We start from the raw sequence: 57,671 nt of genomic DNA, 5'->3' as shown, positions 1-57,671 counted from the left end.
CTAGTTCAGACGCAGAATACACCGATGCGCCTGCTTCGCTAACAATGATCTTTTGCGCTTTTAGGTTGCCGCGTTTAATTACGTCAGCCACAAAGCTGTCGGTTTCGCGTGAAGCCGTACCGTTACCAATCGCAATCAAATCAACATTGAATTGACGAACCATCTGCTCAACCACGTGTGCCGATTTGTCGTATTGCTTTTGAGGTGGGTGAGGGTAAATCGTTTCTGTTGCCAGAACCTTACCGGTTGAATCCACGACAGCGATTTTCGAACCGGTACGTAAACCCGGGTCCAAGCCTAAGGTTGCTCGAGGGCCAGCTGGCGCTGCCATGAGTAGGTCTTTTAGGTTGGTTGCGAATACTTCAATCGCTTCGATCTCTGCACGCTCTTTCATTGCGCCCATCAATTCAGTTTCCATGTGCATAGAAACCTTGATGCGCCATGCCCAGCTAATCACTTGCTTACGCCATGCATCCGCAGGTGCGCTGCTTAGGGTAATACCGTAGTGATCAGAGATGATGTTTTCGCAGTAAGAACCACGTACACCTTCTTCTTGCTCTGGGTCTGCGTTCATTGCCAGTGTTAGGAAGCCTTCATTGCGGCCACGTAGCATTGCAAGAGCACGATGTGACGGTACTTTGCTGAGTGTTTCGTTGTGCTCGAAGTAGTCTTTGAACTTCTCGCCTTCTTGCTCTTTACCTGTCACTACACGAGCGACTAGCTCTGAGTTGCGTGTTAGGTGTTGGCGAATCTTTTCTAGTAGGTTTGCGTCTTCCGCAATGCGTTCCATGATGATCGCACGAGCACCATCGAGAGCAGCTTTGGTATCGGCAATGCCTTTATCGTTGCTGATGAAGTTCGCCGCTTCCGTTTCTGGATCGTGCTGCGGTTCATTCCACAGTGTGTCGGCAAGTGGTTCTAAGCCCGCTTCAATCGCGATCTGGCCTTTAGTGCGACGCTTTGGTTTGTAAGGTAGGTATAAATCTTCTAGACGAGTCTTGCTGTCGGCTTGAGTGATATCACGCTCGAGTTCTGGCGTGAGTTTACCTTGGTCTTGAATCGACTTAAGAATCGTTTGGCGACGATCATCAAGCTCACGAAGGTATGAAAGGCGACTATCAAGGTTACGTAGCTGGGTATCGTCTAAGCCACCCGTAACTTCTTTACGGTAGCGGGCAATAAAGGGAACGGTATTACCGTCGTCAATTAGGTTTACTGCGGCAGTGACTTGCTCAGAACGGACATTCAGTTCTTCAGCGATCAGTCGACAGATAGCTTGGCTCATCCGATGAATCTCTTATTTAATATCATGACAAATACATGGGGGTGAGCGTACGCTTTTTCTAGCTTTGGCTGTGTAATTATCCTGTCAGAAGTCGAATTTCCGTTTCTGATACCCGCTTTGTGCGAGATCTCTTACAAGTGATGTGAGAGTAAGTCGCTTTAGACCGATGAAATCGTCTTGATGTTACACTAAGTTGCTGATTTTATTTGATTGTGTGTTTGTGGGCGTATTTCTCACCTGAAATGTTTTTTAAGACTATCTAGGAAACACGGCCATTTGCCGTAATATTTAACTTGTCGACAGGGAGTTGGCAGGAACAGGAAAAAGCCTAATGGACTAGGTATCTTCAGGATGAAGATTTGATTACTTAGGATGAGTGGTCAGCAAGGAAGTGATAATCTCTGGATGAGATTCGCCAGTCAGGATGACAGGCTAGAATGGACACCGCTAGGATGGCGATGAACAAAAAGGAAATTGGTTAAAGGATTTAGCCACTATCAAGGAAAGATGCAGGGAGCACCTTATCTCGAAGAGATAAACAGTAGCCGGATTGCTGCGATAGAGACTTAACCCCGCTAGGCGAAAGCCTTGCGGGGTTTTCTTTTATCTGGAGTTTGGGTTTGCTGAACACTCAGTTTATCGCTAAGTGTTTATTAAGTTTTGGTTATTCGTTGTCTGCGTAGCGAATCGAGTTAATGAACCACTCTTTGTCGCCTTCCGGTGTTTTTACCGTAAACTCGTCATCTACTTCTTTCTTGAGCAGAGCTCTAGCCATTGGTGAGTCGATAGAGATATAGCCTTTAGCATCGCCGTAGATCTCTTCTGGACCGACAATTCGAAACTTCTTAATTTCCCCATCATCATTCTCAATTTCGACCCAAGCACCGAAAAATACCTTACCTTCTTGTTGTGGCGAGTAATCAACGATCGTGACATCAGGTAGGAACTTTCTTAAAAAACGCACTCGGCGATCGATCTGACGAAGTAGACGCTTATTGAAGGTGTAATCTGCGTTTTCTGAGCGATCTCCAAGGCTTGCCGCCCAAGTGACTATCTTAGTAATTTCAGGGCGTTTCTCGTGCCATAAGTGGTCATGTTCTGCTTTGAGCTTGTTATAACCTTCTCGAGTAATAAGTTTGGTTTTCATAAATCTGACTTAATGAAATGATGATCTAAGATAGAATATATAGAAAGGCAACATACGTTAACAATTATTTAGGCGACTTTTTCTCCAATAATGTTACATTTTTAATGTCTTATACCAATATACAATTTACCAAGAATGCTTAACCTTAGGTTTAAGCTTTAATAGGTGGAACCATTACATGCAAGAAAACTACAAAATTTTAGTGGTCGATGACGATGCTCGTTTACGTGCACTGTTAGAGCGCTATCTGTCAGAGCAGGGCTTTCAAGTGCGTAGCGTGGCAAACAGTGAGCAGATGGACCGCCTGTTAACCCGTGAAAATTTTCACTTGATGGTATTGGATTTAATGTTGCCGGGCGAAGATGGTCTATCGATCTGTCGTCGTCTACGAAACGCAAACAACTCGCTACCAATCCTGATGCTTACTGCAAAGGGTGATGAAGTGGATCGCATTGTGGGCTTGGAAGTGGGTGCTGATGATTACCTGCCAAAACCATTTAATCCACGTGAACTGCTTGCTCGTATTAAAGCTGTACTGCGTCGCCAAGTCATTGAAGCACCGGGTGCACCAAGCACAGAAGAGTCTGTGGTTGAGTTTGGTGAGTTCCGCTTGAACTTAGGTACTCGCGAAATGTTCCGCGGTGAAGAGCCAATGCCGCTTACTTCGGGTGAATTTGCGGTTCTTAAGTCCTTGGTAACGAATGCTCGTGAGCCAATGTCTCGCGATAAGCTGATGAACATGGCTCGTGGCCGTGAGTATTCAGCAATGGAACGTTCTATCGATGTTCAGATTTCACGTCTGCGTCGTCTAGTTGAAGAAGATCCAAGCAAACCTCGCTACATCCAAACGGTGTGGGGCTTGGGTTATGTATTCGTTCCAGATGGCAAAGCTGTGTAATTCAGCTTAATAAGCTCTACAGTAGCTTTATCGATTCTGTGAATCTTACGGGTCATCTCATTAATATGCGATGGCCCGTTTTCTATTCAGCACAATGGTTTAGAGTTATAGTCATATAACACTTTCTTTATCTTTCTACATCTCGGGTACCCCATGCGTATACGTAGCTCCTTTACTCAGTCGATAGTGCTTTTCTTAACGCTATTGGTCGCTAGCCAAATTTTTTCTTATTACGCGGTGTTTAACTATGCGTTGATGCCGAGTTTGCAGCAGTTTAATAAGATATTGGCACACGAGTTAAACTTAGTATTGGACCAAGGCAGTGATATCGAAATTGATGCACCGCTGCGCCAGCGTGTGCTTGAGCAGTTAGGGGTAACCGTTCATGCCAAGGACAGCGAAGCCGCGGGCGAGTACTACCATGCAGTCGCAATCGACCTGATGAGTGAGGAGATGACCAAAGAGCTGGGTTCTGAAACCGAAGTGCGGTTGATTCTCGGCAAAGAGAGTTATGTGCTGTGGATGGATATTGATCAGCTGCCCAACTCTCTGATTCGTATTCCTTTATCTGAGCTGCAAGAAGAAGATTTCGCGCCGCTATTTCGTAATAGTTTGATCATGGCGATGCTGATCGTCGCTGGTGGTTGGCTGTTTATCCGATTGCAAAACCGCCCGTTGATTGCGCTAGAGAAAGCCGCGCAAGGAGTGGGGCGAGGTGATATCCCACCTCCACTGCCAGTGCAAGGTGCACAAGAGATTCGCTCGGTAACTCGCGCCTTTAACCAGATGTCGAAAGGCATCCAAGAGCTAGAAGAAGACCGCGCCTTGTTGATGGCGGGTATCAGCCATGATTTACGTACTCCGTTAACGCGTATTCGCTTAGCGACTGAGATGATGTCACCAGAGGATGCCTACTTAGCTGAGGGGATTATCAGTGATACCGAAGAGTGTAATGAAATCATCAGCCAGTTCATGGATTACCTAAAGCCTGTCGACCGAGATTCATTCCAAGCGGTGTTTGTCGATGATATTGCTCGTGAGGTATCGAGCTCTGAGGGTGGCTACGAGGTTCAGATTGAAACCGATATTCCAGAATCGATGAAGCCAGCGCTAGGTAATCCGATCGCGATGAAGCGTGCTGTGAGCAACTTGGTGGTGAATGCGCTGCGTTACGGTAATGGTTGGGTCAAGGTATCAACTGGTATGACGGCGGATAACAAGCTTGCTTGGGTGACGGTAGAAGATAACGGGCCGGGTATTCCACAAGACCAGATCGGAAAGCTGTTTGAACCTTTCACGCGTGGTGACACGGCTCGTGGTAGCGAAGGAACGGGCTTGGGCTTAGCAATTGTGAAACGTATCGTTAGCCAGCATCAAGGTGCTGTTGTGGTCAATAACCGCAGTGAAGGTGGCTTAAAAGCGCAGATCAGTTTCCCGGTTAAGCCCTAGTTATCATCGGTCCGTTTGATGACGATAAGTTCGGTTCGAGGAACGGTTAAGAGATCCCCGACTCGGTCATTCTTCCCTCTCCGAGGATGACGAATTGCTAACCATGGACTTTGATGATGAAAGTTTACTTTGATCGTCATTCCCTATCGTGAGGAACGAGCGAATAGGGAATCTCGCTCTTGCTTGATGAAAGTAACGCACACTAAAAAGGCTTCCTTGAGGAAGCCTTTTTTACGTTTGAATACGGTCTCAGTGTTAACTATGCCTCAGTGTTAACTACGCCTTAGAGTAAACATCGCGTTCACCCAACCAACGGTTGATGATCGCCTTAGCATTGTCTGGGTAGCTATCGTGAATATGACGCGCAATACGCTGCACTTCAGGTATCAAACGTTGGTCACGAATTAGATCGGCGATCTTGAAATCAGCCAAGCCAGTTTGTTTGGTACCGAGCAATTCACCGGGGCCACGGATTTCTAAGTCGCGCTGTGCAATCACAAAGCCATCGTTACTTTCACGTAGCACACCTAGGCGTTTCTGAGCGGTTTTAGACAGCGGAGAGTGATACAACAATACACAATGACTTGCGACCGAACCTCGGCCGACACGGCCACGCAGTTGGTGCAGTTGCGCTAGGCCAAGACGTTCTGGGTTCTCGATGATCATTAAGCTCGAATTCGGAACATCCACACCAACTTCAATCACGGTTGTCGCAACCAATAGATGCAGCTTGTTCTCTTTGAACTCTCGCATCACCGCTTGTTTCTCGGCGGGTTTCATACGGCCATGGACTAAACCAATTTTTACGTCAGGCAGTTTGCGTTGTAGCTCTTCTGCAGTGTCGGCCGCGGCTTGCGCTTCTAATACTTCGGATTCATCAATTAGCGTACATACCCAGTAGGCTTGTTTGCCTTCATTGAGACACGCATTACGCACCCGTTCGACAATATCATCACGTTTAGTATCAGGGATCGCTACGGTTTGAATTGGGGTTCGTCCCGGTGGCAGTTCATCAATAATCGAAGTTTCGAGGTCGGCATAGGCCGTCATTGCTAACGTTCGTGGGATTGGGGTAGCGGTCATGACCAACTGATGTGGGTAGTAGCCTTGCTTTGCGCCTTTCTCACGTAGCTCTAATCGCTGGTGGACACCAAATCGGTGTTGCTCATCAATGATCACTAAACCAAGGTTTTTGAACTCGACATGCTCTTGGAACAGGGCATGAGTACCGACCACCATTTGCGCTTCGCCACTGGCAATACGTGTTAGTTCAGTTTCACGAGCTTTGCCTTTGAGCTTACCTGCTAGCCATCCAACTTGAATACCCATTGCCTCAAACCAGTTGGCAAAGTTAATCGCGTGTTGTTCTGCGAGTAGTTCAGTGGGTGCCATAAGTGCTACTTGTTGACCGTGTTCCAATGCGCGAACCGCCGCCAGTGCAGCGACTAAGGTTTTACCAGAGCCCACATCACCTTGCACTAAACGCATCATAGGATGCGGCTTTTCCAAGTCAGCTTCGATCTCTTTGGTCACTCGTGCTTGGGCATTGGTTGGTGAAAACGGCAGCTGAGCCAGTAGCTTATCTTTAAGGGTGTTTACTGGAGGAAAAGGCATTGCCTTGTCTTGCTGCCCTTTGCTACGAACAGACAACATAGACAGGTTTTGAGCCAGTAACTCTTCCATAATTAGGCGCAGTTGCGCAGGGTGCTTGCCTTCATCAAACAGCTCTAGGTCAATGCCCGGGGGCGGCCTGTGAATGGTATGCAGTGCTTGTGCGAGGGTAATTTGGTGGTCGTATAAACCTGATGGGAGAAGCTCGTTAACTGCGGCCTTGTCGATTAGCTCTAAGGCTTGATCGGTAAGATTACGCAGCGTGACTTGTCTTAGCCCTTCGGTGGTTGGGTACACCGGAGTCAGATTGGCTTCAACGTCTGGCTGTTGCCTCGGCGCAAAGAATTTGTAGTCAGGGTGGACGATCTCAAGCCCCATATTACCGCGCTTGATCTCACCATAAGCATGCACTTGTTTGCCTTCGGCAAAGTTATTCTTCATGCCTGCAGTGAAGTTGAAAAAACGCAGTGTAATAGTGCCATTACCATCACTGATCTTTACTGCGAGCATCTTACGTTTACCGAAAATGGTATCGACGTGCATTACCTTGCCTTGCACTGCTGCCCATAAACCAGCATGCAGTTTTACGATTGGATAGATACGCGTTCGATCTTCATAGCGCAAAGGCAGGTGAAATAGCAGGTCTTGTACATTGTTAAGCCCAACCTTCTCTAGTTTCTCTGCGACTTTAGCGCCGACTCCAGATAAAGAGTTGAGAGGGATAGCAGATAAAAGCTGTGACATAACAAGGCTCATAAACGTAAGAGAGATGATCTATTCAAGCATTTTACTGGATTTTTGTACAGGCAGGAATGGGAGGGAGCGCGGTAAATACTAGGATTACGGTTATAAAAATCCCCTTAAGCGATAAAGCATTAAGGGGATTTAAATTCTTGGCAAAACTATTATCAAGTTTAAACGTTAGTTCTTACGACGTCTTACTTTCAGCGCGTGTGGCATCACACGTAGCTTTTTCATAATACTTGCAAGATGAACACGATCTTTGGTGGTCAACAAGATAGTCACTGTGTACAGGCGTCCATCACGTTCTTCAGTTGAAATACCGTGAATGTTCGAGCCTGTTTTCGAGATAACGTTAGTTAACTCAGCCAGTGCACCTTGGTGGTTCTGCAGATCAACCTGAAGTTCAGCTGTGAACTCTTGGTCGTAATCGTCAGACCATTCCACCGCCATGTACTTGTCTGGTTCTTTTTGGTAACCACGAACGTTTGGACACGTTTCACGGTGAACCACAAGGCCACGACCTGGAGAGACATGGGCAATGATGTGATCATCTGGAATCGGGTGACAACAGTTGGCGAACGTTAGCAGTAGACCTTCAGCACCACGGATTGGAAGTTTCTTCCTAGGCGTGTCGCTGTTGTTTTCTACTTCAGTCAGTTCGTCAGCATCACCAAGCAGACGACGAGCAATTACGATACTCATCAGCTCACCAAGACCAATTGACGCTAGCAAGTCTTCAATACTGTCGAGACGAAGATCAGACAATACATGTTCAACGTTCTCTTGGCCGATATCACCAATCGAGTGTTCGCCAAGTGCGTGGTTCAGTAGACGACGACCTAAGGTAATCGACTCTTCGCGGCGCATAGTCTTCAGAACCTGACGGATCTTAGTACGCGCACGTGATGTCACCACGTAGTTGAGCCATGCTGCATTCGGACGTGCGCCCGGAGCACTGATGATCTCAATAGTTTGACCGTTCTTCAGCGATTTGCTGAGTGGGTAAGGGTTCATGTCTACACGAGCACCTACACACATGTTGCCGACATCGGTATGCACCGCGTAAGCAAAATCGACCGCTGTTGCGCCTGCCGGAAGCTCGACAATGCGACCCTTCGGCGTGAACACGAAGATCTCATCTGGGAACAGATCAGACTTAACGTTTTCAATGAATTCGAATGAGTTACCCGCGCTTTGTTGCAGCTCAAGTAAGCTCTGCATCCAACGTTGTGCTTTAACCTGTGCGGTTGTGCCATTACTGCTGCGTGAGCCGTTGCCTTTGTAAGACCAGTGCGCTGCGACACCTTTGTCTGCCATTTGATCCATATCTTCAGTACGGATCTGAACCTCAACTGGCACCCCGTGAGGGCCGATCATTGACGTGTGCAGAGATTGGTAGCCGTTGGCTTTTGGTACCGCAATGTAATCTTTCATGCGGCCAGGGCGAGGCTTGTACAGGCTGTGAGCCTGACCAAGTACGCGATAACAAGTATCTGGGGTATCAACCACGACGCGGAAAGCGTAGATGTCCATAATGGTGTGGAAGCGCTGCTCTTTAGTTTTCATCTTGTTGTAGATGGAGAACAGGTTTTTTTCACGACCAAGTACGCGAGCAGGCAAACCGACCTCTTCAAGGCGGCCTTCAATTTCGCTATGGATACGTTGGATCATTTCCTTACGGTTACCACGCGCAGCTTTCACTACGTTTTTAAGTACGCGATAACGGTTAGGATAGAGGGCTTCAAAGCCCAGCTCTTCTAGTTCGGTCTTGATGTTATGAATACCAAGACGGTGAGCTAGTGGAGAATAAATCTCTAGGGTTTCACGAGCAATACGACGCTTTTTGTCAGGACGAAGTGCCCCAAGCGTGCGCATGTTGTGAGTACGGTCAGCTAATTTGATCAAGATAACGCGGATGTCTTGCACCATGGCGAGAACCATCTTGCGGAAGTTCTCTGCTTGCGCTTCTTTGCGATCACGAAATTTAAGCTTATCCAGCTTAGATACACCATCAACCAATTCAGCAACGGTATTGCCAAATTTTTCCTCTAGATCTTCTTTAGTGACATCACAGTCTTCGATGACATCATGAAGCAGAGCAGCTTGCAGGGTTTCGATATCCAGACGCATTTCTGCCAGGATTCTTGAAACAGCTACAGGGTGGATAATGTATGGTTCACCGCTTGAGCGGGTTTGCCCTTCATGGGCGTCTCTCGCTACCACATAAGATTGACGCAGAGCCTCAATTTGAGGCTCTGTTAGGTATTCTTGGGCAACGTCTTTGAGGCTATCGAATAGATACAAATTAAAGGCCCGGAAGGTTAATTAGTTCGAATGACGCTTTTTGCGAATATGAGCTAACGAGTGTGAGCGATGCTGCTTACTGCTGCAAGTTCAGCCGCTTCTTGCTCTTGTTGCTCTTGACGTTCACGAGCATCTAGTACGTCTTTAGTGATAAGACCTTCTTCGATTTCGCGAAGAGCGATAACCGTTGGCTTATCGTTTTCTTCAGGCACTAGTGAATCTTTACCGCCAGTTTGCATTTGACGTGCGCGGCGAGCCGCAATAAGAACTAGGTCGAAACGGTTGCCAACTTTTTCAACAGCGTCTTGAACAGTTACGCGTGCCATGAGGACTCCAAATAGTAATTAACTAATAAATTTTTGATGACGAGAAAGTATACAAGTTTAACTAGATACTTTCTAGATCACCGTATACTTATCTCAATAGAAAATCTAGGGGATCTAGATTATTCCGCTAATAAAGCAGTAAGCATGCCGCTGTATTTCGCTGCTTGCTTATCTTCTTTTAAGCGCTCCGCACGAATGATAGCTCTGAAGTCCATTAGGGCTGCATCAAAGTCGTCATTCACGATCACATAATCATATTCTGCATAGTGAGAAATCTCTGATTTTGCTTCGCTCATGCGTTTCGCAATAACTTCGTCGCTGTCTTGACCGCGAACATTCAAACGACGCTCTAGCTCACCATTTGATGGTGGAAGAATGAATACACTCTTCGCTTGAGGCATTTGTTCACGGATCTGACGAGCACCTTGCCAGTCGATATCTAGGAATACATCGATACCGCGGTTTAGGTTTTCTTCAATCCAAACGCGTGAAGTACCGTAGTAGTTGCCGAACACTTCAGCGTACTCTAGGAATTCACCTTTAGTAATAAGGTCTTCAAAATGATGCTTCTCTACGAAGTGGTAGTGAACACCATTTTCTTCACCAGGGCGCATACCGCGAGTGGTGTGTGAAACAGATACCTTCATTGCGTAGGTTGGATTGGTTTCTAGCATTGCTGAGATCAAGCTCGACTTACCTGCGCCACTAGGTGCAGATACGATGTAAAGAGTACCTTTGCCCATCTGTATATTTCCACTGTTGGTTGGATTGAGTGAAGGCAATAAACCTACACTTTAAAAGATAGCACTGACTCTAATTTTTGTTCCGATGGCGCATCTACTAATTGTGCCGTTGGTTACGTCTATAAAGAGATAACGAGTAAAACTAATAGAAGCAACTGGTGAAAATTAGGTCAGAAAAATGGAGGCGAAGAGTAGCATATTTAGATGATTGAGAACAACTGGCTTGATCGTTATTTATTAGCGAATGATCTTCTCAAGGATCTTTGTATAAATGTAATGACTCGTCATCGGTACTTTTTTATGTGATCTGGACAAAATTTGTTGAAGTTTTAATCTCAATCCTTACAATCCGCGCAAACGATTAAATGCTGTATATATCTAGGGTCTGTTGACCTTTCGCGATGGAGTTTTGTTCGAGAAAAAATCGTTTTAGGCGCGGCAAGGAGTTTGTAACCTAGCATTCTAAGTAAAGACTCCTTAACAAAGCATAAAACGATTTTAGCCGAACCCTTCGGGCAGCGTTTGTTGGTGATTTCTACTGCGTTATCGACTTCTTATGTAGGCTAGCTACACATCAAAGTCTCTGCCTTGTAGAAAACCCCAACAACTCGCTGCAAAAATCATCTCGAAGGGCCAACAGACCCTACTAAACTAGATGTTTCTACTACCGAGCCTACCTTGGTGACTACAGTTTTTAGTGTAGAGACCTCTCTATTCTCACAGCATTTGAATCACCAAATTCTTAATTTATTGCAAAGGTTTTGTTGTGAGTACCGATTCCACCCTGAAAGCCCAGAACACCTCTGGCTCGCTTGATTCGATGTTTAAAATCACTGAAAGAAAAACCACGATTGGCACTGAGCTGTATGCGGGTTTCATTACTTTCTTGGCGATGAGTTACATTCTGGCGGTTAACCCAGCAATTTTGGGTGATATTCCAGGCATGGACAAAGGTGCCGTGTTTACTGCAACGGCTCTGTCTGCGGCAATCGCAACCCTAATTATGGGCATTTGGGGCAACTACCCTGTAATGCTAGCGCCGGGCATGAGTATGAACGGCTTTTTCAAAGGTCTGCTGTTAAGTGGATCTGTTGCCGTGCTTTGGAATGAAGCGCTGTTCGGTATCTTCCTATCTGGTATTTTGTACCTTGCGTTCTCATTGACCAATATTCGTAAATCGATGATTGAATCGATTCCTGAAGATTTGAAGTTGGCGATTACCGTGTCTCTCGGACTGTTCATTGCTTTCTTAGGTCTTAAGAATGCGGGCATTATCGTTTCTAACCCATTCGTACTGGTTGGCTTAGGCGATATTTCCGATCCAAAAGTGATCATCGCTTATGTGAGCATCTTCATCGCATTGGGTTGTATGGTTCGTGACATCAAGCTAGCAACGTTCATCTCGTTTGTTTCAGCTATCGTATTGACGATTCTTGCTGACGTCTTCATGGGCACTTCAAATGCACCAATCCCAGAGCAGTTCATTGCTATGCCACCAAGCATGGCTGGCAGCTTCGGCGCTATCTTCGATTTCTCTGCTTTCACGCCAGAGAAAATGTTCGACTTACTGTTCATCGTACTTATCTTCTTGATTGTCGATTTCTTTGATGGCTTGAGCACCATTGTCGGCGTTGGCCGTGATGCGGGTATCATCGATAAAAACGGCAAGGTGCCAAACGCGAAATCGGCTCTAGTAGCAGATGCGGGCGGTACTGTGATTGGTTCAATTCTTGGTACCACATCGATCACTGCTTTCTCTGAGTCTGGCATCGCTTCTTCTCAAGGTGCAAAAACGGGTTTGGCAGCAGTCATGGTGGCTGGTCTGTTCCTAATCTCGCTATTCCTATACCCAATCTTCTCTATCTTCTCGGCTGCAATGGTTGCACCGGCGATGGTAGTAGTCGGCATCTACATGGTAGGTCGTCTTGGTCAGATCAACTGGGAAAAGAAAGAGTCACGCATTGCAGCCTTCTTTACCATCATGTTCACAGTGCTAAGCTTCTCTCCAGCGAACGGTATGGCGATGGGCTTCATCAGCTACGCATTCACAATGGTTGTGGCAGGTAAGCGCAAAGAAGTACACCCGCTTATCTACGGACTGTGTGTGGTGTTCTTAACTTACCTGATTCTGCTTTAAGGCTAATTAGTCACTAAGAAGTCGCTAAGTAAAAGACAAACAGATGGCTCTGCAGTGAATGCGGGGCCATTTTTGTATTTGTTGCTTTTTACCGTTGCTTCTTAATGTTGGTTACCGATGAGTTGATGGCGTTAGCCTAAAGTCGGTGCTTTGACAGTACGCGACTTATATTGATGCATGCTATTGTAGAGACTGGATTAATTATTTTTTGAAGAGTGACTATGCCTTCTCACTTACCTAAATCTTTTAGTAAGCCGTTTTTAAAAGTATTCCACATTATGGAAGCGGTATTGCTGGTGGCGATCACGCTCGCGACCTTGTTTGCGATGGTCGAAGAGTTCATGCATGTCTTCGCTGAACGCCGAGTGCAATTGACCGACATTCTGCTGATGTTTATCTATTTAGAAGTGTTGGCGATGGTTCAGCAGTTTGTGATGAACGGTAAGATCCCAGTGCGATACCCAATCTATATCGCGATGATGGCGATTGCTCGTTACATCACTTTGGGCATGAAAGAACTCGATGCGGTATTGATCGTTTGGTTATCTTTAGCGGCATTTATCTTAGCAGCAGCAACTCTGTTGATTCGAGTCGGTCACCATTACTGGCCATATGTCGATCTCAGAACTAAGCAGCCGGACGAGTAAATTTTTTGAGATCAAAGTCTTACAAATCAAGCCCGGTGACCTAGCTGGGCTTGAATTCAAGCCAACCGAACAAAAAAACATCAATTATTTTCAAATAAAGCTTTACAACCCGACCCAGATCACCAAGAATGGCCTCGCTCTGTTTTCAGAGTTATTAAATGAAACATCAGTTGTAAAGTAAAACCCTTAGTATTGCTTCATTGTTATTCTCAGTGTTTCCCTTGGCTTCATAGATACATTAAATAATTCAAGCTTTCAGCGCATCGCACTTTTGGCGATTAATTTTTTATTTTTATATAAGGGACACATCATGTCTAACAAAACAAACGGCGTAGTAAAATGGTTTAACGAAGAGAAAGGTTTCGGTTTCCTAACTCAAGACAACGGCGGCGCTGACGTATTCGTACACTTCCGTGCAATCGCTTCTGAAGGTTTCAAGACTCTTAAAGAAGGCCAACAAGTGTCTTTCGAAGTAGAGCAAGGCCAAAAAGGTCTTCAAGCTGCAAACGTTGTAGCTCTATAAGATTTTAAGTCGGCGCAGGTTGCAACAGCAACTTGCGTCACTTTCTCTCTCAAATTTGTTTCCCCCCTCAGTTTTACCGCAACACTCTTCTCCATTAGCAATACCCTCTCTAAGTATTCAAAAATCCTGTTTTACGTCCGTTATCTCGTTCTAACTATCGTTGTATCTGTTCTTTGCTCTAACTCAACCTTCTACGTAACAACCAGTCACTTGCTCATCCTGATTACTATTACTGTATCCATAAAAAAAAGCCCCTAAAATTAGGAGCTCATTTTGATCTAATCAACACTGATTAAGCTGATTATTCTTTATCGTGTACAGCTTACAGACTGTTATTCAATGTTTTGGATCTGCTCACGCATCTGTTCGATAAGAACCTTAAGCTCTACGCCTGATGCTGTGATGTCTGTGCTGATAGACTTAGACGCTAGCGTGTTTGACTCACGGTTGAACTCTTGCATCATGAAGTCTAGCTTACGGCCACAAGCGCCACCTTTCTTCAGTACTGCATTTGCTTCTTTCACGTGAGAATCTAGACGGTCTAGCTCTTCTGCTACGTCTGACTTCTGCGCAAGTAGGATAAGCTCTTGCTCAACACGAGAACCTTCAAGTTCGATTTTCGCATCTTCAAATTTGGTGAGAAGACGCTCACGTTGCCACTCTAGGATCTCAGGCATGCGTGCACGAACTTTCACTACTTCTTCAGTGATTGCATCTAAGCGCTGTACGATTAGCGCCTTCATGTTCTCACCTTCACGAGCACGAGCATCAATGAACTCTGCGATAGCATCGTTGAATGCTTCAAGTAGGTCTTTGTTGATGGCATCCATGTCTTGCTCTGGCGTTTCCATCACACCAGGCCAATTCATGACTTGGAATGGGTTCAAACGGCTGTCTTCACCTGTCATCGTCATTACTTGGTTCGCAGCATTGATTACTTGCTGAGCCAAACCTTCGTTAATGCTTAGTTCGCCCTTTGCAGCAGGGTTTGCTTCAAAGCGTAGGTTACATTCAACCTTACCGCGTGCAAGACGCTTACGGAAACGCTCACGCAAGATTGGCTCTAAACCACGGAACTGTTCAGGCATACGGAAGTAAGTTTCTAGGTAGCGTTGGTTTACACTACGGATTTCCCATACTGCGCTGCCCCAATCGCCTTTTACTTCTTTGCGTGCGTACGCGGTCATACTATAAATCATCGAATTTTCCTGTCTTTTATCATTCTGAAAATAACGCGCACGCATAGTATCACGATATGGTGTACTCTCGAAGCCTGTCGCTTTTCACTGTAAATAGCCTTTCGTGATAAATAGCTTTGAACGGTAAATAGATTTGCACGATAAACTGCTATATAATCTTGCCCCAATCAAAACTGTCTCACCCCTTTCTTAGGTGATGCACTCTTTCGATAGTAAATCACTTCAGACTGTTAATAAGGTAGATACCAATGCGTCCAAATGACCGCGCTGTAGATCAAATTCGTCCAATTAAAATTACTCGTAACTACACAGCTTATGCTGAAGGTTCTGTATTAGTTGAGTTCGGCAACACTAAAGTTCTATGTAATGCGACGGTAGAAGAAAACGTACCGCGTTGGTTAAAGGGCCAAGGAAAGGGTTGGGTAACGGCTGAATACGGCATGCTGCCACGTGCAACGCACACTCGTAACCGTCGTGAAGCGGCGAGCGGCAAGCAAGGTGGTCGTACGATGGAAATCCAACGTCTGATCGCTCGTAGCCTACGTGCTGTTGTTGACCTGAAAGTAATGGGTGAAATTATGATCACTGTCGATTGTGATGTTATCCAAGCAGACGGCGGTACTCGTACTGCTTCTATCTCAGGTGCAAGCGTTGCAATGGCTGATGCTATCAACAGCCTACTAGCAAGCGGCAAACTGAAAAAGAACCCAATGAAAGGCCACGTAGCGGCAGTTTCAGTGGGCATCGTTGGTGCACAAGCACTGTGTGACCTTGAGTACGTTGAAGACTCAGCAGCCGATACCGACATGAACGTTGTAATGACGGAAGACGGTAAGATGATTGAGATTCAAGGTACCGCAGAAGGCGAACCGTTCAGCCACGAAGAGCTGATGCAGCTTTTAGCCCTGGCTAATAAGGGCATTGCCGATATCGTCGAAGCGCAGAAAGCTGCGTTGGCCGACTAGTCATTTTTAATAGCTCCCAATTTGGGGGCTATTTTTTTGTCTGTAAAACCTGAAAGGGTGGTACAGGGCGTAAGTTAAGTTTTATTGAGTAAACATAGAGGAAAAACATGAAAGCATATCAACGTGAATTTATTGAATTTGCACTAGAGAAAGAAGTACTTAAGTTTGGTGAGTTTACTTTAAAGTCTGGCCGCAAGAGCCCTTACTTCTTCAATGCTGGATTGTTTAATACAGGTCGTGACCTAGCGCGCTTAGGTCGCTTCTACGCAGCAGCATTGGCTGATTCTGGCATTGAGTTTGATGTACTATTTGGTCCTGCATACAAAGGTATCCCAATTGCAACGACGACAGCGGTTGCACTAGCGGATCACCACGATGTAGACACGCCCTACTGCTTCAACCGCAAAGAAGCGAAAAACCACGGTGAAGGTGGCAACCTTGTCGGTAGCGCGCTTGAAGGTCGCATCATGTTAGTGGACGACGTGATCACTGCAGGTACTGCGATTCGTGAGTCGATGGAAATCATCCAAGCAAATGGCGCTGATTTAGCGGGCGTGCTTGTTGCTATCGACCGTCAAGAGAAGGGCAAAGGCGAACTGTCTGCGATTCAAGAAGTTGAGCGTGACTTCGGTTGTGCGATTATCTCAATCGTTAGCCTGACTGACTTGGTGACTTTCCTTGAAGAGAAAGGCACAGACGCAGCACATCTAGAGTCAGTAAAAGCGTACCGCGCTCAATACGGCATCTAATACTACTCGTAATTAGACTATAGAATGCACAAGGGGCTGATGATTCATCAGCCCCTTTTCTTTTGGTTCAGTATTCATTATTTATAACGAATGCCGCGCTCCACTTCTGGGTCTTCCATGGTCTTAAAGCGCTTGTGCAGCCACATCCACTGTTCTGGTGCTCTTAAGATAATCTTCTCAAGGTAGCGGTTCATGTAGGCGGCAGCCGCTTTCTCATCTTTCTGTGGATAGTCATCTTCGATCGATTCATCGGCCATGATCTCATACTTGCCATCGGCATTTCTAAAACCAGAACCCGGAACAAGTGCGCATCGGCTCGTATAAGCCAGAATACTAGTGCCTGTTGTAGTACATGCATCTTCTACAGCGAAGAAAGGCACAAACACAGACTTGTTACGACCGTAATCATGATCCGGTAGGTAGAAAAGGATCTCACCCTGACGCAGGATTCGAATCATACGCTTCACGTCTTTACGGTGAATCAGGCGGTTGCCGTTTTGAGTACGACCACGGTATTGAATGAATTCATAAGCCGGATTGTTGTGCGGGCGATAAACACCTAAACCTGAAATACCGAGAACAGCCATTGCTCGCGCAGTGATCTCTAGGTTTAAGGCATGCACACAGCATAGAAGAACACCTTTACCGTTAGCTTTGTGCGTACGCAGTGTTTGGGTGTCTTTATCTACTAGGATGCGCTTGAAGCGCCACGTAGGCCAAAACCAGGTAATGCCGGTTTCGATGAGTGCCATACCTGTGTTCTTAAAGTTCTCACTGACCATTGCCGCGACTTCATCTGCTGGCTTGTCTGGGAAGGCGAGCTCCAAGTTACGTGTTGCTACCGCGACGCGCTTTTTACCATAGCGAGCACCCAAAGAGCCTAACGATCGGCCTAACAGCAGTAAGAGGCGATAAGGGAGAACGTTAACAATAAGCGCCAATAACCCAAAACCAAACCATACACCCCAATATTTAGGGTGAAGTAGAGCTAGAGTAAAAGGCGGCTTAGTAATCACGTGTTGTGCTGTGCCGTTTGCTGAAGAAGTTTTCGTCGTCATAACCATCACTTAAGATTTGATTGCCACTTAATTTGATTGCTACTTAATCTGAGCGCTTAGCAGTGCCCAATAAGCATCAAAGTTTTCTGTTGGTTGATATTTGAAGTCTGAGCGAACAAATCGATTCAAGCTGCCTTCAACTTGACCGAGCAGTTGAGCGGCTAAGATTGTCTCATCAACCGGGAATGATTTCCCTTCACGAAGCTTTCTTTCACGCAGGATCTGACGAAGTTGCGTCTCAATGCGTTCGAAAAGTTGGTTGATGCGATCACGCAGGCGTTCATTTTCAAACATTAGAGCATGACCAGATAAAATTCGAGTCAGGCCTGGGTTACGTTCTGAGAAAACTAAGATAAGTTGTAGTACTAGGCGTATGCGCTCTAGCGTGTCTTTCTCTTCATCCAGAATACGGTTGATTCGAGACATCAACGCTTCTTCAATGAACTCGATCAGGCCTTCAAACATGCGGGCTTTGCTTGGGAAGTGGCGGTATAACGCAGCTTCAGAAACACCCACTTGCTTGGCCAACTTTACCGTTGTGATACGAGAAGCACCTTCGGTCGATTCCAACATTTGTGCGAGAGCTTGTAGGATTTCTTCACGACGGTTTGATTTTCGAGTACCAGCCATCTATTTACTTCCTTTCCTAAAGATGAGGATTGAGTGAAGAAGGATTATAAACACCATTCAATTCTGTTTCCTAGTTTTGTGAGCCCTAGGTCAACAGAATCGAGAGGTGTCAGCAGATTATCAGAGCAAATTTGTGCGTTTATACATTAATAAGCTGTTGGATCTGATCGAGGATCTGGAAACCAAGTGTGTCTTTGCTCTCCAGTGGTAGAGATTTATCGCCGCCTTTCCAATAAAGGTGCAGCTCATTGCTACTGCTATTGAAGCCTTGGCCTTCAACTGAGACGTCGTTGGCGCAGATCATATCGAGGTTCTTTCTTTCCAGTTTACCGCGTGCGTACTTCTCAACATCTTGAGTTTCTGCTGCGAAGCCGACAGTAAATGGGCGACCTTCGGTCATTGAAGCGACAGAAGCGACAATATCTGGGTTTTTAACCATTTGAATGGTCATGTCGTCTTTACCGTCGACCTTTTTAAGCTTTTGGTCTGCGATGGTCTCAGGGCGATAATCGGCAACCGCGGCGCAGCTGATGAAAATATCGTGTTGAGAAGCGTTAGCAGTAACGGCATCAAACATCTGTTGTGCGCTGTCGACATCAATACGATTAACTTTATTTGGCGTTGCTAATGAAACAGGGCCGCTGATTAGAGTCACTGTTGCGCCTTGTTTCGCGGCTGCTTCAGCCAGTGCATAGCCCATCTTGCCCGAGCTGTGGTTGGTAATGTAACGCACCGGGTCAATCGCTTCACGAGTCGGGCCTGCAGTAATAAGCACAGAACGGCCAGCAAGTGGCTTAGGTTGGAAGAAGTCTTCACAGCGATGCACGAGCTGCATTGGCTCTAACATACGACCCATACCGACATCACCACACGCTTGCTCGCCAGCCGCTGGCCCCCAAACTTCACAACCACGACGTTTTAGTGTCGCAATGTTCTCTTGAGTCGCAGGGTGGCTGTACATCTGTTGGTTCATTGCCGGAGATACCGCAACTGGCGCATCGGTTGCTAAAACCAAAGTGGTCAGTAGGTCGTTACCCATGCCCGCTGTCATACGAGCAATCAGGTCTGCGGTTGCTGGCGCTAGTAATACCAAGTCAGCCCACTTTGCGAGCTCGATGTGCCCCATGGAAGCCTCAGCAGCAGGATCAAGCAAACTATCAGACACCGGCCTTCCAGAGACGGCTTGCATGGTGAGAGGAGTGATGAACTCCTTGGCTGCATTTGTCATCACGACTTGTACTTGCGCCCCACGCTCAATTAAGCGTCGAGTCAGTTCGGCACATTTATACGCAGCGATACCACCACTAATGCCAAGTAGGATTTTTTTCCCAGCTAGGCCTTGTAGGTCAGCGTTATCCAGTTGATTAACCAATGTTTGCATGATTCTGTTCCTTAATTTCTCTGGGACTTACGATATCAGAACAAAGGATTAGTGCCTAGAAGCAGAATTAGAACAGAGTTGACGCTCATCAAGTTGGTGTTATCAAACTTATCAATTACACGATTTTGTTAGTGTCTCGTTTCCTTTGATCTCTATCGAAGGATCTCTGATTACGATCTCATTAAGGTGATGGGTTGTGTTCATGACCAATGATTGTCTTTATATGCCAATAGATAAAATACCTGCCGAATCGATGCCGAGAGAAAAGTTGTTAAATAGAGGGCCTGATTCTTTGAGTGATGCTGAACTGCTCGCGATATTCCTGCGAACAGGGACACAAGGAATGAACGTGTTGGAACTCGCTGACAAGTTGATCAAAGACTTTGGCTCACTCCGTCATCTTTTTTCAGCAACACAGGAAGAGTTTTGTGCTCATAAAGGGATGGGGCAGGCCAAGTATGTTCAATTGCAGGCTGTATTAGAGATGACGCAGCGTTATCTAGCAGAGACTTTATCTCGTGGAGATGCGCTTACTAGCCCAAGTCATACTAAGCTTTATCTCTCGAGCATGTTGCGCGATCGCCAGCGAGAAGCCTTTTATATATTGTTCCTTGATAACCAAAATAGGGTAATAAAGGACGAGGTGATGTTTGAAGGAACCATCGATGCCGCATCGGTTTACCCGCGGGAAGTGGTTAAACGGTCACTTCATCACAATGCGGCGGCATTAATCTTAGCTCATAACCATCCTTCGGGTGTTGCGGAACCCAGCCAAGCGGATAGGCGGATTACACGCCGATTAACCGATGCATTAGCGCTGGTGGACATACGAATACTCGACCATTTTGTGGTTGGAGATGGCGAAGTTGTCTCTTTTGCAGAGCGTGGATGGATTTGAATCACATTTTAGGTTGTTAGTTGCGTTAAATCTGCTATTATTCCGGCCACATTTTTAGACCTAAAATCAGCTCTGATTACTCAAGCAAGCTGCGCTGCACAAAAAAAGATCACGAAATCCGTAAAAAGGATCTGTTCGGGTCTTGAGCAATGCGTGTCAAGTTAGTATAATGCGCGACCTTTGATAGCCTTGTATGGATTTTCCATAACGGTTTTTACCTTCTATTTTAATTGATAGAGAGGTTCGGCCACCAAGGTTGATATCGAGCTGAAACGATTGGAGAAGACATTCATGTCCCGAGTATGCCAAGTAACTGGTAAGCGTCCAGTAACGGGTAACAACCGTTCACACGCACGCAATGCTACTAAGCGCCGTTTTCTGCCGAACCTACAAACTCATCGTTTCTGGGTAGAGAGCGAAAAACGTTTTGTTAAACTACGTCTAACTGCTAAAGGCATGCGTATCATTGATAAGAAAGGCATCGATGCTGTTCTTGTTGATATCCGTGCACGTGGCGAAAACGTTTAAGAGGAATTAAGCAATGGCTAAAGGCATTCGTGAGAAAATTCGTCTAGTATCTTCTGCAGGTACTGGTCACTTCTACACAACTGATAAGAACAAGCGTAACATGCCAGGCAAATTTGAGATCAAAAAGTTTGATCCAGTAGTTCGCCAACACGTTATGTACAAAGAAGCTAAAATCAAGTAATTGATGCTTTTTTTGCTCTTCTTCAGTAGAAGAAAGAATTGAAAAACCCAGTTTAATCGCTGGGTTTTTTTATATCTAAAATTTGAGGAACTCAATTATTCTTGCTTGATATAGCCTCTGATAGATAGAAATCTGTACAACATAGAAAGTATTGCCACTTTCACGATATACTGAATGTTCAATAGGTTAGATGAGCAGAATCAGATGAGATATCGTGGACGCCGGTGGAACAACATACTCATGTTCAGTGTGATCGCTTTTATTGGCGTGTTAAACCTTCCAACATTGATCAAAGCGTACCTTATCGAGCCTGAACCGCAGGTTGATAGCCCTTATCCTTATCTCCTGAACCCAACAGCAAAGCTTCAAGCGTTACACTTTGCTAAGTGGTCTGTCATTCAACAAGATAATCAATGGGTTTACCAGTTCGAAGATACTGACTTTCCTCAAGCCACCAATGCACAAGAGCTGTCACAACGTTGGAAAGAGCTTGTGGGCACGGAAGTCGACTCACAGACCTACACAGACCTTACGCCTCGGTTAAATACACCACACACCATCGAAGTATGGTATCAAGACCAAGAAGAGCCCCAGCGTATTACCTATTATCAATTGCCTGAGTTCTGGTTGTTAAAAAACTGGAATGATCAGTGGTTGGCGGTGTCTATTGAAGAGAGCTACCTGTTTCCAAGCTTTAACGCTAACCACTCCTCTAAATCGGACGACTAACTATGCCTGAATTACCCGAAGTCGAAGTAAGCAGAATGGGGATCTCGCCTCATTTAGTCGGTGAGACCATTAAAACTCTTACTTTTCGCACGCCCAAGCTGCGTTGGGATATCCCACAAGAGTTAAAAGCATTAGAAGGGCAGGTGATTCGCTCTATCTCGCGCCGTGCAAAGTACCTATTGATTGAAACGGATACTGGCACTGCCATTGTTCACCTTGGTATGTCTGGCTCACTACGCGTATTAGATGCTGACTTCCCAGCAGCAAAGCACGATCACGTGGATCTTAAGCTCACTAATGGAAAAGTACTACGCTACAACGATCCACGTCGTTTTGGCGCTTGGCTGTGGTCTGCTCCCGACGAAACACACCCTGTGTTACTCGGTTCTGGCCCTGAACCACTAACCGATGACTTCAACGCTGACTACATTGCTGAGAAAGCAGAAAAGCGTAAAGTCGCAGTCAAGCAGTTCATCATGGACAACAAAGTAGTGGTCGGTGTCGGGAATATCTACGCTAACGAAGCCTTGTTCTCTGCAAAAATCCACCCGTTACGATCGGCAAACAAAGTGACCAAAGCCGAATGGATCTTGTTAACCGATGAGATTAAACAAGTACTCGCAACGGCTATCAAGCAAGGTGGTACTACGCTGAAAGATTTTTCTCAGGCTGATGGTAAACCAGGCTACTTCGCACAAGAGCTGCAAGTGTATGGTAAAGCAGGTGAAAAGTGTCCAAGCTGCGAAGCATTGATTCAAGAGCTAAAAATCGGACAGCGCAATACGTTTTATTGCGAAGAGTGCCAGAGGTAAGCCTATCAGTCTGTTTACTGCTACAATAAGTAGCTATGAAAGAGTGAGATGTTTAAGGTGTTGGATAAATGGATTGTGAGTCAGTTTTGAAAATTTTTGTTATTACAACAGGTAATGAAGAGAGAATTAACAACATACAAAATTACCTGAAAGGTATGGATTTTGAGTTTGTTTACTCGGACTCTTATGAAGAGCTTTTGAAGCTAGAGAAAGCTTATGAAGCTTACTCTCATCAGTTTAGACAAAAAGCGATCATGGCAGGTGAAATTGGTTGCTTTAAAACCCATTCCCAAGCATGGGAAAAAGTAGTTGAACATGGGAAGCCTGCGATTATTATCGAAGATAACATAGAGTTTATTGAAAGCGCTTCGAGGCTGCTAGAAGACGATGCCCTCAAGTATATTCGTGAGTGTGGATTAGTTAACTTTATAAACTTTAGTTATATTTTGGAACCGAGTAAGCCGTTTAAAATATCAGATATAAAAGAAAAGAAGCCGTTCCCTACAATATGCTACGGGGTGACACCATTACGATCTCGTGATTTGCTCAGTAGAATGAAGAAGACAGCTTATGCAGTGCCGATTGATAAATGGTTATCAATACCTAAAATGAGTGGTTGATATGGTTATATTAGCCCAATTGTCGTTGCAAGAAGACAAATCAATCTGACAAGCATTGCAAATAAACGTAAGGGTAAAAAGACGTTCAATCCTTTAAATATGGTTCAACGTGCTGTGAATAAAGTAAAGTATCGTTATTAGAGTAATTAAGTTACAATATATACATTAATCAAACGGTTTGAGACGGCCTAACTCATTAAGCCGTTTTATTGATTTTTACATGAGAGAAGTATTTATCAGCAACCATAAGTGAGATTATCTTCTCTCGCTTATCATCTCTAAACTGATCAACCCATTGATTAGCATTCTCTATAATCTTTTTTGCCTCTTCTGGGTGTGCTAAATAGTAGTCCATCTTCTCGTCGAGGTCTGAAAAATCATTTTTAACTTCAACGAAATGGGTACCACCTTGTAGTTTCCCTTCCATGAACCAAGTTTCAAATTTTAGTTTTGGCGTAAAACAAAGCGAGTTTGATGACATAATCCATTTCAGGTTTGTGGCTACATCCATACCTTCTAAGCTTAAAATAAACTTATAGTCTAGCTGCTCTCTAATTGTCATGGCTGAAGTGACATAATTAAGTTGTTCTGGATCTTTGTCTTTGGTATCTACTCTACCCACATTACACCGAGTGTTGTGAAAGTGGGTGGAAAGTAATAGTCTGCGATTTGGCCTAAACCCAGTACCTCGCCAAACGAGTAGATCTTTCTTTTCTTCGTACGGCTTATCATTCTCTATGAACAGGTAGTGTCTAATGGCATTTAGTTTCAATAGTACGGAATTAGTGTTATTTCCTTCAATTGGACGGCTTTTTAGAAAGCTAGGCTCTTCTGGTACATTAATCACATCGCCATTAACATATCTAAAATACGCTTGTTTCGGAAAGCATTTTATTACCTTTAAAAGATCGTAGTAATAAGCGCTTCCGCCAGTTTTCTTGAAATCTTTGACTCTTGTAGATTCTTTGTCGGAGATTTCATGTTGAGTATTTAGCTTGCAGTAGTAATCAGCTCTTTCTTTCAAGTAGCTTTCGTCATAGTGGTGTCGTTTGTCTAGTAAATTCCTGGCTGAAGTTCTAAGTAACAGTGATGGCAGCCAAGCTAATAAACCATTGGATAGGTAATACTTTATTTTTTTCATAACTCTTTGAGCTTGCTTTGTATGGCATCGTTCACGGGGGCAGGAACAAATGGTGAAACGTCACCATCATGTATTGCCACTTCTCTTACAATAGTCGATGAAAGGAATGCAAATTCCTCTGATGGCGTGAGAAAGACACTTTCGAGGCCAGGTAACAGCTTCCGATACATGCTTGTTAGTCCAAACTCATACTCGAAGTCCATAGTCGTTCGTAATCCTCGAATCAGAATATTAGCGTGCTGCTCTTTGGCAAAATCTACTAGCAACCCGTCGAATCCTACAACTGAAACATTGTTTAAGTGTTGACAGGATAGCTGCACCAAATTTACACGTTCCTCAAGAGTAAACATTGTTTTTTTCGAAGGGCTAGCTGCTACACCAATGATTACATGACTAAACATATTAGCCGTTCTCTTAATAAGGTCTAAGTGGCCATTAGTTAATGGATCAAAAGTTCCTGGATAAACAACCGTTTTACTCATCATTAGTTTTCCATAAATTGGTTTATACCATTGCTGCAGCGAGTCAACTTAAACTTTATAGTCTTATCAAGAATGGCATCATTCTCAGGTAAGGATCCACGGGAGTTTTCTGCATGGTAAAGGTGATAACCCACCCCCGAAAACTTAAGGTATAGACGAGAGTGACCTGAATTGAGCATGCGGTGAACGAACTCACTGTCTTCACGTCCCCACCCTACAAAATCTTGGTTGAAGCCGTTAACTGCGATAACATCTTGTCGCCAAAATGCCATATTGCAGCCGCGAGTCGCGTTGTCGTTATTGCGCTCATAAGAGAACCAGTTAGCTAGCCGCGAATTTGTGATGCAGTTCTTACGGTTCCGGATCCCCTTGCTAAATACAGAAGGAACTAATCCATTTTCCATGATTTCACGACTGCATGCTTCGTCAGTCAGCACTCGTCCACCTTGGACAAACCAACCTGGTTTCGCCACGCGTTTATGTGATTCGATAAAGGTTTGTGATAACACCATGTCGCCATCAATCATAATCAGGTAATCGCCAGATGCTTTAGCTATAGCACGGTTTCGGCTCATAGAGAGTTGAAAACCATGGTCTTCATGCCAACTGTGTATCAATGGAACCGGGAAACCATTACGCATTTGGTCAATTATTTCTTTGGTGTCTTCTCGAGAACCATCGTCTGCCACAATGACTTCATCAGGCAAAACGGTTTGGCGCGTTACACTCTTTAACACGGATTTTAAGGCTTCTTTCCAGTTATAAGTTGTAATGATTAATGTTGTTTTCATTATTTCTTTGCCTGTTCTCGTAGGTATAGATCGATATATTTTACGAATGTAGAGTGCATACATAGCCAAGCTAGAATAAAGCCATGCTTACCGTCTAAGAAACCACGTTTAATAATATACATCTTAATGAAGCTTGCAAAAGCGTGAGTTAGTGCTGTTGTTAGACTGGCACTCTTTCTACCTTCTCTCTCATCCGTCCAGGCTTTTAAGTAACCTGTCGTTTTATTGATGTAGTGGTGAAGGTGCTCGTAGGTATAGTGATGTAACCGCCCATCGAGTTTTTGTATCGCGTAGTTTTGATTCTCAACTTTCTCATGAACAAGAGAGTCATTATATTGAGTGTAATCTGTACGATAGAGGCGAACTATCCAATCTGGGGACCATCCTGAGTGATAGATGAATTTTCCGAATGCGGCACTTAATCGATTTACTTGAAACAGCGTATTGGGTTTATCTTCTGCCACTGCCTTTAAAATGCTCTGTTTTAATTCAGGGGTCACTTGTTCATCAGCATCCAACCATAAAACATAATCAGCCGTAACATATTGTTGAGCAAGTTGTCTTTGCTTCCCAAAGCCGGGCCACTCTAAATTGGTGTAGAACTTATCGGTGTATTGCCTTGCGATCTCTTCTGTGCGGTCGCTGCTACCAGAGTCGAGTAGGACGATTTCATCGACCCAACCTTTTACAGTATTAAGGCATGCCTCAAGATGCTTCTCTTCATTCTTTACAATTAAAGCAACGGCTAAAGTTGGTTTAGACAAGATTTCTTCCTTATTCGTGCGGTTTAAGGCATTGGTATTGTGGGTAAATATCAGTGACTATTTGGTCAAACATGCGAATGACCGTTTCACTTTTTATAAGCTGCATCGCTTGCTCATCTTTTGCTCGTGTGCGCCAGCTTAGATCTTGGCTCGTTTTACCCGTCTCTGCCAGTATTGCCTCTTCGTAAACCGACACTACATATTGCAGGTAGTGGTAAGGCCCAACGCGGCGTGGGTTATGGTGAGCGTATAAACCAATAACTGGTGTTTGCATCGCATTCGCCATATGGGTTGGGCCGGTATCGGGAGCAATGACAAGCTCTACTTTATCAATAATAGCAAGCATCTGCATGATAGAGCTTTTACCAACCAAGTTGCGGCAAGGTTCGGTTAGCTTTTCTTGAATTGCTTGTGTCAACTCGACTTCAACCTGCGCTGGGCTACCTGCCAGAATGACATTCCAGCCTTGATTGCGGGCATGGTTAACCACATCAACATAACCTTGTGCATGCCAGTTCTTATAGGCCTTACTTGCGCCTGGAACAAGGAGTAGGTTAGGTTTGTTGGTGTCGAGCTGTTGCTGTGCCCATGCGTTGTCTGACTCTTTATAGGACAGAGACCAATTCAGCGTTGTATCGTGAACACCAATGTGTTGAGCAAAGGCCATTAGTCCATCTGCGACATGCAGTGAAGAGGGCGAGCTCACTTTGGTATTGGTAAATAACGTCTGAAAATCTTGACTGCGATCGGCCGCAAACCCGAGTTTGTATTTTGCCTTGATACCCAGAGTGGCAAAGCTTGCACGAAGTGCATATTGCATATGAAGTAGCGCATCAAACTCTCGACCTTTGAGCTGTCGCCACAACGACTTGTACCCTTCAAGGCCCGCTTTTTTGTCAAAGGTGAGCACTTCCACGCCTTCAATTGCAGCGAGTAATTGAGCTTCTAACTTTCCGGTGATCCAAGTGATTTTGGTAGCAGGCCATTGCTTTTGAATTGCTTGAACAGTGGCGATGGTGTTGCACACGTCACCTATCGCAGAAAGTCGCAAAATACAGAGTGATTTAGGGGCAGATTCGAACAAAGGCATGAGGTGAGCTCTATCAAATTGATTAATAAGAATTATGCAGTTGGGCTAGGGGAATGTAAAATAAAACTAAGCAATTAGGTAGGTAGATAGGATGCAAACGCTTAACTTTGACAATCAAGTGATTTGGTTTGACGAATCATTAATTTCACCAGATCAGGCAAAGCATGCCTTTGAGGCTGAATATTGGCAGCAGCAAAATAAAATCATAGGGAGCGCCACCGGGCGTGGTACGACGTGGTTTGTTGAGTTAGACACTATTCAAGCAGCATTGCGCCATTACCGCCGTGGTGGCCTATTTGGCAAGCTTGTTGAAGACAGTTACCTATACTTTGGTGATGAGAAGACTCGCAGCTACCAAGAGTTCGAACTGCTTAAAGTACTTCAGACGTCGGGGGTTAACGTCCCTAAGCCGATCGCTGCTCGGGTGGTGAAAAGCGGAGTTACCTATAAAGCCGATCTTTTGAGTGAAAAAATCCCTAATGCACGAGATTTAGCCGATATATTACAAGAAAACCCATTGTCGAAAGAAATGTATCATAAGGTGGGTGCAGAAATTCGTAAAATGCATTCGGCTCAAGTCAACCATACGGACCTTAACATTCATAATATATTGATAGATGCCCACGATAAAGTTTGGATTATCGACTTTGATAAATGCTTCCAAAAGCAAGGTTGCGACTGGAAGCAAAGCAATTGGCAACGACTAAAAAGGTCTTTTGAGAAAGAGCAATCCAAGCGGAATATTCATTGGAAAGCCTCAAATTGGGAGTGGTTAGAGAGTTAAATGTTTTTAGTGATCTCTATAATTTTTGTTGTTGAAATAGAAGGGGTTCTTGGGAAGTAAATGACTTCACATATATCTTTTAGATCGTCAAACTTTCCTTTCCAGTCGTCCCCCATCGCTAATATGTCGGCTTTGAAAAACTCGATATATTCACGTTTTTTTTCTAATGAATGTTCGACAAAAACTTCATCTACGAATTTTAGAGATTGAATGATCTTTACTCTACTCTCTTGGTCATAGATAGGATTACGATTTTTCTTAGAGAAATTTAATGCGTCACTTGATACACCAACGATTAATGTATCTCCTAAAGTTGCGCACCTCTCTAAAATATTTATATGACCAATGTGGAATACATCAAATGTTCCGAAGGTAATTACTCGTTTAGGCATTGTGATCTTTATCCTTTAAGTTGAAACACACTTCAATCGGGTTATGGCAAATCCTGTCTTCTTCTTTAGGTAGTTGCATATAACTACCGTATTTATTTTTAAGGTAACTTTCAATATTTTTAGGACATGGGATGGTGATGTCTTCAAAAGGAAGGTGTTGAAGTGGATAAAGGTCATCGACATGTATTGCATCTTTGAATGGGGCATTTCCTAATATTCCAGTGTTCTTACCATTATGTAGCTTATGCGCATTATCAATATCTTTAAATTGAGAGTTTGACGACTTTAGTCCATAGCTAAGTTTGTAAAAAATTAATTTTATAAGCTTAGAGACGCTCTTCCTTTTCTCTGTAGTAAGCAGGCAGCGGCGAAATTTAAGAGCAACTCTATCTATGGTCGACTTTTGCGATGTCAGGTCCGTAGTGACTTCATCCCATGGGAAAATATCGATGAAGATACCATGGTTAATTTTAAAGTTACTCATACGACTCTCGACAAAAAGTGTATTATTATCCCTCACTTTACTGATATAAAGGGAGTATTCTTGTTCGGTATTGTAATTTTGAATAAAAAGATTTTTTGGAAGTTTATCTTGCATCGTTAGGAATTTTTCATAGTCCTCACGTGGCATACCAATATCTATATCATCATCCCATGGTATAAATCCACTGTGCCTAACCGCCCCCAATGCTGTACCGCCAATAGCAAAATAGGTTAGCTCTTCTCTTTCAAAAAGAGAGATAAGCTGTTTCATTATCTCAACCTGATGTAATTGAATCTTCCGTGTAATATTCATTATTTACCTATTATATATTTGATAGTATTGTCCACTGCACCACAATTCCTCTTTATAAAACAAAGAGCATTTTCTTTAGTTCTATCAGGATCAGATTTCCAATAATTGAGTATACTCTTTGCGATTTCTTTATCACTGTTAACGATAGATGTGATATTTTCATTCACTAGTGCATTGGTTATTTCTGTAAAGTTAAAATAGCTAGGCCCAATTAGCGAGGGAATCCCAGTCGCTGTCGGTTCAAGTAAATTATGCCCCCCGACTTTATCACCAACTAAGCTCCCCCCCATAAAACAAATATCGGAAGCACTCAGGAATTCAAGCATTTCACCCATGGTGTCACCTAAGTAAATGGACGTTTCCTGTACTGTTTTATTCTTGCACTCAGAATGCCGTGTGACATGGAAGTTTGCATTTTGTGCAAGTTGATAAACGGTTTCAAACCTTTCAGGATGTCGAGGAACAAGAATGAGTACCGCATTTTTTTCCAATTCTAGGATTTTTTTATGAGCGGATAGGACTATGTCATCCTCACCGTTATGAGTGCTTGCCGCGATCCAAACCGGTTTATTAACCCCAATCATCGCCCGCAATTGAGCCCCTTTTTCCTTAATATCATTATTAATATGGACATCAAACTTCAAGGATCCTGTAACAACTAGTTTTTCTGGATTGACACCTAATTTCTCGAATCGCTCTGCATCTTGGTTTGCCTGGCACAAGATAGTATTAATATTTGAACTGATCTGGGTAAATAATGGTCTTATTTTTAAATAATTTTTGTATGACTTTTCTGATAATCGAGCATTTACAACAGTAACTGGAATGTTGGACTTATTGACACAATAGAGAGTGTTAGGCCAGAGTTCCGTTTCAATTATTAGCATTTGGCTAGGTTGTATTACCTTTATAAAAGCATTGATTGCAAAGTCGAAATCAATAGGCATATAGCGATGTTCTACAAGGTTGCCTAGTTTTGCAATTTGTTCTGCGCCAGTACTTGTTGTAGTTGTCACTAAAATTGAGAGGGAGGGGCTTTGCGCTTTTAATGCTTTAATTAACGGGACAGCAGCTATGCTTTCCCCCACGGATACAGCATGAATCCAGATAGGCTTCTGACCTGACTCTAGTTTTGGGGTTACACCAAAGTGTTCTTTCCAACGCTTGCCGAATTTGGGCTTGTTAGGTTTATTTTTGTACAGACCAAATAGCAGCAGAGGGGCGGCAAGCGCCAATAATAGGGTATAAATAGCGCGAATTAACATGAGCTAACCGTAATCGCTTCTAGTTTTTGAATACTAGCTATTACTTGTTTTGGTGGGAGTTCACTCAAGCACTTGAGATGGTTAAATTGACACTCACGCTTAAAACAAGGTCGACAATCAATATCAGTGTGTACTATTTCGACTTTCTCAGCCAAAGGAGGGGTGTATTTGGGTGATGTGGATCCATAAACTGCGACTACATTACAACCAACAGCTGCAGCAACGTGCATTAAGCCAGAGTCGTTTGCAACTACGGTTTGACATGCTCCAAGTAAGTCAACGGCTTCAATCAAACTCGTCAGACCCGCTAATACTTGTATATTGTGGCGTAGATCCTCAGGTACCAATGCCTTAATATTATTGCAAGTTTCGAAATCTTTCTGTGAACCAAACAGCCAGACTTGTTTGTTTACTTTACTCATTGCTGTTGCAACTTCTGCGTAGTGCGTTTCAGGCCATTTTTTTGCTGGGCCAAATTCTGCTCCAGGGCAAAGACCGATGATACCGCCATCTAGATCTAGGTTGAACTTTTTAGCGGTTGCAAGTTGCTCTTTTTTTTCAATGGTTAACGCAGGTCGAGGTAAATGTTCGAGTCCGCCAAGTGAGCTAGAATCAAGCATGTTTTCTTTAGGGTGTGCTAACGCGACATAGCGTTCGACCATAAATTGAAACGACTTCTTATTTGGTCGTAGGTCGTTCAATAGTCCATAGCGCATTTCCCCTTTCCACCCTGTTCGCTTTGGAATATTAGCAAACCAAGGAATGAGCGCCGACTTTGCAGAGTTAGGGCAAATGAAAGCTTGGTCATATTGAGTTGTTCGTAGTGCCTTGCCCATAGCACGACGACCAAGGAAGTTGAACTCTCCATGGCCGATTGGCATATCAATTGCTCGGTTTACTTCTGGCATACGCTCCAAAATGGGTTTACACCAGTTTGGAGCGATAACATCTATAATTGCGCCTGGATATTGTTGTTTTAACGTTGTGTACAGTGATTGAGACATCACCATATCACCAACCCAAGATGGGCCAATTATGAGAATTTTCATTTTGACGTAGCCTCTGGTTGATGTTTTTGGGAATAAGCAGCACCGAGGAATATTGCTGTACCTATAGAATAAAAAAGAATACCTGAATGATGTGCTAGGTAGTGTTGCGTTAAACTAAAACCAATGACTGATGTTATGTGAACTATGCCCGCAAGCGCAAAAAAGTAGCTGTTGTCTTTAGATTTTGAGGATATAACTAGCTTCCACAAGAGGTAAAGCGGTACCCCAAAGAAGGCAAATATGGCCACTAATCCAATTAATCCTTTTGTTTGGAGCTCTTCAAAAAATTGGTTGTGAGCACGTTTGAATTTTAAAACACTTTTATCCACGAGGCCTTTTTCTATTTGCTCTTTTTTAGCTTTCCTTACCCCTTCGAAGCCTTGCCCTAATATAGGTTTGTCTATGGCGGAGTAGACTGCTGACTTCCACATCTCTAAACGATATCCGGAAGATGTTCTTGAGTCGTTGTTTTGATAATCCTGAAGATCTGAAAATATAGAGTTAATTCTAGGCCCAATAGTTGGATATGATAACGTTATTACCGTAATAGCTGAAAGTATAACGATCGCCTTGGAGCGGAAAGAAAAATAACTTCTGTAAGTATATAGCAAGGACATAAGGATGAAAGGGAGCAATACCAAAGCTCCGCGAGCACCTGAAAGTAGAGTGGCTGCTAACCCTAGCGTTATACTAACCGTAGATACAATAATTAACACACGGTCTTGTATATGTTTTGCATAGATGAGCGAGACAATAGAAAGCAGAGCAAGTGAGGAAGCTATTCCTCCCGCTTGAATGACCATATATCCATTTCTGAAAAATGCTCGACCTCCAACGGTTGCATAATGATATATCGCAAGAATTCCAGCTATGCTTGCCCCTATACAGACAGAGTAGAAGACAACCTTGATTGATGGTGGTGTCATACTCACAAATCGCATAATTATCGTTGCAAAAATGACACGTGTAGGCATATCTAGCTGGCCTAAATCACCACCATAAACGGCAAGAGATAGTGCCGTAACTAAAAAATAGCCAAGTAACGCACAAATCGCAGCGTTCACTTGTGGGCTAGTCTTATAGCGAATTGTCCATGGCAGTGAAAACAATGCAACTAATAACAGCGGAGTTGCGGCTAATTTGTAACTTGAACCAGTAACAAGCAAACATGAAAAAAATATCCCAGAAACAAGTGAACTGACGATATAACGATTATTGGTGGATATTGTCATCTCTAATATTATTCTTATTGGCTATGATTTAGTGGCATTATTTGAACTGACTTTCCAGTCACTCTTATAACGAGGTTTAAACAAGTTATAGAAGTTCTTACCATCTTTCTGGCTATAGAGAAGCTGTAGAATCCACATATATTGTTCAGGTTTAGATTTAACAAAGGTTTCAATCGCAACGTTCATGGAGCGAGCGTCGGCTTGATCTTCACTTTGCAACTCAAGAGCGGGGAGTACTTCCAATGAGTACTTACCAGTTTCAGGATCCATTGAGGCAAAGAGAGGAACAATTGTTGCACGTGATAGCTTAGCAAGTTTACTTAGCCCGGGTAGAGTTGCTTTGGTTGTTGCAAAAAAATCAACAAATTCGCTGAGTTCTGCACCATGGTCCTGATCGGGGAGGTAGTAGCCTAGGTACCCATCTTTTACGGATTTGATAAAAGGCTTTATTCCTCCTGAACGCTCATATACACGACCGCCATATTGAACTCTTTGGCGATGCATAAGCCAATCAGATACAGGATTTTTCTGTTTTTTTGCCATCGCTGAAACGGGAAGCCCCATCGAAGCAAGCATGACAGCGGGAATATCAATAGCCCACGAGTGTGGGACTAATAATATGACGTTTTCACCACTCTCAGTATGTTTGGTTAGGTTTTCCCTCCCAACGAAGTCACACTGGTTTTGCAACCAAGATTTTGATTTCAAGGTTAGCAAGCTAAAGCGTAATACAAATACACCTGCAGTATATAGCGTCTTATAGACTAGCTGTTCGCGTTCTTCAAAACTCAAGTTTGGAAAGCATAGCTCAAAGTTTACTCTTGCTCTATGGGCTGGGCCTTTTTCCGATTTCGATAACTTCAATGCGATAATACGTGCTAACCATTGATGAAAGCGTAATGGGAGCAAAGCTAGCGGTAGCGCAAGTAACACTGCGAGCCATGTCCCCCATAATTTAGGAGTCAAGAAAGACCACTGAAAGCTAGGGTTGTAAGCTTTTGGATCAAAGTCATTACGTTGATTTGTCATTCGAAATCACTAACCTTAAAATTTACTTAGCTTCTCTATATATCACCTAGCCGGTTTCTGCTTGAATTCGAGGGGATATTGAGTATTTGCTTATGGCACGAATTAGACGTTCTTTGCGTGTCTACACTTAAAGTAATGATATTAGGGGAGAGTTCCGCTCCCCTAGGTTTACGTGGTGCTATTTATTTATAATTTGCATGTATTGAGCAACGCCTTGCGCTACGGTTTTAAATACCACATCACAGCCTGCTGCTCGAAGCTTCGTAAGGTCAGCTTGAGTAAACTCTTGGTAAGCGCCTTTTAAATGCTCGGGGAAAGGAATCGTTTCGATTTCACCTTTACCGTGGTGCTTAATTACCGCTTTGGCAACTTCGTCAAAAGACTCAGCATTGCCGGTGCCTAGGTTAAAGATGCCAGAAACACCATTTTCTAAGAACCACAGGTTTACTGCTGCAACATCACCGACATACACAAAATCACGCTGGAATGTTTCGCTACCTGCGAACAGTTTAGGGTTCTCACCAGCGTTCATTTGGTTGTTTAGGTGGAAAGCAACAGAGGCCATGCTGCCTTTGTGATCTTCACGTGGACCGTAAACATTGAAGTAACGGAAACCTGTAATTTGAGGTAACGTCTCGTTATGCGCTACAGCATCCGCGGTTAAGCGACGAACGTAGTTATCAAATTGTTGTTTAGAGTAACCGTAGACATTCAATGCGCCTTCATATTCTTTCTCTTCGATGAAAGTCTCTGTCTCACCGTAAGTTGCAGCTGAAGAGGCATATAGGAAGGGAATTTCACGCTCAACACAATAATGCAGTAGCTCTTTTGAGTACTCATAGTTGTTGAGCATCATGTATTTACCATCCCACTCGGTCGTTGCCGAACAAGCACCTTCATGGAAAATAGCTTCAATAGGGCCGAAATCATCGCCAGCCATAACTTGAGTTAGGAAGTCGTCGCGATCCATGTAGTCAGTGATGTCTAGGTCTACAAGGTTCTTGAACTTTTTACCGTTCTTGAGGTTGTCGACAACTAGAATATCGTTGTGGCCTGCGTCATTGAGTGCTTTCACAATATTGCTGCCGATCATGCCAGCACCACCAGTTACGATAATCATATTTTTCCTACTCTTTTGAATATAAAACTACCGCGAGTATAGCAAGGAATGACAAAGACGGGCTAGTGGAATAATTCCTTAAGCAGAGTATGATATGAGCAGATTAGTCTTAGGTAAGTGCGCAGTAAGCACTCGAATTTATAGGTATTATCATGAAAATTGCAGTTGCGGGTACCGGTTATGTAGGTTTATCCAATGCGATGTTGTTGGCGCAGAATCATGATGTTGTTGCAGTTGATATCGTCGAAGAAAAGGTATCGATGTTGAACAACAAGCAATCGCCAATCATGGATGTTGAGATTGAAGAGTTTTTGGCTAATCGTGCTTTGAGTTTTCAAGCCACAACCGATAAGCAAGCGTATCAAGATGCAGAGTTCGTTATTATCGCTACGCCAACCGACTATGACCCTAAAACGAACTACTTTAATACCAGTTCTGTAGAGTCGGTGATTCGTGACGTAATGATGGTTAACCCGCATGCTGTCATGGTGATCAAATCAACGGTCCCTGTTGGCTATACTGAGCGCGTTAAGCAAGAGCTGAACTGTGAAAACGTTATGTTCTCACCTGAGTTTTTACGCGAAGGCAAAGCCCTGTACGATAACCTACACCCATCACGAATTATCGTTGGTGAGTGTTCTGAACGCGCTAAAGTGTTTGCTAATCTTCTTGTTGAAGGTGCAGAAAAAGAGAATATCGATGTGCTATATACTAACTCCACGGAAGCAGAAGCGGTAAAGCTATTCTCAAATACCTACTTAGCGATGCGAGTTTCTTATTTCAATGAGCTCGATTCTTATGCCGAAGCCCATGGTTTGGATTCTCGCCAGATTATCGAAGGTGTGGGCTTAGACCCTCGAATTGGCAATCATTACAATAACCCTTCATTTGGTTACGGTGGCTACTGCTTACCCAAAGACACCAAACAGCTGTTAGCCAACTATCAAGATGTACCAAACAACATTGTGGGTGCCATCGTTGATGCTAACCGGACTCGTAAGGATTTCATTGCGGATTCAATTATTAAGCGCTCGCCTAAAATTGTAGGTATTTATCGTTTGATCATGAAGTCTGGCTCAGACAACTTCCGTGCGTCGTCGATTCAAGGGATTATGAAGCGCTTGAAAGCTAAAGGTATTGAAGTGGTCGTGTTCGAACCTGTGTTGGAAGAAGAGCATTTCTTTAACTCGAAGGTTTATTCTGATCTTGCAGAGTTTAAAGCGATATCCGATGTGATTGTTTCTAACAGAATGGTCGATGAAATATCAGACGTTGCAGATAAGGTATACACACGAGATCTGTTTGGCAGTGATTGATTACAGAGTGATTGATAGAAGGTTAGTTTTAGCGCTTGCTAATTCGACCAGATGTTATCAGCTCGATCTATCCGCTTAGTGGCGATATACTGAACCACTAAACGGATAGGGATACTAATAACTAATGAAAACACGTGACAAGATTGTTTACGCTGCTCTAGAGCTTTTTAATGAGCACGGTGAGCGTAGTATTACGACCAATCATATTGCTGAGCATATCGAGATTAGCCCTGGTAACCTCTACTACCATTTCCGCAACAAGCAAGAAATTGTCCGTGACATCTTTACTCTCTATTCGACAGAGTTACTTGAAAGGTTCACACCGATTCAAGGCCAACAAGAAAGCCTGACGTTACTAAAGACTTACTTAGATTCTATCTTCACACTGATGTGGAAGTACCGATTCTTCTACGCAAACCTCCCTGAAATTTTGTCTCGTGATGAGCAGCTTCACCTCGATTACATGGCTGTGCAAGAAAGGTTGCAAACTAACCTTGTCGATATTATGAGAGCTTTTGTTGAGTTGAACTTGTTGAAAGCGACAGACTCAGAGATGAAGTCGATGGTGACTTCTCTTCACTTGATTGCATCGGGTTGGTTGGCGTATCAGTCTGCGATGTCTCCAAAAGCCCAAATTACCGAGCAAGTCGTTCATCAAGGAATGCTGCAGATGATAGCGACCGTTAAACCAATTGCGACCGCGCAAGGTTTTGAACAGCTGACATTATTAGAAGATGGTGTAAGGGCGTTGAACTCTAAATAGAAAGAGACGAGTAAGCGGTATACGGGATTCGAAGAAAGATACTCGCATCCCGTATCTGCTCTTTATCGAACTAACCAACTCTTCGGGTTTTGGGCTTGGCTGTTTCTGCGAATCTCAAAGTACAGTGAAGGGCGCGTTTGGCCGCCAGTGTCACCAGCAAGCGCAATCGCTTCGCCAGCTTTAACCTTGTCACCTTCTTTCTTTAAAAGTGCTTGGTTAAAGCCGTAGAGCGTCATATCACCTTTACCGTGGTCAAGTAGCACCACTAATCCATAGCCACGCAGATACTCTGCAAATACCACCGTGCCAGAGTAAACCGATTTTACCTGCTGACCGTACTTGGCGTTTATCACCATGCCTTTCCAGTTAATTTGACCCGTTTGGCGTGAGCCGTAGTTATGCAGAACTTTGTCTTTGATTGGCCAAGGCAGTTTACCTTTGCGTTTGGCTAACCCATCCATAGGGACGGCATTACGTCGTTCTCGAGCCGCTTTTTCTGCTTTCGCTATTTCAGCTTTGAGGCGTGTTTCATTTCGCTGAAGCTCTGCTAGGTAATTCTTGTCACCCGAGATGTTTTTCTTGATGCTGCCAACCGTTTTCTTACGCTGCGTTTGAGTTTTGGCTAACGTATCGCGCTTGGTGGTTTGCTGTTTTAGCAGTGTTGCTATCTGTTCTTGCTCAAGTTGACGCTGTTTGTGGCTTTCTTCTAATTCAAGTTGCGTCTGTTCAATCGTTTTAATGGTTGCGGAGCGAGCTTTGGCAAGGTGCTGGTAATAATGACTGATGCGATCTTCTTCTACACCGGTGTTGAGAATGTGAGAAGAAGCCTTAGCTCGACTCGTCATGTAGTAAGTCTGAATGAGCTGCTCTAACTTGTCTGTCTGGACTTTTTTCTGTGCAGTGAGCGCTTTAATCTTTGTGTCTAAATTAGCAATATTAGCATTAGCAGTATTGAGCTGCTTTTTACTGTCTAGAATCGCTTTTTCAAGTGAAGCGATGGACAGCTCCTGCTTCTTGAGGTTTGCCTGTAGGCTATCGAGTTTCTTTTGCTGGGAAGAGAGCGCTTTCTGTTGACGAGAGATTTCGCTTGATACGCCTTTCAGTTCACCTTGAGATGCAGCAAATGATGATGAAGACAAAAGAGCAACACCAAGGCTGGCAGATATCAAAAGAACAGTGCTCATTGATTGAACGGGTTTCATCATTATCGTCATTTTGCTCTTATTAATAATCAGCATCTGCTGCGAGTCTTTTCGCATCTCGGCTATCGGCTATTCGTCGGATCCCGAATCTGCTCTTAAATCCCATCACCATGGATGAAGTTCTGAGAGCGACCGTTAAACCCCTGATCCATGTCTAAAGATGGCTTATCAGTTTTCGGCTTTCCAACAATTTTTGCAGGAACACCAGCGACAGTCGTATGAGGCGGAACGGCTTGAAGAACCACTGAGCAAGAACCAATTTTCGCGCCTTCACCCACTTCAATATTGCCAAGTATTTTAGCGCCGGCACCGATCATTACACCTTCTCGGATTTTAGGGTGACGATCGCCACCTTCTTTACCCGTACCACCTAAAGTCACGTCTTGAAGGATAGATACATCATTTTCAACTACGGCTGTTTCACCAATCACGATACCGGTGGCGTGGTCGAGCATGATCGCTTTACCGATACGAGCGGCTGGGTGAATATCCACTTGGCAAGCAACCGAAATTTGGTTCTGTAGGTAAGTAGCAAGTGCAATACGCCCTTGCTTCCATAGCCAGTTAGCCACTCGGTAACCTTGCAAAGCGTGGTAGCCTTTCAGATAAAGCAGAGGCATCGAGTACATCTCGACCGCAGGATCTCGATTTACCGTCGCGCAGATATCACAAGCAGCCGCATCAATAATCGATTGATCTTGCTTAAATGCTTGTTCAACCACCTCACGTACCGCCATTGCGGGCATTGAAGCCGTCTTTAGCTTGTTGGCTAGGATATAACTTAATGCAGCGCCTAAGCTTTCGTGGTTGATAATGGTGGCATGGTAAAAACTCGCAAGCATAGGTTCTTGCTCTGACTGCTGTCGAGCTTCCTTCACAATGCATTGCCAAACCTTTTGCTGTTCACAGTGTTTCATTTTACCATCCATCTTATCTATTTTATCCCACGACTGAATACGCGATGTTATCGCTCTGACTTCTTGTCTCGAGCAAGCAAATCTTGTGCTGCTAAGTGGGCATCTTTCCCTTGATACAGCACTTGGTAAATTTGTTCAACAATTGGCATCTCAACGCCCATACGTTCTGATAGTAACCAAACTTCTTTAGTGTTGCGATAGCCTTCTACCACCTGGCCAATTTCTTCTTGTGCAGTATCAACATCTTTACCGGAACCTAACGCTAAACCGAAGCGACGGTTACGCGATTGGTTATCAGTACAGGTTAGTACTAAGTCACCCAACCCTGCCATGCCCATGAAGGTTTCTGGTTGCGCCCCAAGAGCTGCACCTAATCGGCTCATCTCAGCTAAACCGCGAGTGATAAGCGCGGTACGTGCATTGGCACCAAAGCCAATACCATCCGACATGCCTGCGCCAATTGCGATAACGTTCTTCACTGCGCCGCCAAGCTGCATACCAATGAAATCTGAGTTTGCGTACACGCGGAATGTTTTACCGCAGTGAATTTTTTCTTGAAGCTCTTCTAAGAAAACTTCATCTGGTGAAGCGACAGAGATAGCCGTTGGCATGCCCATCGCTAACTCTTTGGCAAAAGTAGGCCCTGATAGAACCGCTAGCGAGTACCCATCCCCCAGCACATCATGCGCGACATCTTTAAGCAGGCGGCCGGTCTCTGGCTCTAAGCCTTTGGTCGCCCAACAGATGCGAGAGTCTGAGGCTAAGTAAGGTTTAACGCTATTAAGCACAACGCCGAATACGTGGCTCGGGACTACAAGTAAAAGGTCTCGGCTTGAAGTCACTGCTTTTTCTAAGTCTGATTCAATGATCAGGCTTTCTGGGAATTCTATATTTGGTAGGAACTCATGATTAGCGCGCTCAGATTCAAGGCGAGCCATATGAGCAGGGTCATGCCCCCAAAGAACAACGTTTGCACCGTTACGCGCTAGAGAGATAGCTAAAGAGGTTCCGTAAGAACCTGCACCAATGACAGTCATGGCGATCTCTTTGCCGTAAGTGCTGTCTTTACCGTAAGCGTCTGCCGTATTAGTCGGGCGAGTTGTTTCTGTCATGCTTCCACCTAAAAATAATGAGGGAAATCGAAGAGTTTTGAAAAAGCTATCCACTAAAATAAGAAGAGCTTTCAATCTTAGTACAGTGTAAAGAAAAAATGCACATCGCAGAAGTTACGATGTGCATTTAAAAGCGAACTAGCGCTTGAAACGTTAGAGTTAAGTTCTACTGTGAGACTTAAGCCTGTTCGCCTTCAGCTTGTTGAGCTTGGTTTTGTAGGTAGTTCATGAACAAAGCATCAAAGTTTACTGGAGCTAGGTTCAGTTGTGGGAACGTACCTTTAACCACTAGGCTAGAAATCGTTTCACGCGCGTATGGGAACAGGATGTTCGGGCAGAATGCACCTAGGCAATGTGCCAGTTGGCCAGCTTCCATTTCGCTTGCAGAGAAAATACCGCCTTGTTGAACTTCACAAAGGAACGCTGTGTCTTCTGCATTCTTAACAGTAACAGTTAGACGTAGGATAACTTCGTAAACGCCTTCGCCAAGCTCACGGCTTTGAGTGTCTAGGTCCAGTTTTACATCTGGGTTCCACTCTTTTTGAAACATATCTGGAGAGTTTGGCGCTTCGAAAGAGACGTCTTTTAGGAAAATACGTTGGATTGCGAAGTTCTGTTGTGCGTCTTGTTGTGCTGCTTCAGCCATTTTCTTGTCCTTAAAAATTTTAAATTAGACTCTGTTCATTCTATTTATCGAACAAAGCCTGAAAGTTAGTTTATCGGTCAGCTTACTTCTTGCTTTGAACTACTTCTTACCTTTAACCAAAGGTAGGTTAGCTTCGCTCCAAGCCACTAAGCCGCTTTTCAGCACGCTTACGTTTTCGAAACCTGCTTTAACCAGCAAGTTCGCGCTTTCTTGAGCGGTTTGACCCGTCTTGCATACTACGATGATTGGGTCTGCTTTGTGACTTTCAAGGCTACCAAAGTTATTTGCTTTGATATCTGACGGTAAAATGTGAACTGCGTCAGTAATATGGCCTTTCTTGAACTCATCCTTAGTACGAATATCAACCACAACACCGTTTTCACGGTTAATCATGTGTGTGGTTTGCGCTGCCGTGATCTCTTTATAAGCTGCGTTTGATGTCTTGATAACGTTCGCAATGATGGCAACAACCAAGCCGATCCATACGATGGCTAAAATCATATTCTCTTGAACAAATGGAACTAACTCTTGCATATCTTGAACTCTTATTCGTTATTGGGCGAAAAACTCTAGGTCAGGAGTATAGCGAGTTTTGGGGTTTGGTGTACATAGTTGTCAGTAGCCAACATCCATATTGCAATAGGCTTGTTGAGCACATAGACAATGAGACAGTTTCATTTTTAATTTTAGATTTGAAGTGCGTAGTCATGTTGTCATCCTAAGCAGCAAGCTTAGTCATGCTGTCCTTTAAGGAAAGTGTTTATTGTAATTAATATCGGGTTCTTGCGGTATTACTTAGCTGAAGCTTGCATTGGATTGCATTCGCTAATGTTTGAGCATGGAAAACAGTTACTATAAAATGCTCGGAGTTGTATTTTAGAAGGATAGGGGCCCAAAGTAGCACTTGCAAAGTGGGTCTCTACAATGATTAACAGGCCTTCTCCTGTTTGGGTTGTAATCCTGATATACTTTAAGCATCTATAATAAGAAGGAAAACCTTCCCGACGGTTTTTTAAAAGATAGGAATAAAAAATGAGTAAACGTGTAATCACATTTGGTACATATGATATTTTTCATGTAGGGCATGTCAATATATTAGAACGTTGTGCATCTTTAGGTGACACATTGATAGTTGGTATATCAACTGATCAACTTAATTTTAGTAAAAAACAGAGAAACCCAATTTACACTCAAGAAGATAGAATGAAAATTGTCCAATCACTTTCGTTTGTCGATGAGGTGTTTTTTGAGCATTCATTAGAGAAAAAGCGCGAATATATTGAATTTTACCGAGCAGATATACTAGCTATGGGAGATGACTGGAAAGGTCGTTTTGATGAGTTTTCTGATATTTGTGAAGTTGTTTACTTCCCTCGAACCCCTTCGATATCGACAACTGAAATTATAGAAATAACAAAAGCAATTTAATATTAATTTGGCTAGAATTACATCTAGGGCTTTGTTTTTAAATTAAAACAAGGTAGAAACATCACATGTGAACTGGTTGATTATTGATCGTTTCTATATTTATGAATTTAAGAAAAAGCTCTTATTGTTTTGTTAATTTGTACCCTGTTGGAGCATCTAATAGTATTCTTTTTATACATTCCACATTAAAATCATGGCAACATTCATCTAGTTCGCTTAACAGAACTTGCATTTCAGGCCAGCTCAGTTTGCTCTCTTGAGCTGTCATGATTTTTTCGTGGCTGGTTCCTTCGACATTATCTCCGATCAAAAGCTCTTCATACAGCTTCTCGCCAGGTCTTAGGCCTGTAAACCTGATTTCAATATCGCCTTCATCCGAGCTTGAACCAATGTTTTCTTTCATTCCCATAAGGTGCACCATGCGTTTTGCTAGGTCTAGGATCTTAATTGGCTCTCCCATGTCCAACACGAACACTTGGCCATTATTACCCATTGCGCCAGCTTGAATGACGAGCTGCGCCGCTTCAGGAATCAACATGAAGTAGCGAATAATATCAGGGTGAGTCACCGTTACTGGACCACCGGCCTTAATTTGTTTTTTGAATAATGGAACAACAGACCCAGATGATCCTAAAACATTGCCGAACCTCACCATAGTAAAAGTAGTCTGTGTGTCTTTGTCTGCTAGAGCTTGAAGAACGAGCTCCGCCATTCTTTTACTTGCTCCCATTACATTTGTTGGCCTTACGGCTTTGTCTGTAGAAATGAGAGTGAAATTTCTAACGCCACATTCTATAGCAGCTTGCGCACAGGATAATGTCCCAAAAACATTATTTCGAATGCCCTCTACGACATTATCTTCGACAAGAGGCACGTGTTTGTAGGCCGCGGCATGATATAAAGTGTCAACGTCATAGCTTGTCATCAGCTTTTCAAGGCGATTTTGTCTTTGAACTGAGCCTAGCGCAGCAATAATTTGAGTTTCGATTTTAAGATTATGCTTAGTCGCATTTAGCTCTTGTTCGATCTTATAAAGGTTATATTCATTTAACTCGAATAAGATCAGCGTTTTCGGTTTCTGAGTTATTATTTGGCGACACAGTTCAGAGCCTATTGAGCCTCCAGCACCAGTGACAATGACACTCTTGCCTATAATATTCTTAGTTAATAAATTATTGTCAGGGGTTATCGGTGTGCGTCCTAACAAGTCCGCAACATCGAGGTCTTTCACTTCGGTCGCGGTTGCTTTACCTGCAGCGATGTCCTCTACCGATGGAACTGACTGGATCTCGATAGGCCAGTTAGATAGTTTTTCAACCAACCTTAACCTTTTACCTTTATTGATATTGTTGATAGCCAATAACAGCTTGACTGGTTGATAAAGAGATTGAAGATGTTCAAATTCACTCGGGTGATGGACCTTTAACCCAAATAAAATATTGCCTCTTTTCTTTGGATCATCATCTAACAGGATTACAGGGTTGTATTCATCGCCATGAATTAAAGCGTACACAAGTTCACGACCTGTAGCCCCTGCTCCATAAATAAAAACATTTGGTTTTTTCCGCTTGATCATTTGATCATAGGCGGAACGAATCATAATCCTTGGGCCACCTAATGTCAGTATAGCTAGACCAGCATAGATAAAAGGGACACTTCTAGGCACAAAGGTATGAAGGAAGAAACCGCTCATTACTAAGGTTAGCGATGAAATAAACACGGCAAAGAATATATTACCAACAGCGGGAAACATCATATACCGTAGAACTGCTCGGTACATTCCAAGTTTGGCAAAACTAAAAATGGTAATCGTGAGAGTGAGTAGTAAGGTTACCCATTCATCTAGGCCCAACTCGAATGTGTAGGTACCCAATCTTAGAGCTATCGCTAAGTAAAGCGAGAAGGTTATTGCAAAAACATCGTAACTAATACTGATTAAGCGTTTGTTTTTCCGCTTTGTGTTGAGGATAAGTCGTATTGGCTTAATCATTAGATACCTTGATGTCTTTCTAATCTTAGTTTTCAAGTAGAAGTGAAGAGGGAATTGGTGATCATTTTAATGTTCTTGAACGAGGTTAGCTAGTTGTAATTGTCGGTTCTTTGTTGAACAGTACAGTATCGCCCTGAATTGTATGTTTTTTGTTCGCCTGCCCTCCTTTTTGTACTACTTTTATTTATATGATTTTGTTTATTAAATAGTGCAGTAGTGGAGGGAACTTCTCTCTTTGTGATGCATGAGGTCTTATCAGGAGTATTGACTGTAGTTAGGCTATGACATTTGAGTATACAAGGTTGTACAGGATAGATATAATTGTTCATATTTTTATCAAATCTTAGGCTATTGTAACTAAATGTCTTTATTTTTATTGTTAATCAATTCAGTGGCTACTTTCTTTATCCTTTATATTTTTCGCCGTAAAATTATGAGTTTAATTGCCAAGAAAACATATTATTTTTTCCAAAAATTTCCAGTGAAAAGTAATAGAGCTGTCTTTTCTAGCTTTTCCGGTAAATATTATAGTGATAACCCAAAATACTTATATTTAGAATGTATAAAAAATCACCCAAATATTGAGTGTATTTGGGTAGTAGATGATAATAGAATTGATATTCCTGGAAAAGCCATAAAGGTTAGGAACAAAAGTTTTAAACATTTATACTACATGGCCACATCAAAATATTGGATATTCAACGCGAGAATTCCAGCTATGTTTACGAAGCGAGAAGAGCAAGTGTATTTGCAAACATGGCATGGCACACCATTGAAAAAACTTGGTTTAGATATGGACGTTGCTTACTTTGCGACCGCTAACTACAAACATAATTTTTATAAAAATGCGCAGCGTTGGGACTACTTAGTATCGGCTAACAAATTTTCAACAAAAGTTTTTCAATCATCATTTGGTGTAGATAAAGATATAATTGTTGAATGTGGCTATCCAAGAAATGATATTCTCATAAATCATTCTGAAAGCGATGTATTAAAAGTAAAAAACTCCCTTAACATTGAAGGTGATAAAAAAGTCATTCTGTATTGCCCAACTTGGCGTGATGACCAGAAAAGAACAGATAAGCAGTACGGGTTTAACCTTAAACTTGATCTTTGTAGGTTGAAGGAGAAGTTTGGTGATAGTGCTATTATCTTGCTAAGAATGCATTATTTAATAGCGGACAACTTAGATCTTACTGGTGTAGAAGATTTTGCATATGACGTATCTAACTATCCTGATATTCAGGAGCTATATATAGTATCCGATATCATGATTACAGACTATTCCTCTACGATGTTTGATTATACTAATCTTAAAAAACCAGTGATTTTGTACACTTACGACTTAGATAAATATAAAGATATATTACGCGGGTTTTATTTTGATATTATGAATTTAAGCCCAGGCCCAATTGTAATTGAACATCCTGAGTTAGAAGATGAAATTGAAAAAGGACTGAGTGGGAAGCTGACTTACAATGAAGATTTCTATAACGAGTTTTGTACTATTGAGAGAGGGAACGCTTCTAACAAAATTCTAAACACCATGATTAGCTGATATAAAGTTAGTTAACATAAAGCTGTAAACCCTTTTTGGTTTACAGCTTTATTTTTTTATAAAATCACTTTCTTTTTAAGAAGCTTTTTAGCTATAGTGTAACTCTTCAGAGCGATGCATAACTTCAATATATTGATAACAGATACTTTTTTTCTTGATACAGCTCTATTGAATATCGTGAGCTCTTTAATTTTATTGTTTTTGATTAAATGGTATCTAATCTTATTGTTTTCATTTACACAAGAGTAAATTTTTTCATAGTTATCTTTTATGTTGTTTTTTATTAGATCAAATGCCAATATAGACTCTTGTGTAACATGATTTATTGCTGCTATGTGTCTAGGTAGCCTACTATTATAATTTAACTTTAACTCTTGTTCGTATGAAATATTTAAGCTATCAAATTTTCTACAAATATCTTCAGTCATAGTCATCTGCTTAAACCGACATTTGATATTATATTCAGATAAGCGATCTTGTGTGATAGATTTGTTGTCATTTGCTCTCACTCTATAGCTGTATACTAGGTTTGGAATGACAGAGATATTATCAGAATGGGCGTAACTCAAATATGTGAAAATAAAATCCTCACTAGACATACCTTCAGGGAATGTGAGTTTGTTTTCAATTAAAAAAGAACGTTTGAATATTTTTCCATGGATTGCAATTACCTTTCTAACTTCTGGAGACTCGGCGACATTTGTAGTTATGATTTTTTCTTTAAATAACTTCCTTAGTCTAGAATCGTCGGTTGGTTTATTGTCAACATTAAATTGTCTTTTACCTAAAACTATATCACTGTTTGTCTGTTCAGCTGTAGTTACAAGGTTAAGTAATGCATCTTCATGGATAAAGTCATCTGAATCAATAAAAGTTACATACTCACCACAAGATTGCTTGATACCATAATTACGAGCAACACTTGCCCCAGAATTTTTTTGTTTGAAAAGCTTTATTCGATTATCGTTTTCCATGTAACTCTCGACAATGGAGATAGAGTTATCTGTTGAGCCATCATCTACGATAATTAACTCATAGTTAGTAAAACTTTGTTGTAAGATGCTAGTCAAGCACTCTTGTATAAATTCTTCTGTATTATATAATGGTACGATTATTGAAAGTTTCATCATGTTCTCCTCAATGAATTATGGTACCATTATAGTGTATTTATTATCAGTAATAAATTTTTTTGGATATTGACTTAGTGATTTTAAAAATTAAATTGTGGTTGTCTAAGTTTGGTTATTTAGATCTGATAGTTAAATATTTATTAGTAAAACTATCAATGCTAAAGTTTTTTACTGCTCATTTTAATCAAAAGGTTATATTCAATAAGTACATTTTTGAATGTTTTCAAGGTAAAAGTGTATGTGACTCTCCATTTAGTATTTACGAATGTTTATTGAAAACCAACGATAATACGTCATTTGTTTGGGTCCTTGATTCTGAAAAGCACGAGTTTTTTAAAGTACTGAGCAATAATTCTAATACGAAGGTAGTTATACGTGGTACAAAAGAATACGATCGTGAATATGCTACATCAGCATTTTGGATAACAAACTGCCGCCTTCCTTTTAGATTTGTAAAAAGGAAAGGCCAAAAATATATTCAGTGCTGGCATGGGACTCCTTTGAAGCGGTTGGGTTTGGATGTAAAGGCTAGCGCTTATGCGACATCAAGTTTAAAAGGTATGTATTTTAGCTACTTAGCAGATTCTAGACGTTACGACCATTTTATTTCTCCAAGTTCTTATGCTTCTGAACGTTTCTGTTCTAGTTTTGGAATTGACTCGGATAAAATTATTGAACAGGGTTACCCACGAAATGATGCTTTGATTAATGATATTAATAACCTTGCCAAACTGAAATATATAAAGTTGACGCTAGGTATAGAGCCTAGTAAGAAAGTGATACTTTATGCACCAACCTGGCGTGATAATCAATATTCGAAAGAGACGGCTAGCTTTTATTTTAACAATCCTCTTGAAAATGAAACATTCTTAGGTGAATTTGATGATAGTTATGTTTTTTTATTTAGAGGCCATTATTTTTCAGACTCAATTGAAACATCAAGTCGTTTTATAGATGTTTCTAATTATAATGATGTTAATGACCTATATCTTATCGCTGATGCTCTGATAACAGATTATTCTAGTGTGTTTTTCGATTATTCAGTGCTAAATCGCCCCATCTTTTTTTTCATGTATGATCGAGAGGTCTATGAGAAAGAAGTAAGAGGTTTCTATATTGATATTGATCAAGATCTCCCTGGTCAAATTTTTTATGATAGTCATTCTTTATCAGATGCGTTAAAATCCAACGTAATAGTAAATCATAATTCTTTCAACGAGAGATTTAACCCTTTTGAAGATGGCTTCTCTACAACGCGAGTTATAGAAAAAATCATTAAAAATTAGGTGTTATGCTAGCTTTAGTGGTTAACTTCGTATTATAAGCAAGAAGCTACTTGAAAAGGGTTTTGTTACTTAATTTTGTTGATGAGGTGTTCAATGATTAACGTTGAAAAGTCCAAATTTTTGATTTTCCTCATACTTCATCTATTACTCACAACATATAGATCATTTAAACTATAAAAAATGTCTGATTAAGCTATGAAATTTTTTAATAAAATAAAAACTGCTTTAGCAAGAAACGTTGCATTTTTCTCGGTGTTACGTTCATTATATCCATTTTTTAGAAATGATGCTTTAGTTGAAGTTAATAAGTTATCTTTTTGTATATTTTTAAGTAAATATATAAATATGGTCGTGATGTTTATCCCGATTAAATTGTTATTTATTTTGTCAGGCGCTAAAAATATATCTTTTTTGCTTGATATTGAACAACAGTTGGGTAGGAATGTATATATAGGGTTTTGGGTCTGCCTTGTTATTATTCTCTACATTTTTGATATGATTGTTAAGATATATAAAGGCAAGCTTATTAATCATCAAAAGAATATTATAGATAATAAAAAATACGTTTTTATTGGAAAGGATATATCTCAAAAAATAGTACTTCGCACATACAGTCCTTACTGTCAAATGCTATCTGACTTTTTAGTTCTCTTCGCTTCTATTATGGTTTTCTTTATACTTAGCCCTCATTACGCTGTTTTTTATATTATCGTAGTTCTCGGGTATTTTTTATTTTTGGAATACTTGTTGTTTTCCCCACACCAACCAAGGTTACTTAAGAAACTAAGTTTGGATAATAATCAATTTATTCAAGTGTGTAATGGTATGCTTTATCTTGTTTTCTTTTTGGGTATTATTGCGGTATTAATTCTAGATTCTATTCATATATTAGTCGCTATATTAATATTATTAGTTGCCCGTATTTCTACAACCTCATTGCGCACTGTATTCACCTCACAAAAATCACTCAGAAGAGACTACTTTCAAAATAATGAATCATAAAATGACTAATATCCTGTTTTGACTGATCTAAGTTTATTTTTTTAGCTGTGTCTTTATTGATTGGTTTAATGTGATTGAACCAATCATCTTGTTTCTTTATGGCTTTTCCCCACGTTAGCTCATTGTAATCGAATGAAAACCCTACATGTTTTGAATACTCATTGATATCATAAGGTAGAAATCCGACAGGCTTATTCAGCATTGCAAAATCACAATAAATACTCGAATAATCAGTGATCAACGTATCGAATTGATTAAGATGCTCAGTAATATCTTCTACCTTCTTTGAATCAAGGTTGACGATATTTTTCCCTACGAATTGGGAAAGGTTAACTTCAAATTTGGGATGGAGACGAATAAATATTACAGTATTTTCTTCCTCTAATTTACTGTTTAATAAATGTTTATTGAAGTCATGAAATGGGAATAGCCTAACATCATCATATGGGCGCCATGTAGGGCTATAAAGAGTAAATTTTGTATTCTTATTTTTTCTGAAACTCTCTATAAACTCTGAGCAGGATTTATTCATAGAATCTAATCGGGGTTGCCTAGCTACCAGAACTTGTTCGTTTGTTACTCCAAACGCTTTCCCTATGTAATCTGAAAAGTAATCTGATGGGCTTAAGTAATAACTAATATTTGTGCTCATCACTTTATAATATAATTTTTTCATTAAACCAGCAGATTGGTCCATAAGGCCGATGTTTTTTAGTGGTGTTCCGTGCCCGAGTTGAATTACGAGGCGATGATACTTCATGAAAAGCCCACTGACAGGAGCATCCATAGTACTCATAACCCAGCATTTTGCTTTTAAAATATACACTTTCTGAAGGAAACCTTTGTTCGATATAAAATAATCCCCTAACTCTCTATTAAGATGTTCTCTTTTTTTATCATCATTTATTATGAACTTTACTTCGAAACCAAGTTCTTCGAATTTATTTTTATGATTTAGAAATAAGTACTTTGAATTAAACGTAAAGTCTTTATTAACGGTTGAGTTGAATATTATTCTTTTCTTTCTTTTTCCTACTATAAAAAATAATGATAGAAAAAAACCAGAAGTAGCATCGACAAAGCGTTGGATTAAAAATTTATTTTTATTGTTAATTGACCACATGATAACCACCAATAGACTTGATATACTAATATACTACAGCATACGTAATTCAGAGAGAAGTGGCTTTGGAAATGGTCTTAGTAACTGGCGGTAACGGTTTTATTGGTAAAGAATTGGTTACATTCTTACAAAATGATTTCACGGTGCGAACATCCGTGCGTCAACTGGATGGTAAGTGCAAAGCCCTCCCTCCATCTGTTGAAACTGTTGTTACTGGTGATATATCTGACAAAACAAACTGGAATAGGGCGATTGATGGTGTTGATGTCGTCATTCATCTTGCTGGTAGGGCGCATATTTTGGATGATACAGCCCTTTCTCCTATCGACTTGTTTAGGGAGGTTAATACTAAAGCGACATTGCACCTGTTTGATGAAGCCGTTAAGAATGGTGTCCGACGTTTTATTTTTGTAAGTAGTATTGGTGTCAACGGCAATATTACTCATGGAAAACCATTCACAGAACAAGATTCCCCCGAGCCAGCTTCTGATTATGCTCTTTCAAAATATGAAGCAGAAAAACAACTTACCCTAGCGGCTGCTCAAAGTGACATCGAACTTGTTATTATTCGACCTGCTTTAGTGTATGGGAAGAATGCGCCGGGAAACATTGCACGATTGTCTCGAATAGCCACTAGATGTCCATTTTTACCATTCGGCTTAGTCGCAAACCGTAAAAGTTTTGTCTCAATTGAGAATTTAGTGTCATTGTTGGCGTTGTGTATTACTCATCCGGCAGCTTCTAATCAAGTGTTTTTGGCTGCTGATACTACACCCGTTTCGACAAAACAATTGGTTAACATTTTAAGCAAAGTTGAAGAAACAAATACGATAAACTTTCCTTTTCCCGTCGTGCTTATGCGTATGGCTGCAACACTCCTGGGAAAGAAGGCTATGGCTAGTCAATTGTTTGATGATCTTGAAGTAGATAATACTAAGGCTAGAAAGATGTTGGGGTGGAAACCTTGTGATGGTTTTGATTGAATACCTAAATAATTACCTCGTACTTCTGTACTCACATCGACTTACGTTTTCCCACCGATATTTTATAATAGGTCTTACATTTTGATTCGTATATTAGATTTTATTTTTGCTTTCTTTGGCTTGTTGTTCCTTTGGCCTGTATTTGTTGTTATTTGTATCCTCGGCTATTTTGATACGGGTTCTCCTGTCTTTTTTCAGACCCGAGTTGGTCGCAACAAAAAGCCATTCACTTTAGTTAAATTCCGCACTATGCCAGTGGAAACAAAATCTGTTGCGACTCACTTAGTTGGGGCGAGCTCTGTAACTAAACTAGGTGGATTCCTGCGTAAGACCAAGCTTGATGAACTGCCTCAGTTATACAACGTACTTAAAGGTGAAATGAGTTTAGTTGGTCCAAGGCCATGCCTGTTCAACCAGCAAGAACTTATCGATGAGAGAGAATCAAGAGGCGTTCTTTCTGTTAGACCTGGTGTGACGGGATTGGCTCAAATCAATGATATCGACATGTCGACACCGGAAAAACTCGCGGAGTGGGATCAACGCATGATTCAGACGTTGAGTACTAAATTGTACTTTCAATACATTATTCAAACCGTACTAGGTAAAGGCTCTGGCGACAGGGTTTAGTTAGATATGGTTTACGCTCTCTTATGATCATAGGTACTGGCTTCTGCGTTATACAAACATAGCTTTGTTGACCTCCACAGTCTCTAAGGCCATTTTTATGTGACGCTATTTCCTAAATATTGCTTTATAAGGTATTGCTTATGATTTATCCATTTACTTGATTGTGGTTATTATCTATCATGATCAATCAGTTGTTTAAGCTGAGCAACTGTTTGAGGGTGTGAAAATCATCTTCTACATATAAACGTTTATATTAATGGAAATCATTATGAAAAAGATGGCTCTAGCAGCTGCATTAGCAGTTAGCTTCTCAGGTGCTGCATTTGCAGCTGAAACTACAGCAGCAGCGGGTACTGGTTCAGGTACTGGTACAGCAGCTGGCGCGGGTGCATCTGCAGCAGCAGCTGGCACAGCAACAACAGTTGCAGTAGCGACAGCAGCAGTAGCGGCAGCAGCAGCTGTAGCGGTTGCTTCTAACGAAAGCGGTGCAACAACGACAACAACGACTCGATAATTTTTGAGTAGGCGTTTAAAACCATTTTATGTGAAAGCATAAAGTGGTTTTTTTATATCTAATTGATTAATTTTCCATATTGGACATCAGCAACCAGATTGCTAGGAAGCAGAACTCGTCATGCTTAAACCTCTAATCATATCTCTTGGTCTTTTTCTTGCTGGTTGTTCTCAGCAGTTTCAAGACGTTAACTCTACTTTTGATGAAGCCTTTTTTGGAAGCTCCGATGTTGAGCTATCCAAGGAATACATTCAAACGTTACCTTATTCCAGCATTTATGCCGAAGTGAATGACCAAGGTAAGATCTTCATGGTCTTAGCGTACGTCGGTGAAAACCCGCAAACGGGCGCAGAGCAGTTAAAGTGGATGTCTTCTGACAAAGCGATGATCGTCACTGAAAATGGACGTATTGTACAAACGCTATTGCTTCCTTACGAAAACCTATCTGGTTTGGCATTCCAACCGTTAAATACATTCTCTTCTGCAAACAATTCGTCAGCCGATTCTTCTTCTGCGTTTGATGTGTCTGCCAACCCCGGAGCTCAAAAATGGCAAGCGGTTTACGACTGGCAACCCAACTATCGATTTGGCTACAAAGCGAACATCACCCGAACGTATGTGGGAAATGACACGGTTGAAACTCCGTTAGCGTCTATCGATACCAAGAAATTCCAAGAAAAAATTCAATTCCCAATATTAGAACAAGACATCACCAACGAATATTGGGTCGACAGCGAAGGCAAAGTGGTCAAAACCATACAGTATTTAGGCCCTGATATGACAAGGCTTGAGTTAACCGTCCTTAAGCATTATCAAAGCAATTAACGAACAGGGTAATGAACTAAAATGATGAATTATATGAGTCATACATCAAAAATGATGGGACGTCGGTTGCCATTGGTGAGAACTTTATTAACGATGAGAGCTCTGTTAATGATGAGCGCTTTGTTTACTTTGAGCTCCGCTTCTGCGGCTTCTAATTTTGTTACATCTGGTGGCTCTTCTTTAGTAAAAACAACAATCGAGCTTCCTCTTCAAGGTGTGACGCTTGAGTATCAAACTAACGTTCGACTGCTTCGTGTATTAGACGACGCAAACGCGAATGCGAGCTCTAACGCTAACGGTACTATTGGTTACTTCCCCCTTTCGGCTCAACTATTTGATATAACCAATACTGAAGCGACTGCAGTTACTGGATTTAAAGAAGCTAACCAAGCTATCGAAGCCAAAAAGCGCAATGTACTGAACCAGCTTGAAGCTTTCGCAGTAGAAGAGCCAGAAGCAAACTTAGTGCGCCAACAGTTAGCCTCTTTCCAATATCTCAATCGAGTTTTTATTGAGCTAGACCGTAATGCCGTTATCTCTCAATCAGATAAGAACCCACTGCTTGTTTCAAGTTCTCATACTAACAAGCCGTCAGACAGCCAAACTCAAGCCTTTTCTCTGTACTTACCACAACGACCAACATCTATTCAGTTGATGGGTGCAATGAAAGAGTCGGTAACAATGAATCTGATTGAGCATGGAACGTTGAATGATTATCTCGATGCATTGCCGAATGGCTTTATTGGTGAATCTGCAGATAAAAGCGTGGCTTATGTTGTCCAGCCAGATGGCGAGGTACAAACCATTCAATACGCATACTGGAACGAACAGCCGGTTTACTTAGCACCAGGTGCCATCGTATTTATGGCGTTCTACTCTTTGCCATCGGAATACTCAACGTTGAACCAAGATATTGTCGATTTGCTACGTCATAAGGTTGGCCTGTAATGCTGAAACAGAAATCATTCCCTCTATCGGCAGTGTGCACATCGGTTACTTGTGCTTTATTAATGACCAATAGCATGTCGATTCGAGCAGAGACAGTCATTGATTCCTCTTCGATTCGAGCAGAAAAATCACCATTCGACGACACAGAATACAGAACGTCGCAAATGAACTTTGGTGGTGTTGGCTTAATGCAAATGCCAACAGGCCGAATGGCACCAGAAGGTGAGTTCAACTTTAGTGCTTCGTTTAACAATGAATACTACTTTTATAACGTGAGCCTGCAGGTGATGCCTTGGCTTGAAACCACCATTCGTTATACACAAGTACAAGATCTCTTTTATAGCGGTGGTGGCAATCAAGATTGCTCTCAAAACTCATTCAGTGGCTGTACTAAATACACAGATAAAGGCATCGACTTTAAACTGCGTTTAATCGAAGAAGGGTACTACTTACCAGAAGTGTCAGTAGGCGTGCGTGACTTCGGTGGTACTGGCTTGTTCGATGGCGAATTTGTCGCGGCAACCAAGCGTTTTGGCCCCGTTGATTTCACTTTGGGCATGGCTTGGGGATACATGGGCACCAGTGGCAATTTCACTAACCCATTGTGTAAAGCCAGTGACAAGTATTGTGAACGCCCGTCTGATTTTAAAGGCAATGGCGGCAGTGTCGATTTTGAGCGTTGGTTTAAAGGCGATGCTGCAATTTATGGCGGCTTTGAATACCAAACCCCTTATAAGCCGTTAACCTTAAAGCTTGAATACGATGGCAACGATTACTCTCAAGACTTCCCTGTAGTACGTGGTGGTGTCGACATGACACAACACACGCCATGGAACGTGGGCGCGGTCTACCGTTTCACCGATTGGGGCTCAGCGAAAGTGAGCTATGAGCGAGGCGATACTTTAACCCTTGGCTTCGATCTTTCTACCAACTTCAATGAAATGTATTCGGTGTGGCGAGATACCGAAACAGCAGAATTGCGCCCAAGTGGTGTCGATACGGTTGACGATATTGATATGGCGGCCCTTGCAGAAGAACTTGAAACGATCGCGGGCTATGAACAAGCGCAAATCTTGGTCGACGATAATAGTATTGTGGTAAAGGGTACTCAGGTTAAATACCGAGACAGAGATATCGCCCTTGAGCGTGGTGCGACCGTGATTGCCAACGCGGTGCCGAGTTACATCGATACTTATAAAATCATCGAAAATGATAAATCGATGGAACTCACTGAGACAACGGTAGATGCACAAGCGTTCAAAGCGGCGGCTAATAACAGTTATCTCAATGCTCAAACCAGTGATGCAACCGATACTCACGAGTTAGAGCGTAAGAAATCCGTTATTTATCATGATGGGCGTGAGCGATTCGATGTGTCGATTTCACCAAACCTAGCTCAATCGTTCGGTTCGGCTGAAAACTTCTATTTATACAGTTTGGGTTTATACACCAACGCTTCGTTCTGGGCGTTAAACAATGTTGAACTGTCGGGCTCTTTGTACGTTAACTTAGTCGATAACTACGACAAGTTTAACTATACCGTCCCATCAGACGGCACTGACCAAACGCCAAGAGTAAGAACCTTATTCCGCTCTTACGTTGACGATCCGGTTCGCTTAGATCGCTTACAACTGACGTGGTTTGAAGACTACGGCAGCGGTGTCTACACCCAAGCTTACGGGGGGTACCTTGAAAGCATGTTTGCGGGTGTGGGTGGCGAAATCCTGTATCGACCATTCAACCAAAACTGGGCCATTGGTGCAGACATGACTGCAATAAGCCAGCGCGATCCTGAAAGTTGGTTCGGCACATTTGATCAAGAGATTCAAGTTAACCCAGATGACAGTAGCCGAACGTACAAAGTGATCGATAAGGGCACGACGGGCTTCATCACCGGTTACTACACCCCACAATGGGACTTCTTGAGCGATACCTTGCTTAAAGTGGGCGTCGGTAAATTCCTTGCGGGTGATATCGGTACGCGTGTCGATTTCTCTAAGCAGTTCAAGAGCGGCGTGATTGCTGGTGCGTTTGTTAGCTTAACCGACATGACAACCGAAGAATACGGTGAAGGCAGCTACACCAAAGGCTTCTATGTATCGATTCCGTTCGATCTTGTTACTGTGAAACCAAGCTCAAGCCGCGCAGGTTTTACCTGGTTACCGATCACGCGTGACGGCGGCCAAGTGCTGAACAAGCAATACAACTTGTTCGATCAAACCGATGCTCGCTCACCTTGGTTCCAAAGGCCGAGTAGCGTTAAGTAGATCGAAAGCAGATGCGGGTGACGAGTAAGCGGGATACGAAGAGCGGGGAAAGAGCAGTCTCGAATAATCGAATAATCGAATAATCGAATAATCGAATAACGAATAGCTTAAGATATCGTGATATTCATTGGGTCTAGCTTTTGGTTCTCCCCCTTGAACGCCGTTCGTTTTTGATCGGTGATGTTCATCAAAGGGGGAGTTAGAGGGGGATATTAATCTATGTGTTACCAACCCCTCCCAGCCTCCCCTTATGTTGGTATTTTCTGCCAAGCAACAGTTGTGATAAAGGGGAGGAGCTAAAAGCATCCCGACACGGCTTTAGGCTCTTCGTTTACTCGTATCTCGCTACTCTCATCTGCTCTTTAGCTCTTCGCCACTCGTTCACTCGAATCCCGTATCTGCTCTTTAACCATTCAACTAGGTTGATAATAAACACAAATTGTGGATAATGCATACGCAATAAAATAACCGTGTGAAAGTCCGATCTTTGGCTCGGTTTATGACAAAAAACCTCTATCTCAATTCCAGATAGATA

General features: G+C 42.4%; 56 protein-coding genes (1 of these 56 only partly in view). 26 read left to right on the top strand and 30 right to left on the bottom strand.

All coding sequences use genetic code 11. The annotated features are described in order from the left end of the window. Positions 1-1,285, bottom strand: partial view of a Tex family protein gene (locus A6D97_RS12990; protein WP_017066128.1) — the 5' portion only. 1,046 nt of this gene lie to the left of the window's left edge; only the first 1,285 of its 2,331 coding nucleotides appear in the window; the start codon lies at positions 1,283-1,285; its stop codon lies beyond the left edge, outside the window. Between the two features lie 664 nt (positions 1,286-1,949). Beyond that, entirely contained in the window at positions 1,950-2,432 is a 483-nt protein-coding gene (gene greB, locus A6D97_RS12985) for a transcription elongation factor GreB (protein ID WP_017062470.1), read from the bottom strand. A 178-nt stretch (positions 2,433-2,610) separates the two neighbouring features. Here greB and ompR point away from each other — a divergent pair, with 178 nt between their 5' ends. After that, positions 2,611-3,330 (top strand): two-component system response regulator OmpR, encoded by a 720-nt coding sequence (gene ompR, locus A6D97_RS12980; RefSeq protein WP_008218409.1) that lies wholly within the window; start codon positions 2,611-2,613, stop codon positions 3,328-3,330. Between the two features lie 153 nt (positions 3,331-3,483). After that, positions 3,484-4,779, top strand: a complete 1,296-nt coding sequence (gene envZ / locus A6D97_RS12975; protein WP_065584552.1) for a two-component system sensor histidine kinase EnvZ — start codon at positions 3,484-3,486, stop codon at positions 4,777-4,779. A gap of 276 nt (positions 4,780-5,055) precedes the next feature. Here envZ and recG read toward each other — a convergent pair whose 3' ends face one another. The 4 genes from recG to gmk all read right to left on the bottom strand — a co-directional run bounded on the left by recG (position 5,056) and on the right by gmk (position 10,507). Further along, a complete protein-coding gene (gene recG / locus A6D97_RS12970; RefSeq protein ID WP_017062468.1) occupies positions 5,056-7,134 on the bottom strand; it encodes an ATP-dependent DNA helicase RecG in 2,079 nt (692 codons plus the stop codon). A 177-nt stretch (positions 7,135-7,311) separates the two neighbouring features. Next, positions 7,312-9,438 carry a bifunctional GTP diphosphokinase/guanosine-3',5'-bis pyrophosphate 3'-pyrophosphohydrolase gene (gene spoT, locus A6D97_RS12965; RefSeq protein ID WP_019826453.1) on the bottom strand — a complete coding sequence of 709 codons (2,127 nt, stop codon included), beginning with the start codon at positions 9,436-9,438 and terminating at the stop codon, positions 7,312-7,314. Between the two features lie 53 nt (positions 9,439-9,491). Beyond that, positions 9,492-9,764 carry a DNA-directed RNA polymerase subunit omega gene (rpoZ, locus tag A6D97_RS12960; RefSeq protein ID WP_009848003.1) on the bottom strand — a complete coding sequence of 91 codons (273 nt, stop codon included), beginning with the start codon at positions 9,762-9,764 and terminating at the stop codon, positions 9,492-9,494. A gap of 119 nt (positions 9,765-9,883) precedes the next feature. Further along, on the bottom strand, positions 9,884-10,507 hold the full coding sequence (gmk, locus tag A6D97_RS12955) for a guanylate kinase (protein WP_017062466.1): 624 nt from the start codon (positions 10,505-10,507) through the stop codon (positions 9,884-9,886). Positions 10,508-11,273: 766 nt separating this feature from the next. Here gmk and A6D97_RS12950 point away from each other — a divergent pair. The 3 genes from A6D97_RS12950 (at position 11,274) to A6D97_RS12940 (ending at position 13,814) form a co-directional block, all read left to right on the top strand. Next, entirely contained in the window at positions 11,274-12,644 is a 1,371-nt protein-coding gene (locus A6D97_RS12950) for an NCS2 family permease (RefSeq protein WP_065584551.1), read from the top strand. A gap of 221 nt (positions 12,645-12,865) precedes the next feature. Further along, positions 12,866-13,291: a phosphate-starvation-inducible PsiE family protein gene (locus A6D97_RS12945; protein ID WP_017062464.1), complete on the top strand. Its 426-nt coding sequence runs from the start codon at positions 12,866-12,868 to the stop codon at positions 13,289-13,291. Positions 13,292-13,601: 310 nt separating this feature from the next. After that, the gene (locus A6D97_RS12940) at positions 13,602-13,814 is read left to right on the top strand and encodes a cold-shock protein (RefSeq protein ID WP_004735656.1); all 213 of its coding nucleotides are present in this window, start codon (positions 13,602-13,604) and stop codon (positions 13,812-13,814) included. A 332-nt stretch (positions 13,815-14,146) separates the two neighbouring features. Here A6D97_RS12940 and A6D97_RS12935 read toward each other — a convergent pair whose 3' ends face one another. Next, complete coding sequence (locus tag A6D97_RS12935) at positions 14,147-15,013, bottom strand: YicC/YloC family endoribonuclease (protein ID WP_017059268.1); 867 nt, start codon at positions 15,011-15,013, stop codon at positions 14,147-14,149. Between the two features lie 248 nt (positions 15,014-15,261). On the opposite strand from A6D97_RS12935, the gene rph reads away from it, so the two are divergent. Beyond that, positions 15,262-15,978 carry a ribonuclease PH gene (rph, locus tag A6D97_RS12930; protein WP_009847983.1) on the top strand — a complete coding sequence of 239 codons (717 nt, stop codon included), beginning with the start codon at positions 15,262-15,264 and terminating at the stop codon, positions 15,976-15,978. Positions 15,979-16,085: 107 nt separating this feature from the next. Then, positions 16,086-16,727 carry an orotate phosphoribosyltransferase gene (gene pyrE, locus A6D97_RS12925; protein WP_017059267.1) on the top strand — a complete coding sequence of 214 codons (642 nt, stop codon included), beginning with the start codon at positions 16,086-16,088 and terminating at the stop codon, positions 16,725-16,727. A 77-nt stretch (positions 16,728-16,804) separates the two neighbouring features. On the opposite strand, the gene lpxL is transcribed toward pyrE, so the two are convergent. From lpxL to coaBC, 3 genes are all read right to left on the bottom strand, one after another. After that, positions 16,805-17,785, bottom strand: a complete 981-nt coding sequence (lpxL, locus tag A6D97_RS12920) for an LpxL/LpxP family Kdo(2)-lipid IV(A) lauroyl/palmitoleoyl acyltransferase (protein WP_017063085.1) — start codon at positions 17,783-17,785, stop codon at positions 16,805-16,807. 39 nt (positions 17,786-17,824) lie between these two features. Then, positions 17,825-18,415, bottom strand: a complete 591-nt coding sequence (gene slmA / locus A6D97_RS12915) for a nucleoid occlusion factor SlmA (RefSeq protein WP_065584550.1) — start codon at positions 18,413-18,415, stop codon at positions 17,825-17,827. A gap of 139 nt (positions 18,416-18,554) precedes the next feature. Next, positions 18,555-19,796: a bifunctional phosphopantothenoylcysteine decarboxylase/phosphopantothenate--cysteine ligase CoaBC gene (coaBC, locus tag A6D97_RS12910; protein WP_065584549.1), complete on the bottom strand. Its 1,242-nt coding sequence runs from the start codon at positions 19,794-19,796 to the stop codon at positions 18,555-18,557. A gap of 223 nt (positions 19,797-20,019) precedes the next feature. Here coaBC and radC point away from each other — a divergent pair, with 223 nt between their 5' ends. The 6 genes from radC to A6D97_RS12880 all read left to right on the top strand — a co-directional run bounded on the left by radC (position 20,020) and on the right by A6D97_RS12880 (position 23,564). Then, on the top strand, positions 20,020-20,694 hold the full coding sequence (gene radC / locus A6D97_RS12905) for a DNA repair protein RadC (RefSeq protein WP_029236389.1): 675 nt from the start codon (positions 20,020-20,022) through the stop codon (positions 20,692-20,694). A 291-nt stretch (positions 20,695-20,985) separates the two neighbouring features. Beyond that, positions 20,986-21,222: a 50S ribosomal protein L28 gene (gene rpmB, locus A6D97_RS12900; RefSeq protein WP_004728407.1), complete on the top strand. Its 237-nt coding sequence runs from the start codon at positions 20,986-20,988 to the stop codon at positions 21,220-21,222. 13 nt (positions 21,223-21,235) lie between these two features. After that, positions 21,236-21,403 carry a 50S ribosomal protein L33 gene (gene rpmG / locus A6D97_RS12895; protein WP_002535344.1) on the top strand — a complete coding sequence of 56 codons (168 nt, stop codon included), beginning with the start codon at positions 21,236-21,238 and terminating at the stop codon, positions 21,401-21,403. A gap of 204 nt (positions 21,404-21,607) precedes the next feature. Further along, positions 21,608-22,132: a hypothetical protein gene (locus tag A6D97_RS12890; protein ID WP_032546317.1), complete on the top strand. Its 525-nt coding sequence runs from the start codon at positions 21,608-21,610 to the stop codon at positions 22,130-22,132. Positions 22,133-22,134: 2 nt separating this feature from the next. Then, a complete protein-coding gene (gene mutM, locus A6D97_RS12885; protein WP_065584548.1) occupies positions 22,135-22,944 on the top strand; it encodes a bifunctional DNA-formamidopyrimidine glycosylase/DNA-(apurinic or apyrimidinic site) lyase in 810 nt (269 codons plus the stop codon). Positions 22,945-23,012: 68 nt separating this feature from the next. Next, positions 23,013-23,564 carry a glycosyltransferase family 25 protein gene (locus A6D97_RS12880; RefSeq protein ID WP_240492701.1) on the top strand — a complete coding sequence of 184 codons (552 nt, stop codon included), beginning with the start codon at positions 23,013-23,015 and terminating at the stop codon, positions 23,562-23,564. A 196-nt stretch (positions 23,565-23,760) separates the two neighbouring features. On the opposite strand, the gene A6D97_RS12875 is transcribed toward A6D97_RS12880, so the two are convergent. From A6D97_RS12875 to A6D97_RS12855, 5 genes are read right to left on the bottom strand one after another with little or no spacing between them, the layout of a single operon-like run. Next, entirely contained in the window at positions 23,761-24,705 is a 945-nt protein-coding gene (locus tag A6D97_RS12875) for a glycosyl transferase family 90 (RefSeq protein ID WP_065584547.1), read from the bottom strand. Further along, entirely contained in the window at positions 24,702-25,187 is a 486-nt protein-coding gene (gene coaD / locus A6D97_RS12870) for a pantetheine-phosphate adenylyltransferase (protein ID WP_065584557.1), read from the bottom strand. Before coaD ends, A6D97_RS12875 begins: the two co-directional genes overlap by 4 nt. 2 nt (positions 25,188-25,189) lie before the next feature. Next, a complete protein-coding gene (locus A6D97_RS12865; RefSeq protein WP_065584546.1) occupies positions 25,190-25,978 on the bottom strand; it encodes a glycosyltransferase family 2 protein in 789 nt (262 codons plus the stop codon). Then, the gene (locus A6D97_RS12860) at positions 25,978-26,742 is read right to left on the bottom strand and encodes a glycosyltransferase family 2 protein (protein ID WP_065584545.1); all 765 of its coding nucleotides are present in this window, start codon (positions 26,740-26,742) and stop codon (positions 25,978-25,980) included. Before A6D97_RS12860 ends, A6D97_RS12865 begins: the two co-directional genes overlap by 1 nt. A 10-nt stretch (positions 26,743-26,752) precedes the next feature. Continuing rightward, on the bottom strand, positions 26,753-27,826 hold the full coding sequence (locus A6D97_RS12855) for a glycosyltransferase family 9 protein (protein WP_065584556.1): 1,074 nt from the start codon (positions 27,824-27,826) through the stop codon (positions 26,753-26,755). Between the two features lie 97 nt (positions 27,827-27,923). Here A6D97_RS12855 and A6D97_RS12850 point away from each other — a divergent pair, with 97 nt between their 5' ends. Next, on the top strand, positions 27,924-28,616 hold the full coding sequence (locus tag A6D97_RS12850; protein WP_065584544.1) for a 3-deoxy-D-manno-octulosonic acid kinase: 693 nt from the start codon (positions 27,924-27,926) through the stop codon (positions 28,614-28,616). Here A6D97_RS12850 and A6D97_RS12845 read toward each other — a convergent pair. The 7 genes from A6D97_RS12845 to rfaD all read right to left on the bottom strand — a co-directional run bounded on the left by A6D97_RS12845 (position 28,613) and on the right by rfaD (position 35,499). Further along, the gene (locus tag A6D97_RS12845; RefSeq protein WP_065584543.1) at positions 28,613-29,008 is read right to left on the bottom strand and encodes an adenylyltransferase/cytidyltransferase family protein; all 396 of its coding nucleotides are present in this window, start codon (positions 29,006-29,008) and stop codon (positions 28,613-28,615) included. The genes A6D97_RS12850 and A6D97_RS12845 overlap by 4 nt on opposite strands. Further along, on the bottom strand, positions 29,001-29,762 hold the full coding sequence (locus tag A6D97_RS12840; RefSeq protein WP_170791826.1) for a LicD family protein: 762 nt from the start codon (positions 29,760-29,762) through the stop codon (positions 29,001-29,003). Before A6D97_RS12840 ends, A6D97_RS12845 begins: the two co-directional genes overlap by 8 nt. Before the next feature lie 41 nt (positions 29,763-29,803). Beyond that, positions 29,804-31,069 carry a lipid IV(A) 3-deoxy-D-manno-octulosonic acid transferase gene (waaA, locus tag A6D97_RS12835; protein WP_065584541.1) on the bottom strand — a complete coding sequence of 422 codons (1,266 nt, stop codon included), beginning with the start codon at positions 31,067-31,069 and terminating at the stop codon, positions 29,804-29,806. After that, a complete protein-coding gene (gene waaF / locus A6D97_RS12830; RefSeq protein ID WP_065584540.1) occupies positions 31,063-32,118 on the bottom strand; it encodes a lipopolysaccharide heptosyltransferase II in 1,056 nt (351 codons plus the stop codon). The genes waaA and waaF overlap by 7 nt, the downstream gene beginning before the upstream one ends. Beyond that, on the bottom strand, positions 32,115-33,350 hold the full coding sequence (locus A6D97_RS12825) for an O-antigen ligase (RefSeq protein WP_065584539.1): 1,236 nt from the start codon (positions 33,348-33,350) through the stop codon (positions 32,115-32,117). The genes waaF and A6D97_RS12825 overlap by 4 nt, the downstream gene beginning before the upstream one ends. 21 nt (positions 33,351-33,371) lie before the next feature. Next, on the bottom strand, positions 33,372-34,379 hold the full coding sequence (gene lpxM, locus A6D97_RS12820; RefSeq protein WP_065584538.1) for a lauroyl-Kdo(2)-lipid IV(A) myristoyltransferase: 1,008 nt from the start codon (positions 34,377-34,379) through the stop codon (positions 33,372-33,374). 178 nt (positions 34,380-34,557) lie between these two features. After that, positions 34,558-35,499: an ADP-glyceromanno-heptose 6-epimerase gene (rfaD, locus tag A6D97_RS12815; RefSeq protein WP_065584537.1), complete on the bottom strand. Its 942-nt coding sequence runs from the start codon at positions 35,497-35,499 to the stop codon at positions 34,558-34,560. Between the two features lie 152 nt (positions 35,500-35,651). Between rfaD and A6D97_RS12810 the strand changes: the two genes are divergently transcribed. Continuing rightward, positions 35,652-36,815, top strand: coding sequence for a nucleotide sugar dehydrogenase (locus A6D97_RS12810; protein ID WP_065584536.1), 1,164 nt, complete (start codon positions 35,652-35,654; stop codon positions 36,813-36,815). 124 nt (positions 36,816-36,939) lie between these two features. Then, positions 36,940-37,578, top strand: coding sequence for a TetR/AcrR family transcriptional regulator (locus A6D97_RS12805; protein WP_065584535.1), 639 nt, complete (start codon positions 36,940-36,942; stop codon positions 37,576-37,578). Between the two features lie 62 nt (positions 37,579-37,640). On the opposite strand, the gene A6D97_RS12800 is transcribed toward A6D97_RS12805, so the two are convergent. The 5 genes from A6D97_RS12800 to A6D97_RS12780 form a co-directional block, all read right to left on the bottom strand. Continuing rightward, complete coding sequence (locus A6D97_RS12800) at positions 37,641-38,792, bottom strand: peptidoglycan DD-metalloendopeptidase family protein (RefSeq protein ID WP_017066282.1); 1,152 nt, start codon at positions 38,790-38,792, stop codon at positions 37,641-37,643. 83 nt (positions 38,793-38,875) lie between these two features. Further along, a complete protein-coding gene (cysE, locus tag A6D97_RS12795) occupies positions 38,876-39,697 on the bottom strand; it encodes a serine O-acetyltransferase (protein ID WP_009847961.1) in 822 nt (273 codons plus the stop codon). 47 nt (positions 39,698-39,744) lie between these two features. Continuing rightward, on the bottom strand, positions 39,745-40,809 hold the full coding sequence (gpsA, locus tag A6D97_RS12790; RefSeq protein WP_065584534.1) for an NAD(P)H-dependent glycerol-3-phosphate dehydrogenase: 1,065 nt from the start codon (positions 40,807-40,809) through the stop codon (positions 39,745-39,747). A gap of 178 nt (positions 40,810-40,987) precedes the next feature. Beyond that, positions 40,988-41,455, bottom strand: a complete 468-nt coding sequence (secB, locus tag A6D97_RS12785) for a protein-export chaperone SecB (RefSeq protein WP_009847959.1) — start codon at positions 41,453-41,455, stop codon at positions 40,988-40,990. A gap of 99 nt (positions 41,456-41,554) precedes the next feature. Further along, complete coding sequence (locus A6D97_RS12780) at positions 41,555-41,989, bottom strand: rhodanese-like domain-containing protein (RefSeq protein ID WP_010433842.1); 435 nt, start codon at positions 41,987-41,989, stop codon at positions 41,555-41,557. A 498-nt stretch (positions 41,990-42,487) separates the two neighbouring features. On the opposite strand from A6D97_RS12780, the gene A6D97_RS12775 reads away from it, so the two are divergent. Further along, positions 42,488-42,883 (top strand): adenylyltransferase/cytidyltransferase family protein, encoded by a 396-nt coding sequence (locus tag A6D97_RS12775; RefSeq protein WP_017070570.1) that lies wholly within the window; start codon positions 42,488-42,490, stop codon positions 42,881-42,883. A gap of 121 nt (positions 42,884-43,004) precedes the next feature. Here A6D97_RS12775 and A6D97_RS12770 read toward each other — a convergent pair whose 3' ends face one another. Continuing rightward, positions 43,005-44,873, bottom strand: coding sequence for a nucleoside-diphosphate sugar epimerase/dehydratase (locus A6D97_RS12770; RefSeq protein ID WP_065584533.1), 1,869 nt, complete (start codon positions 44,871-44,873; stop codon positions 43,005-43,007). Between the two features lie 361 nt (positions 44,874-45,234). On the opposite strand from A6D97_RS12770, the gene A6D97_RS12765 reads away from it, so the two are divergent. Beyond that, positions 45,235-46,431: a CDP-glycerol glycerophosphotransferase family protein gene (locus tag A6D97_RS12765; protein ID WP_065584532.1), complete on the top strand. Its 1,197-nt coding sequence runs from the start codon at positions 45,235-45,237 to the stop codon at positions 46,429-46,431. A gap of 56 nt (positions 46,432-46,487) precedes the next feature. Here A6D97_RS12765 and A6D97_RS12760 read toward each other — a convergent pair whose 3' ends face one another. Beyond that, on the bottom strand, positions 46,488-47,561 hold the full coding sequence (locus A6D97_RS12760) for a glycosyltransferase (RefSeq protein WP_017070573.1): 1,074 nt from the start codon (positions 47,559-47,561) through the stop codon (positions 46,488-46,490). Positions 47,562-47,620: 59 nt separating this feature from the next. On the opposite strand from A6D97_RS12760, the gene A6D97_RS12755 reads away from it, so the two are divergent. Further along, entirely contained in the window at positions 47,621-48,847 is a 1,227-nt protein-coding gene (locus A6D97_RS12755; protein ID WP_240492700.1) for a CDP-glycerol glycerophosphotransferase family protein, read from the top strand. Positions 48,848-49,042: 195 nt separating this feature from the next. Beyond that, positions 49,043-49,849, top strand: coding sequence for a hypothetical protein (locus A6D97_RS12750; RefSeq protein ID WP_017070575.1), 807 nt, complete (start codon positions 49,043-49,045; stop codon positions 49,847-49,849). On the opposite strand, the gene A6D97_RS12745 is transcribed toward A6D97_RS12750, so the two are convergent. Continuing rightward, a complete protein-coding gene (locus A6D97_RS12745; RefSeq protein WP_017070576.1) occupies positions 49,815-50,972 on the bottom strand; it encodes a CDP-glycerol glycerophosphotransferase family protein in 1,158 nt (385 codons plus the stop codon). The two genes, A6D97_RS12750 and A6D97_RS12745, sit on opposite strands and share 35 nt — an antisense overlap. A 71-nt stretch (positions 50,973-51,043) precedes the next feature. Between A6D97_RS12745 and A6D97_RS12740 the strand changes: the two genes are divergently transcribed. The 6 genes from A6D97_RS12740 (at position 51,044) to A6D97_RS12715 (ending at position 57,136) form a co-directional block, all read left to right on the top strand. After that, the gene (locus A6D97_RS12740) at positions 51,044-51,955 is read left to right on the top strand and encodes an NAD-dependent epimerase/dehydratase family protein (protein ID WP_065584530.1); all 912 of its coding nucleotides are present in this window, start codon (positions 51,044-51,046) and stop codon (positions 51,953-51,955) included. Positions 51,956-52,033: 78 nt separating this feature from the next. Next, entirely contained in the window at positions 52,034-52,582 is a 549-nt protein-coding gene (locus A6D97_RS12735) for a sugar transferase (RefSeq protein ID WP_139074314.1), read from the top strand. A gap of 268 nt (positions 52,583-52,850) precedes the next feature. Then, positions 52,851-53,096, top strand: a complete 246-nt coding sequence (locus A6D97_RS12730) for a hypothetical protein (protein WP_016784037.1) — start codon at positions 52,851-52,853, stop codon at positions 53,094-53,096. Between the two features lie 120 nt (positions 53,097-53,216). Beyond that, on the top strand, positions 53,217-53,921 hold the full coding sequence (locus A6D97_RS12725) for a YjbF family lipoprotein (RefSeq protein WP_065584528.1): 705 nt from the start codon (positions 53,217-53,219) through the stop codon (positions 53,919-53,921). 21 nt (positions 53,922-53,942) lie between these two features. Continuing rightward, positions 53,943-54,869: a capsule biosynthesis GfcC family protein gene (locus A6D97_RS12720; protein ID WP_083190238.1), complete on the top strand. Its 927-nt coding sequence runs from the start codon at positions 53,943-53,945 to the stop codon at positions 54,867-54,869. Then, entirely contained in the window at positions 54,869-57,136 is a 2,268-nt protein-coding gene (locus A6D97_RS12715) for a YjbH domain-containing protein (RefSeq protein ID WP_065584526.1), read from the top strand. Before A6D97_RS12720 ends, A6D97_RS12715 begins: the two co-directional genes overlap by 1 nt. Positions 57,137-57,671 lie beyond the last annotated feature (535 nt).

Source organism: Vibrio sp. ZF57, assembly GCF_001691235.1.
Classification (GTDB): Bacteria; Pseudomonadota; Gammaproteobacteria; order Enterobacterales; family Vibrionaceae; genus Vibrio; species Vibrio crassostreae_C.
The sequence above is the reverse complement of the archived record's forward strand: the minus strand, read 5'-3'. Positions and strand labels throughout refer to the sequence as shown.

Coding starts and splice junctions, on each gene's coding strand:
- greB (WP_017062470.1), bottom strand. CDS start 2,432: ATGAAAACCAAACTTATTACTCGAGAAGGTTATAACAAGCTCAAAGCA.
- ompR (WP_008218409.1), top strand. CDS start 2,611: ATGCAAGAAAACTACAAAATTTTAGTGGTCGATGACGATGCTCGTTTA.
- envZ (WP_065584552.1), top strand. CDS start 3,484: ATGCGTATACGTAGCTCCTTTACTCAGTCGATAGTGCTTTTCTTAACG.
- recG (WP_017062468.1), bottom strand. CDS start 7,134: ATGTCACAGCTTTTATCTGCTATCCCTCTCAACTCTTTATCTGGAGTC.
- rpoZ (WP_009848003.1), bottom strand. CDS start 9,764: ATGGCACGCGTAACTGTTCAAGACGCTGTTGAAAAAGTTGGCAACCGT.
- gmk (WP_017062466.1), bottom strand. CDS start 10,507: ATGGGCAAAGGTACTCTTTACATCGTATCTGCACCTAGTGGCGCAGGT.
- A6D97_RS12945 (WP_017062464.1), top strand. CDS start 12,866: ATGCCTTCTCACTTACCTAAATCTTTTAGTAAGCCGTTTTTAAAAGTA.
- A6D97_RS12940 (WP_004735656.1), top strand. CDS start 13,602: ATGTCTAACAAAACAAACGGCGTAGTAAAATGGTTTAACGAAGAGAAA.
- A6D97_RS12935 (WP_017059268.1), bottom strand. CDS start 15,013: ATGATTTATAGTATGACCGCGTACGCACGCAAAGAAGTAAAAGGCGAT.
- rph (WP_009847983.1), top strand. CDS start 15,262: ATGCGTCCAAATGACCGCGCTGTAGATCAAATTCGTCCAATTAAAATT.
- pyrE (WP_017059267.1), top strand. CDS start 16,086: ATGAAAGCATATCAACGTGAATTTATTGAATTTGCACTAGAGAAAGAA.
- lpxL (WP_017063085.1), bottom strand. CDS start 17,785: ATGACGACGAAAACTTCTTCAGCAAACGGCACAGCACAACACGTGATT.
- slmA (WP_065584550.1), bottom strand. CDS start 18,415: ATGGCTGGTACTCGAAAATCAAACCGTCGTGAAGAAATCCTACAAGCT.
- coaBC (WP_065584549.1), bottom strand. CDS start 19,796: ATGCAAACATTGGTTAATCAACTGGATAACGCTGACCTACAAGGCCTA.
- radC (WP_029236389.1), top strand. CDS start 20,020: ATGCCAATAGATAAAATACCTGCCGAATCGATGCCGAGAGAAAAGTTG.
- rpmB (WP_004728407.1), top strand. CDS start 20,986: ATGTCCCGAGTATGCCAAGTAACTGGTAAGCGTCCAGTAACGGGTAAC.
- rpmG (WP_002535344.1), top strand. CDS start 21,236: ATGGCTAAAGGCATTCGTGAGAAAATTCGTCTAGTATCTTCTGCAGGT.
- A6D97_RS12890 (WP_032546317.1), top strand. CDS start 21,608: ATGAGATATCGTGGACGCCGGTGGAACAACATACTCATGTTCAGTGTG.
- mutM (WP_065584548.1), top strand. CDS start 22,135: ATGCCTGAATTACCCGAAGTCGAAGTAAGCAGAATGGGGATCTCGCCT.
- A6D97_RS12880 (WP_240492701.1), top strand. CDS start 23,013: ATGGATTGTGAGTCAGTTTTGAAAATTTTTGTTATTACAACAGGTAAT.
- A6D97_RS12875 (WP_065584547.1), bottom strand. CDS start 24,705: ATGAAAAAAATAAAGTATTACCTATCCAATGGTTTATTAGCTTGGCTG.
- coaD (WP_065584557.1), bottom strand. CDS start 25,187: ATGAGTAAAACGGTTGTTTATCCAGGAACTTTTGATCCATTAACTAAT.
- A6D97_RS12865 (WP_065584546.1), bottom strand. CDS start 25,978: ATGAAAACAACATTAATCATTACAACTTATAACTGGAAAGAAGCCTTA.
- A6D97_RS12850 (WP_065584544.1), top strand. CDS start 27,924: ATGCAAACGCTTAACTTTGACAATCAAGTGATTTGGTTTGACGAATCA.
- A6D97_RS12845 (WP_065584543.1), bottom strand. CDS start 29,008: ATGCCTAAACGAGTAATTACCTTCGGAACATTTGATGTATTCCACATT.
- A6D97_RS12840 (WP_170791826.1), bottom strand. CDS start 29,762: ATGAAACAGCTTATCTCTCTTTTTGAAAGAGAAGAGCTAACCTATTTT.
- waaA (WP_065584541.1), bottom strand. CDS start 31,069: ATGTTAATTCGCGCTATTTATACCCTATTATTGGCGCTTGCCGCCCCT.
- waaF (WP_065584540.1), bottom strand. CDS start 32,118: ATGAAAATTCTCATAATTGGCCCATCTTGGGTTGGTGATATGGTGATG.
- A6D97_RS12825 (WP_065584539.1), bottom strand. CDS start 33,350: ATGACAATATCCACCAATAATCGTTATATCGTCAGTTCACTTGTTTCT.
- lpxM (WP_065584538.1), bottom strand. CDS start 34,379: ATGACAAATCAACGTAATGACTTTGATCCAAAAGCTTACAACCCTAGC.
- rfaD (WP_065584537.1), bottom strand. CDS start 35,499: ATGATTATCGTAACTGGTGGTGCTGGCATGATCGGCAGCAATATTGTG.
- A6D97_RS12810 (WP_065584536.1), top strand. CDS start 35,652: ATGAAAATTGCAGTTGCGGGTACCGGTTATGTAGGTTTATCCAATGCG.
- A6D97_RS12805 (WP_065584535.1), top strand. CDS start 36,940: ATGAAAACACGTGACAAGATTGTTTACGCTGCTCTAGAGCTTTTTAAT.
- A6D97_RS12800 (WP_017066282.1), bottom strand. CDS start 38,792: ATGACGATAATGATGAAACCCGTTCAATCAATGAGCACTGTTCTTTTG.
- cysE (WP_009847961.1), bottom strand. CDS start 39,697: ATGAAACACTGTGAACAGCAAAAGGTTTGGCAATGCATTGTGAAGGAA.
- gpsA (WP_065584534.1), bottom strand. CDS start 40,809: ATGACAGAAACAACTCGCCCGACTAATACGGCAGACGCTTACGGTAAA.
- secB (WP_009847959.1), bottom strand. CDS start 41,455: ATGGCTGAAGCAGCACAACAAGACGCACAACAGAACTTCGCAATCCAA.
- A6D97_RS12780 (WP_010433842.1), bottom strand. CDS start 41,989: ATGCAAGAGTTAGTTCCATTTGTTCAAGAGAATATGATTTTAGCCATC.
- A6D97_RS12775 (WP_017070570.1), top strand. CDS start 42,488: ATGAGTAAACGTGTAATCACATTTGGTACATATGATATTTTTCATGTA.
- A6D97_RS12770 (WP_065584533.1), bottom strand. CDS start 44,873: ATGATTAAGCCAATACGACTTATCCTCAACACAAAGCGGAAAAACAAA.
- A6D97_RS12765 (WP_065584532.1), top strand. CDS start 45,235: ATGTCTTTATTTTTATTGTTAATCAATTCAGTGGCTACTTTCTTTATC.
- A6D97_RS12760 (WP_017070573.1), bottom strand. CDS start 47,561: ATGATGAAACTTTCAATAATCGTACCATTATATAATACAGAAGAATTT.
- A6D97_RS12750 (WP_017070575.1), top strand. CDS start 49,043: ATGAAATTTTTTAATAAAATAAAAACTGCTTTAGCAAGAAACGTTGCA.
- A6D97_RS12745 (WP_017070576.1), bottom strand. CDS start 50,972: ATGTGGTCAATTAACAATAAAAATAAATTTTTAATCCAACGCTTTGTC.
- A6D97_RS12740 (WP_065584530.1), top strand. CDS start 51,044: ATGGTCTTAGTAACTGGCGGTAACGGTTTTATTGGTAAAGAATTGGTT.
- A6D97_RS12730 (WP_016784037.1), top strand. CDS start 52,851: ATGAAAAAGATGGCTCTAGCAGCTGCATTAGCAGTTAGCTTCTCAGGT.
- A6D97_RS12725 (WP_065584528.1), top strand. CDS start 53,217: ATGCTTAAACCTCTAATCATATCTCTTGGTCTTTTTCTTGCTGGTTGT.
- A6D97_RS12720 (WP_083190238.1), top strand. CDS start 53,943: ATGATGAATTATATGAGTCATACATCAAAAATGATGGGACGTCGGTTG.
- A6D97_RS12715 (WP_065584526.1), top strand. CDS start 54,869: ATGCTGAAACAGAAATCATTCCCTCTATCGGCAGTGTGCACATCGGTT.